This is a genomic window from Bradyrhizobium sp., from assembly GCF_052389815.1.
GTDB lineage: Bacteria > Pseudomonadota > Alphaproteobacteria > Rhizobiales > Xanthobacteraceae > Bradyrhizobium.
In genome coordinates this window covers 1-55,399 of sequence record NZ_JBQTHN010000057.1, presented here as the reverse complement: position 1 = coordinate 55,399, position 55,399 = coordinate 1, and the positions used below count along the sequence as shown (strand labels likewise).

The following is a 55,399-nucleotide window of genomic DNA, read 5'->3' as shown; positions in this document are numbered from 1 at the left end:
CCTGCTTGGCCGAGGCGAGGATCGAGGCCCATTCGCGGTCGAAGTCGATCAGCTCCTTCGCAATGGCCTGGCGCTCGGCCGAGTACGTATGCAGCAAGCGCGGCGCGCAGCGCTTGCGCAGCACCGCAGCCAGCTTCCAGCCGAGATTGAAGGTGTCCTGCATGGACACGTTCATGCCCTGCCCCGCCTTCGGGCTGTGGGTGTGGCAGGCATCGCCGGCGATGAACACGCTCGGCAGGCGCGTCGAAACTTCCGCCTCGCCGACGTCGTCGAACTTGTCGCAGAGCCGCTGGCCGATCTCGTAGACCGACCACCAGGCGATCTCCTTCACCTCGAGCGCATGCGGATTGAGGATGCGCCGCGCTTTCGCGATCAGGTCCTCCGGGCCGATCCTGCGCCCCGCCACGCGTTCGCCGACATCGAGCTTGGTCAGCTCGACATAGAGCCGCACCAGGTAGCCGCCCTCGCGCGGGATCACGATGATGCTGCCGTCATGGGCCGACTGGATCAGCGACTTGTAGCGGATGTCGGGGAAATCCGTGACGGCCAGCACGTCCATCACGCCCCAGGCATGGTTGGCGGAATCGCCATGCAGCTCGCGGCCGATCGCCTTGCGCACGACGCTGCGCGCCCCGTCGCAGCCGACGACATAGCGCGCCCGCACGGTCTCGACCTCGCCACGATGCGCATCGTCGATCCGCTCGAGGCGAACCGTCACCGCATGGTCGCCGGGGCCCGCCGCCGGATCGATCCGCAAGTCCTGCAACTGCCGCGAATAGAACGGCTGCATCCTCGCCGCCGAATTCCGCATGACGTCGAGGAAGAAATCGTGCACGCGCGCCTGGTTGATCACGACATGCGGGAACTCGCTGAGGCCGTCCTCGACGTCCTGCACCCGGCCGCTGCGCGCGATGTTGCCGGGCTTGCTCTCGTCCGGCTTCCAGAACGTGGTCTCGTTGATCCAGCAGGCTTCCCTGGCCACGCGCTCGGCAAAACCGTGGGCGTGAAACATCTCCATGGTGCGGCAGGCGATGCCGTCGGCCTGGCCGATCAGCAGCCGGTCCGCCTTCTGCTCGACGATGCAGGTCCTGATGTCGGGAAAGGCCGACAGCTGCGCCGCGAGATTGAGCCCCGCCGGCCCGCAGCCGACGATCAGCACGTCGACTTCGCCGGGAACGGACGCGGAGGCCGGCGGGGCCGGCAGCCGTGCCGCCGGGTCGAGGATTTCGGGATCGCCGGGCGCGAAGCCGCTGAGGTGAAACTGCATGGACCTGATCCTCCCCGTCTTTTTTGTTGCCCGGGCGGCATTTGATATTGATCAGTATGCTGATCGTCAGTATGCTTGTCAAGACTCGGCCCTGGAGGATTCGGTGAAAGACCCTCATGAAATGCCCGGACACCTGGCGCGCCGGTTCCAGCAGATCGCGGTGGCGGTGTTCCTCGCCGAGATGGAGGCGGCCGGCTACGACCTCACCCCCGTGCAATACGCCGCCCTCGCCACCGTCAGGACCAACCCCGGCATCGACCAGATCACCCTGGCCGGCCTGATCGCCTATGACCGCACCACCATCACCGGCGTGGTCGACCGCCTGGTGCAGAAGGGCCTCCTGCTCCGCCGCGCCTCCAGCCGCGACCGCCGCGCCCGCGAATTGCAGCTCACCGAATCCGGCCGCAAGACGCTGCGCGCCATCGCGCCCGCCGTCGAGGCGGCGCAGCGCACCCTGGTGCGCGGCCTCACCGGGAAGGAAGCCGCCGAGCTGATGCGCCTGCTGCGCAAGGCCATCGCTGCCGGCAACGAACTCAGCCGCGCGCCGCTGCGCGATGCCGCGGGCGAGCGAGGCTAGCGACTCGGTTCACCTCTCCCCGCTCTTCCGTGGGGAGAGGCATAGGCCGCCTTCGGCGGCCGTCTCTCAAGAACGCCGAAGCAAAGCTTCGGCTATGTCGCATCACAGATGCGATCCGGGTGAGGGGCCGTGCACGACATCGCCGCGACAACGGTCCTTCCGGCCTCGACTCGTCGGGTTCGGTGAGAGCAGCTATGCGGCAAGCATCGCGGCTTGCCCCTCACCCGCCGCCTTCGCTACGCTTCGGCGTCGACCTCTCCCCGCAAAAGAGCGGGGAGAGGTGAGCACCTGCCGGGAGTTGCCATGCCCCTCGTTCGATACGAAAGCAAAGACCGCGTCGCGACCATCACCATGGACCGCCGCTCGGCGCACAACGCGCTGAACAACGAGCTGTGCAGCGAATTGCGCGAGGCCTGGCAGCGCTTCAAGGACAGCGACGACCGCGTTGCCGTGCTGGCTTCGGCGGAAGACGCCTACTACACAGTCGGCGCCGACGTGAACGGCCTGCCCGACAACATGTGGCACGCCGTGCCGGGCCTCGGCGTCGAGCTCGACAAGCCCGTGATCGCGGCGACCTCGGGCTGGGTGGTCGGCGGCGGCTTCGTGCTGGTGCAGATGGCCGATTTGTGCGTGGCGTCCGAGACCACGCGCTTCATCTATCCCGAGGCGAAGATCGGCATCACCGCCGGCGGCATCTCCTCGGTACTGGCGCGCATGCCGCACAAGGTGGCGATGGAATTCCTGCTGGTCGGCGAGGAGCTGCCGGTGAAGCGCGCGTACCAGATCGGCTTCGTCAACCAGATCGCGCCGAAGGGCAAGCATGTCGAGCTCGCGCAGATCATGGCCGCCAAGATCGCCGCCAACGCCCCGCTGGTGGTGCAGGGCCTGAAAAAGCTCGCCCGCGAGGTCACGCCGAAGGGCCCGCTGGAGACGGTCGCCGAAGTGCGCCGCCTGCTCGATCCGATCCGCGCCAGCGAGGATCTCGAGGAAGGCGTCAAGGCGTTCAAGGAAAAGCGCAAGCCGCAGTTCAAGGGCAAGTGAGGCTCGGCGGCGCGACGATCAGAACGTCTCGGTGATCTTGTTCAGTCGCGGCGGCCGGTCGGGGTCGAACCCGCAGGCGCGCGCGGCCTTTTCGATCATCCGATAGGCCGGAACCAGCATCGTGATCGCGTCGGTTGAGGGATCCTCCTCGGCAAGCCAGGGCAACGAGCCGAGCGGACCGCCGGCGAGATGCAGCGCGATTTTCTCCTCGCGCAGCTCCCTGGCCAGCGCATCCACGGCAGCGGCGGTTTCGTCCCCAACCCGCATCATGATCACGGGCGTGCGCGGCGACAGCGCCGCGCGTGGGCCGTGCTGCAGCTCGGCGGCGGAAACGCCGACCGAAGGCAGGCGCAGGATCTCGGAGAGCTTCAGCGCGATCTCCCGCACCGAGCCAAGCACCAGACCCCGCCCCGCCACGAACACGGCCGATGCGCCGGCGAGATCATCGGCAATCTCGCTCCAGTCGAGCGCCAGCGCGCGGTTCAGGCGCGCGGGTAACCGGTCGAGGGCGCCTCGAAGCGCGCCGTTGTCGGCGAGCTCCGCCACCAGCGCAGCGCCGGCTGCCATCGAGCCGATCACGGTCTTGGTCGCGGCGACGGAGCGCTCGTGCCCTGCCTCGATGGGGATGACGAACTCCGCGCTATCCGCCACCGGCGATGCCGCCGCATTGACGATGGCGACGGTGCGGGCGCCCGCCTCGCGCGCCGACTGCGTTGCCGCGACCAGGTCCGGGCTGCGTCCGGATTGCGAGGTCACGATGAACAGCGCGCCACGCAGCCTGAGCGGCGTGCGAAAGGCCGTGATGACGGAGGGTGCGCTGGCCGAAACGGGCAGCCGCAGCCGCGTTTCGATCAAGTACCGCAGGAATACGCCGGCATGTCCCGAGCTTCCCCGGCCGCAGATGACGCATAGCGGCGCGGAGCCGATCGCGAGCCGTCCGGCGATGTCGCGCATCGCGAGGCGGCTGCGGACGATTCTGTCGACGACATCGGCGCTTTCCGCGATTTCGCATGCCATCGCCGAGGTCGTCACGGCTCGACCGCTCCACCCTGCTTGCGCGCCGCACCCTTGCGAGGCGCATCCTTTGCGAGCTCGGCAAAGACGCGCCGCAGGTTGCCGTCGCATTGTTTCAGAGTAGCCTGCGCCTGCGCCTTGTCGATGCCGAGCGCCAGCAGCACGGCCGTCTTGATCTCGCCCCCCGCCGCGTCGAGCGCGCGTGCCGCCTTCGCGCCATCGCAATGCGCGATCTGCGCCACCATGGCCGCCGCTCGCCGCTTCAGCTTGGCATTGCTCGGCGCCATGTTCACCATCATGCCGCGATAGACCCGCCCGAGCCGCAGCATGATCCCTGTGGAGATCAGGTTGAGCACGACCTTCTGGGCGGTGCCGGCCTTCATCCGGGTCGAGCCCGCGATCAGCTCGCGGCCGGTCTCGAGCAGGATCGGGAATTTGGCCGATTCCAGCAGCGCCGTGCCGGCATTGTTGGCAACCCCGATCGTCACCGCGCCGGCGGAGCCCGCCTGCTGCAGCGCCGCCACGGTGAACGGCGTGGTGCCGCTGGCGGACACCGCGATCACCACGTCGTGCGGCGTCAGCCGCGCCGCCTTGACCTGCCGGACGGCATCCGCGACATCGTCCTCGGCGCCCTCGATGGAGGTGACGAACGCGGTCTCGCCGCCCGCGACGATGAAGCGGACCCGCGCGTTGGGCCAGGCGAATGTCGGCAGCAGCTCGGCGCCGTCCTGCACGGCGACGCGGCCCGACGTGCCGGCGCCGACATAGACGAGGCGTCCGTGATCGCCGAGCGCGCTGCCCAGTGCACTGCTGGCCGCTTCCGTCGCCGCCGTGATTGCCGGCAGCGCACGACCGATCGCGGCAATCGCCGCAAGCTGGCCCTCCCACATGGCTTCCATCGCGGAAGAGAGCTGCCATGCATCGAGATCGGCAAAGCGCGGATCGACTTCCTCGGTAGCCATGTAACTGGTCCATCCCTCCCTAAACGCGGAATTTCGCAGCCTGTTCATGATCGATGTCCTTTGTGGGCAGGGCAAACCGCCCGCGCGCCACCAGCAACGCGCCGGCCGCTGCATCCGCATCGGGGCGTTTCAGGCGATCGCGCAGGTCCGGCGTCAGCCAGGGCGTGATGGCTTCCGCAAGCCCCCCCACCAGCGAGAGCCGCTCGATCCCGCGCGCCAGGAACAGGTCGAGCAGATCGCCGATCGCATCCGCCGCGCGTTCGACGATGCGGCGGCCGACCGGATCGCCGAAATTGGCGTGCCGCAGCACGATCGGCGCGAACGCGGCGTAGTCGGTTGCCCTGGCCTCTTCCGACCAGGCCACCGCCTGATAGGGATCGTGATCGAACGCGGCCAGCACCTCGGCAAGCAATGGCGTAAGCTCGCCGCGCCGATCTGCGGCGCGCAGCGCCAGCCGCACCACCTGCAGGCCGATGTCGGCGCCGCTGCCTTCATCGGAGACCGGAAAGCCGTAGCCGGCGATGCGGATTTCGCAGCCACCCATCAGGCCGACGCCGACCGAGCCGGTGCCGGCCACCACGATGGCGCCGTCTTCGCCGCTGTGGGCGCCGAGACACGCCGCCATGCCGTCGCTGATGAAGACGGTGGACGCAAAGGGATGTGCGATCCGATTGAGCGCGGCTTCCGCGCCGCGGCGGCCGAGACCGGCAAGGCCGATCGCGGCGCGCATCCGCGCAAAATCCTCGTGCGAAAGGCGAGCCTTGGCGGCCGCCGCCTCGGTCGCCTCCATGATGGAACGCCACGCCTTTTCGGTACCAATCCGCGTCGTGGCGGGTCCCGAGCTTGCCTCGCCGAGCAGCCGGCCGCCCTCATCCTCGATGCGGGCACGGCACCGGGTTCCGCCGCCATCGACGCCGAGATACGTGGTACCTTTTGTTCCCATCGGGTGTTAACGCGACGGCTGCGTTCCGGGTCCTCGCAACGCCCCCTGGATACATATGGTCTTGCTGGCGGCTTCGGCCTCAACAGTTCGTGACGCAGCTGCCGGATGAACGCCGATGGGTGACGCTATTTCTTCGACGATTGCCGCCCAGCGCATCTTTGACGGCAATGACATGCGCGGCCCCGGCCTGGTCGGGCTTGCGAATGGCCGGATCGAAGACATCGTCTTCGGCGAGCCGGCGCGCGCCACCATCCGGCTGCCCGACGACGCAATCCTTGCTCCCGGCTTCATCGACGTCCAGGTGAACGGCGGCGGCGGCGTTCTGCTCAACGACCAGCCGACGGAGGAAGGCGTGCGCCGCATCGCCGAGACGCATCGCGGCAGTGGCACCACCGGCTGCCTGCCGACGCTGATCACGGACCGTACCGAGATCATCGAGCAACTGGCTGCGATCGCAGAGGCATGCCTGAACATTCCCGGCGTGCTCGGCTTTCACCTCGAAGGGCCGGCGCTCAACGCCTCGCGCAAGGGCATTCACCCCGCCTCCGAAATCCGCGTGCCCAACGGCCGCGATCTCGCCGCCATCGGGAGTTTCGGCAGCCGCGGCCGCTCGCTCCTGACATTGGCGCCGGAATGCGTGCCATCAGCCATGCTCGACGAATTGATCGGCGCGGGCCTTACCATCGCCGCCGGCCATAGCGAGGCCACCGCAACCGAGGCCGCGCAGGCCGCCGCTCGCGGCGTCTCCGGCGTGACCCATTTGTTCAATGCCATGTCGCAGCTCTCCGCGCGGGAGCCGGGGCTGGTGGGCGCGGCGCTGGCCGACAGCAGGCTGTTTGCCGGCATCATCTGCGACGGCATCCATGTCGATCCGACCAGCCTGCGCATCGCCCTGCACTGCAAGGGCCGCGACCGCTTGATGCTGGTCACCGACGCCATGCCCCTGGTGGGCACCGACGAAACGGAATTCATGCTGCAGGGGCGAAAGATCACGCTGCATGACAATCGCCTGACCGGCCCCGACGGCACGCTCGCGGGCGCTCACCTCACCATGATCGAGGCCGTGCGCAACGCGGTCGCCCTGCTCGCCATCCCCCTTGCCGATGCGCTCATCATGGCCTCGCGGACGCCTGCGGCCTTTCTCGGCCTCGAAGCGGAGCTTGGCCGGATCGCGCCCGGCTACCGCGCGGACCTCGTCGCCTTCAACAAGCGCTTCGAAGTCGTCGGCACATGGATAGCCGGCATCGGGACAACACGCGCGTGCCCCGGACGCGAAACATTCGGTGAGGCGAGATGACCAACCACCCCATCATCGTGCAGAAATACGGCGGCGCCTGCCTGGAGACGCCGGCGAAACTTCGCGCCGTCGCGAAAAACCTCGCCGATCTGCACGGCCGCGGCAAGCGCGTCGTCGTGGTCGTCTCCGCCATGGGCAAGACCACCGACCAGTTGATCGAGATGGCCTATCAGGTCAGCCCCCGCCCCAATCGCCGCGAGCTCGACATGCTGCTGACAACAGGCGAGCGCATCAGCATGTCGCTGATGAGCATGGCGCTGGCGGATCTCGGCGTGCCCGCGATCAGCTTCACCGGCAGCCAGGCCGGGGTGATGACCGACGCCTCGCATTCCGCCGCGCGCATCGTCGACGTGCGCCCCCTCCGCGTGCGCGAGGAGCTCGATCGCGGCCGCATCGTGGTGCTGGCGGGATTCCAGGGCGTCAATCCCGCCACCCGCGAAATCACCACGCTCGGCCGCGGCGGCAGCGACACCACGGCGGTGGCGATGGCCGCCGCCTTGCAGGCCGAACGCTGCGAGATCATCAAGGAGGTCGACGGCGTCTGCTCCGCCGATCCGCGCATCGTACCGGACGCAAGGCCGATCCGCCGGCTCGATTTCGCCGCGCTGTCCGAAATGTGCTTCTGGGGCGCCAAGGTGCTGCACTTTCGCAGCGTCGAGCTGGCACAGGTTCAAGACGTGCCGCTGGTCCTGAAGCAGTGGGGCGGCACCGAACACGCAACGCAAGTGACGAAAGAGGTTTTGACCATGGAAAGCGGAAAGGTTCTGGCCGTCAATTCGATTGATCGCATCGAGCACGTGGAAATCGATTGCAGCGATCTCCATCACGGCTTCGAGAAATTCGCGCAGCACATGGCGCACAACAGCCTGTCCTGGCCGCAGCTCCTCGCCTCCCGCTTCGCCGCCGGCAAGACCAGCATGACGGTGGCGTGCGATGCCGAATGGCTCGACGCGCTGCTGCGGACCCTGGAGGGGCCTGACGATCTGCGCCTGCAGCGCGAGGCCTCGAGCTCGGTGAGCCTGACCTGCTTCGGCGGCGTCTCGTCGGACCTGCCGTTCCGGGCGTTGCAGGTTCTGGCGCAGCACGGGATTGTTGCGGACAATTACGTGCTGTCGCCGCATTCGGTGAGTCTGTTTGTGCCGGCGGAGAGCCGCGAGGCGGCAGTGAAGGCGCTGCATGAGTTGGTGCAGCAGGCATAGTTCGCAGGATGGGTTGAGCCATCCCCGTCATTGCGAGCGAAGCGAAGCAATCCATGGTTCCGCTTGCCGCACCATGGATTGCTTCGTCGCTTTGCTCCTCGCAATGACAGGGCTGGCTCTATCCATCCTACGGTCTGCGAAGACTCGGCGGTTGTTGCTCGCGGTATCCTGTGACACCATCCGGCACAGGATTTTATGATTTATGGATGCCCATGCCACGTCGGAATTATGCCTGGGAGAAGCTGTCGGATGAGCAGTTGCTCAAGCAACGCCTCAGCAGCCTGAGGGTCAAGGTCGAAGGCACCTGGCTCGAGGATTGTGTCGGCGCCCTGAATGAAGAGCTTCGGGCGCGCGGCATCCGGCTGCGGCCGCACACCTGGATATCGAGCGAATGGTTCAGCCCGGCAGACGTGCCCGGCATTGCGATACCCTTCTATCTCACCCATCCCCGCCTGATGAAACTCGAGAAGAAGATGATGCTCGAGGTCGAGGGCGGCACCTGGTCCGAGTGCATGGCCATCCTCCGTCACGAGGCGGGCCATGCCGTGCAGCACGGCTACCAGCTGCAACGCCGCCGCCGCTGGCAGCAATTGTTCGGCCCGTCTTCGAAACATTACCCGCTCTACTACCGGCCCAATCCGGCCAGCCGGAATTATGTCCAGCATCTTCGGCGCTGGTACGCGCAGAGCCATCCGGACGAGGATTTCGCCGAGACCTTTGCGGTGTGGCTGCGGCCGCGGTCGAACTGGCGAACACGCTATGAAGGCTGGCCGGCGCTGAAGAAGCTCGAATATGTCGACGAGCTGATGGGCGAGATCGCCGGGATACGGCCGCCGGTCACGACGCGCGAGCGCAAGGATCCGCTGTCCACGCTCGGCGAAACACTTGGCGAGCATTACCGGAAAAAGCAGGCGTTCTACGCTTTCAACCCACCGAAGACATACGACCGCGACCTCGTCCGTCTCTTCTCCAATGATCCACGGCATCGACGGGCGCAGCCGGCTTCGCGCTTCATCAGGCGGCACCGCGCCCAGATCAGGCAGCTGGTGGCGCGCTGGACGGGCGAAAACCAGCTGACGCTCGATGCCGTTCTCGACGACATGATCTCCCGCTGCCGCGAGCTCGAACTCCGTGCCCCCGGCTCCGAACGCAAGCTCGTGCTCGACTTCACCGTGCTGTTGACCGCCAAGACCATGCATGCGCTGTTCGGGCCGTCGCGACGCAAATGGATCGCACTATGAGACGCCAGCGCATTCTGGTGCTGATGCATCCGGACTGCGTGCCTCCGGACTCGACCGACGGTTACACGGCGAAGGAAATCAACGCCTGGAAAACGGAATTCGACGTCGTGAGCACCTTGCGTGCGGCCGGCCATGACGTTCGACCGCTCGGCGTGCAGGAAGAGATCAAGCCGGTGCGCGACGAGATCGAGGATTTCAAGCCGCATGTGGTGTTCCAGTTGCTGGAGGAGTTCCACTATGCGACCGCGTATGACCAGAATATCGCGAGCTATCTCGAGTTGATGAAAATCCCCTACACCGGGTGCAACCCGCGCGGCCTGATCCTGGCGCGCGGCAAGGATCTGTCCAAGACGCTGGTCCACCATCGCCGGATCGCGGTGCCGGCCTTCGGCGTGTTTCCGAAGCGCCACAAGGTCAAACGGCCCTCGCGCCTTGCGCTGCCGCTGATCGTCAAGAGCCTGAGCGAGGACGGATCCTACGGCATCTCGCAGGCATCGATCGTCGATACCGACGAGCAGCTTGCAGAGCGCGTCGCCTTCGTTCACGAGCGGCTAGGTACGGCCGCCATCGCCGAACAGTACATCGAGGGACGTGAGCTCTATGTCAGCGTGCTCGGCAACAACCGGCTGCGCGTCCTGCCGGTGTGGGAGCTGAAATTCGGCAGCCTGGGCGGTGAGGGAGCGCGGCAGATCGCCACCAAGAAGGCCAAGCACGATCCCGAATATCAGGAACGCGTCGGCATCGTGGACGGACCGGCCGAGGACCTCGCGGCGGAGGTACGCGCCCGCATTCAGCGAACGGCGAAACGCATCTACCGGACACTGGGGCTCGATGGCTATGCGCGTATCGACTTTCGCCTCGCTGCCGACGGCACTCCCTATTTCATCGAAGCCAATCCCAACCCGGAAATCGCGAAAAGCCAGGAGTTCGCGACAGCGGCCCAACATGACGGACTTGATTACCCGGCCCTGCTGCATCGCATCCTGACCCTCGGAATAAGCCGGGCAAAGGCCGGCGCATCGGTGGGGTGAAGGGCGGTGCGAAACAGATGAGCCGAGGTCTAGCGCGGCACATCGGCCCACGGATCATATTGAAACGTGGACTTCAGTCAGAAGTTGGCGTGCAGCACCAGCGAGGCTCGCAAACGAAGCGCCCGTTATCATCACTTGCATTTCTGAAAACTCTTCTCGTTCCAGCAGATCGATAAACGGCTGAACGATGAAATTTTCCTTATCTTCGATAAGTTCACCTGCGAACTCGGCTGGCATATCGATTATTGCCAGGCCGGGATAATGACAATTCGGCAGGCGACTAAGTGTCAACAGGCCGTAATGGTATGACATCAAGAAGTATAACGAGTCCGTGCCGCCAAGTGCAGCCTGCCATTTTCGCTTACCTACTTTGAACCGAAATGAGTCCGCCGAAATATCGAGCGATACGTCATTGTGTGGCCAGATACCTGGCTTAAGTCGGTTGATGGCTGCCAAGTATTCGTTCATCCCTTCGACCAACAAGCGGCTTCCGTCGTCAAAGTCGGTCGCATTTATTAGAGCGCTTACTTGGTCATCTAGCGGTCTTATCCGCTTCTCCAGTTCGCTGATTTCTTGTCCAAGGTTCAGACCAAGCTCGACTGCACCTCGCAACCTGCCCAACTGCCGCTGCCGCTCGTTCAACTCTCCGAGTTCCATATCGGTCGCGCTGACCTGTTCGCTAACGATCGCGGAAACCGCCGCTCGCAGCGGCGCCAGCTCATTCTCAATCATTTTCAAAGTCTCAGTAGACTCAGATAACTGTGACTTGATCCGTTGACTGTCGCGTTGCAGAATCGTGAGCAACTGATCCGCTTCCTCTAATTCTGCGCCCAGCCTATCGACCTCAAACTTCAGTCGGACTGATCCCAGCTCTTGCAGCGTCGGCTCGTCCGGCAATTCCTGGCTGCACAGAAAACAGCTGTGAGGCCGAGCAGCCCGATTAGCCACGGACTGGTCACACGCCGGACAATGTGTCACGCGCAGATCAGAGAGAAGCTCGCCGGCATCGCTAACTCGATTCAAGCGCTCTATCTCACCCTGCAGGGTGTCGCGATAAGTCTGAACCTCAACCAGTCGTTCGGACAAGCTTGCTGCTCGCTTGCGAAGCTCTTCCATCCCAACGATCAACGCAGCTCTCTTCTCTCCCAACTCTTCGCTGCGACCTCGACCACCTGCAGGCAATGAATTCGCCTGAATTGATGTGAGGATCTCAGCTCGCTTTTGTCGCAACTCGTTTGCACTTTCATCCAAGCGCCTTTGAGCGTCGATCACCCGTGCCATCGTGATAGCGCCCTTGATGTCGACTTCAGTCAGAACATCGCCGGCCAGTTGCTGTAGCGTCGCCTCGTATTGCTCTCGTCGGGCCTGAAGCTTCGTCACCTCCCTCTTCATTCTGATTAGTTCGCCGTACTCGTCACTGAATACTTTTTCTGCCAGCCCCAGGAATTGAAGGATGCAAGCGTGCTGTTCTCCTTCTGGCTGCTTGTCAGCAAGATCATTCCAAAATCGTTGCTGTCGAAAGACATGTCGAAGCAACATTCTGAAGCTCAACTCAGGCCACGTTTGACCGGAGTAAGGGCTTCCCTTTGGAAAATGAATCAGTGGAATGCTCAGCTTCTCTAGGAGCAAGCGCTGGAATTCTTGCGCGCCCATAGAAGCCTCGTTGACAAAGACCTTCGATTTCGAGCCCTGCTCGTCCCATTTTCTCTCGACGTGAAGCTTCTCACCATTGACGACCATGATTGCCGAAGCGCCGCCATACTTAGTCGCGAGGTGTTCGTCGATATCAGTTTCGAAGGGATTGGCTCCATTGTCGCCAAGCAAGAAATCGAGAGTTTGAAGCCAGCGTGTTTTACCTGTGTTCGGACGGCCAACTATCACATTGACCCCTTGTTCAAAGGTCAACTGTTCAGGTGCACCCACGGTCTTTCGCCTCTCGATCCTTAGGATGCGGAGGGTGGGCGCGCTCGGAGGATTTGCTTCCGTCATCGGCGGATAACCTCCCCGAGAGGCTTCTTGCCGACTTCTTCATCGAATAGCTGGTAAATGAGCTTCTTAAGCGTGCTTCCGCTCTTTGGGCCAAATTCCTTTTTGACCGCCTTCATCCGATCTACCAGCGCGGCAAATGATGGCTTTTTCCCTAGCGAAGCAGCCTTTTCCTTTCCGTTGTCGGTCAAGGTGATCAGATAGCTGTTGCGCTTCTTGGCTATCTCAATCAGCCGCTTGGATTCTAGGTAAGCGAGGACATGGTAGTAGCGTTTATCCCATGGGCCGTAGTGATGCCGCACCATCGCAGACTCAACGGCTCTGCTTTCTCCTTCAGGCGCTCCGTACTTCTTTGCTACGGCAAAGAAGTCTGGATACCTCACAAAAAAGTCGAGCTTCGCCATCTTTGTCAGGCCATCAATCCGGTCGCCGGTGCCGCAGATGCTAATAAGAAGCAAAAGTCTCGCGGCGTGAAACTCAACGATGTTGTCCGCCGAAAGCGGAAGACTGACCGGTGCAGAGCCTAGTCTTTTTATCGACTTCATTGCCCCTGCCTCGTGAAGCGATGAAGGCAGCGATCAGCGATGTCATACATGCAGCCTTTCAAAAAAGCTGAGCGATCGTCGCCCGGATTGGTTGTGCTCGCATTTATGGCGTCCATCTTCTTGACGCACAGCGAATGAAAGGCTGCCCCGTCGGGGGGCAGTTCTCCCGCAATTTGTTGAGCGCGTAACGTTGCAAGTTCTGATTTTACGCGACGTTGCAACGACAGCACATCGCTTTCGCTCATATACTTGGGAGCGCGTACTATCTGCGTGTAGTCACGGCGCAACTCCAGAGCCATCCGAATTTGGTCATCTTCTAACTTCGCATCGTCCATCTTTTTGCGAAGTTTGCGACCAGAGACCGGTCCAGCCGAGATCGAATCTAATGTCTTTTTCCACCAAGACATCAGATCGGCGCGACTGATTATCTTCTTCGCTTTGTGCGGGACCCAGAATGCGCGTCCTGCGTCATATGCCCACAATCGGAGATCGGTTTCGATACCATCTGCTTGTTCGGGTAAGGCAAATACGCCTTGGCTCGCAGCTAGCTTGAGAATCCTAAGGACGTTTCCTGACCGGATCGTATCCTGGTCATGTCGAACGTCCCATTTGCAGTGCTCTATCCAATATTTTATGTCGTTGCCTTTAGGAGAGGCGAGGTCTGGAAGCTTCTCCTCGATGGCTTGTGCTATGCTAGTGAAACCGTCGGAGTTGGTCTCCCGTCCTGGCCCGTAACAGGGATAGGTCAGCAGCCTCAGGTCTGATTTGACATCTCGCAAAGTGACGATACGGAATCGCGACACCTCCTTGTGTTGATCCCGCCCAAGTGATTTTGCGCAGACAGAGTCCTCACCGTTGGCACATAAGCTTGCAACTGACCAAAGCGAGTCCGGCTCATTCGATTTGACCTGGACGTACTCGACCATTTCGGTCGCATCGACCAACCGTTTAACAACGATGTCGTCATGTGTTTCGCAGTGTACTTTCTGAATCGAGGTGTCCTCGATCATATCCAAAAAGATGCCAACAACGATGTCGTCTTGATAAGCCAACCCCGCGCGCGCTGTTGGTCCCCCTTCCTCGTGCGGATGATGATCATCAATGGAGGGCCATTGACCGTCGTTTAGATCAACAGTGTCGGTCATTTGAGAATGAGTGCTTCAATCAAAGGCTGCGCTTTCTTAAAGTCCAACCCTTTCAGCTTTTTGGCCTTACGGCAACAGCCTTTATCTATCAACCTTAGAAGCAGATGTCGGCACGACCTCATAGCCTCCCTCGACGCGCGTTGCGCCAAAATATGTTCCGCGCAACCGGAAGCCTTGATGCAGAGGCACACCCGCATGTGGGTTCGGTACAAGTTGAAAGTCGTCACCAAACTCACCGTATTGATTGGCAGCATCGACGCGGGAGCATAACAGCGCGCTCAGCCCATTATGCTGCCCATCTTGAAACACTCCAGTTGTAACTCTTGTTGGCTCTGTGTTCTGCTCAGCGTCGGCTTTCAAGGTTTTGGCAATGTGGTCGCGAAAATGATAACCAGTGCCAGTAATTTGCAGTGTCGCCTTATCAATGACAGCGAACAGATGTCCGATTGTGTAGGCGGCCTGAAGAATGCGCGGAGGCTCAGTGTCAGCATACTCAAGTGGGATGTTTCGTGGGTTCAGTGCTATGACGAAGGCGTCCTTCTCGGAGATGTATTTCTTGGCGATCCAGTTCGCGTATTGGCGTTCGTATTTCTCCGAAATGCTGTTGAGATAGCGTAGGACCATCTTTTCGTTGGGTACGTCCGAGACTTCACCCATCCTTGGTTCAGGAACGTAGTCAGGTGAGTTTGGCTCGCCCGGCGTCGGAGATACGGCCTCAAACCAAATGCGCTGCCCCTTGTACGTGATGCCCACGTCCGGTCCTGGCTTCGGACACGTGACCTCAAACCCCGCGAAGATGAAGGACGCTGTCAGATACATTTCCCAGAAGCGGGCGTTGAAATTGCTCTTCAGTTCCGTCCGGAAATCTGGGTCCGCGTATGGCTCGAAAAGAATCCAAAGGTACTCGCAAAGACACCGGGCCGAAAAAAGCCGCCCCGTCTTTGCGCTCCTAATATTGCGATAGGCTGCGCTAGCAGCATCTCCGTCCATGAAGAGCGGTCTACGCATGTGTGGCAGGCTTCTTTCTCGTAGATCACAATGGCGCGAGGATAGTCCTTAAGGCCCAGCGTTAGTTCTGCTCGGTTTTTGGAAACTACCATCGTGTCCAGCCGACTGATAAGCTCTGGCCGCAAAGCTTGCCCGCCGCGGAAATTCCATAACATTTGCGAATGGGTCGCGGCAGCTTGCGATAGATCAACTGAATTCTGTTGAATCGAATTATTGTCAAGCCCTAAAATCAAAAATATTTCGCTTTACCGTAATTCTGATTTGCATTATAACCACCCCGTCCCGTGCCCCGAGGAGGGGCGATGCGCATCGCACGTTTCGTTGGGTGCGGGATGCGATGGCCGCCGGCCGGCGTTCAGGTGACCCGTTCACCTGGCGAAACGCTGGCCTCGCGGACGGCGAAGTCGTGTGGTTCTGGCGCCGCGACCCTGGCGTCTATCCGGTCCGCCTGTGCGGGCCTGGCAACGGTGACAATGAAGGCCGCTCACCGGGAAGAGCACGTATAAGCCGTAAAGCCATTGCGCGGGGAAAGCCGGGTTGTCTCGGCTGTACCTGTCAAAACCGTGTGCGCCACTACCCAAGTTTTTGGCACACGGCGATGCGGGCGCAGTCGGCGCCTGGCTTTCCTCGCGCCCTCTTCACCGAAGAGGGTCACGGAGACGCACAACCCGGGCGAAAGCGCGCCGCGGGAATGAGAAAACTTGCGCGCAACAAATTCGACCGTCGTCCCGGGCAAGCGAGCGAAGCGAGCGCGACCCGGGATCCATAACCACAGGACGCGGGTATGCGAAGGCTGGAGCTCCAGCTTGCTCTGACAACAACGCCCTGTGGTTATGGGTCCCTGCGTTCGCAGGGACGACAGCGGGGAATGACGCGCGAGCGCAGCGCCGCTCGCCTCAGAACCCCGTCACTTCTGCATTCCCTTCGGCAGCATCGACTTCAGCTTGTCGAGCTCGAGGATGTTCATTTTCATGCCGCCGGGCATCACGATGTCGCCGGGCTTCTGGTCCGCCTTGCAGGCGCCGAGCCACTTCGCCTCGATCGTGGTGGCGGAATCGCGCGGCATGCCGGAGGGCGCGCCTTCGGTGCGCGAGGTCGTCTTCACGGTGTAGGCGGAATTGAAGTCGCCGGTGATCTCGGCGTGCGAGGTGATGGTCATGCCGGCGACGCCGCAGACGGAATCGCTGACATAGCCGGTCGCGGTCTTCTGGATCTCCTGCTTCGAACAGGTGTCCTTGCCCGGCGAGAACGAGGTGCTCATCTGCTTGTCGGTCGAGGCGTCCGTGCAATGCTGCATGGTCATGTCGGGCACCGAGCCGCCGCTGCGCAGCATCTTCATTTCCCACAGGCCCGCCTTGCGCACCGGCAGCTCGACGGCCTGCGCCGGCGCGGCAACCAGCGCTGCCAAGAGGCCGATCGCCGATGCGAATGAGAGATGCTGCCGCTTCATGCGCCGCGCTCCCGTCCTGCGGTGAAGAGAAACCGCCGCTAAAGCATGATCCGGAAAAGTGTGAAGCGGTTTTCCGAAAAGATCATGCTCTAGTAGCGCGTGACCAGCGGCCGCTCGGCGGCGCCATAGGGCACCCAGCGGCAGGCAAAGGAGATGTAGCCGCCCTCCTGGGCCTGCACGGCGAGGAATTTCACCACCTTGCCGTAGCGGGCGCAGTGATCCACCGCGAGCTGGCGGGCGTCGATATGCTGGGCCATGGCAAAGGCGATGATGCCGCCGGTGTCGTTGCCCTTGAACGGCGGCACCATCTGGGCCTCCGCCGGCGCACAAGCCAGCACCCCGCAGACCGCAACGAGGCTCGCCGCCACAATGTTTCGCATCACCGACTCCCTGTTCGAGGGCGCATCTTAGAGCCCCTTGCAAGCCCTGAAAAGAACGCCCGGCGGGCGGCATGACGAACTCTGCCCGAGTGTTGCCGCGCTGCACTTGACCTCCCCTGCCCTTCGCGGCACGGTCGCGCGGAACGGAAGATGAGCGGATTCCCATGCGCGCCCTGTTGAAATCCCGGACGAAATCGGCAGCTGCCGCCGTGTTCGGCGCCCTGCTCGGCTTTCTCGCCTTCGGCGAGGCCCGGGCCGCCAATCCCCTGGAGCTGAATTTCTGGCTCTCGGGCCCGCGCTATGACGGCAAGGTCGCGCCGTGCGAGTACGCGCTGCGGACCATCACCTACCAGTTCCGCGACAAGGAAAGCACCTTCTGGAACTCGAGCCTGGAAATCACCGGCTACGGCAACGTTCGCGAGACGGCGTTCCGGCCCTGGCAGTCCGACAACATCCCGCGCCGCTTCTGCTCGGGCGAGGCGATGCTGTCCGACGGCAAGGTGCGTGCGGTGCATTTCTCGATCGTCGAGGATGGCGGCTTTGCCGGCTTCGGCCAGGGCGTCGAATGGTGCGTGGTCGGCCTCGACCGCAACTGGGCATTCAACCCGGCCTGCAAGGCGGCCAAGCCCTGACGGTGCGCCGGGACAGGCGGCAACCTTACATTTTGTTCTTGAAATGTTCTCCTCGGTCTGCTAGGGTCCGCGCCGGTCTGGGTGGCGAGGGCGCGTGATGTTTCATTCCTTTTCGAAGCTGCTTTCCCGGCTTGCGGTTTCGCTGATTTTCCTGCTCGGACCGGCCTTTTTGGCGACCGCGCTTTCAGGTTCAGCGTTTGCGCAGGACCCCCGCCAGAACGCGCCCGGACAGTTCGATTTCTATGTGCTGGCGCTGTCCTGGTCGCCTTCCTTTTGCGAGGCGGCGGCCGAGCGCGGCACCGCCGAACGGTCGAAGATCCAGTGTGGCGAGCGGCCGTTTTCCTTCGTCGTGCACGGGCTGTGGCCGCAATACGACCGCGGCTATCCCGAATATTGCCAGCGCTCGCCGGAATGGGTCGATCGCAGCACGGTGTCCTCGATGCTGAACCTGATGCCGGCGCCCGGGCTGGTCGTCAATGAATGGAAAAAGCACGGCACCTGCTCCGGCCTGAAGCCGCGGGCCTATTTCGAGACCATCCGGAAAGCACGCGCGGCGGTGAAGATCCCCGAGGAATTGCTGCAGCTTGCCAAGCCGAAGATGATTTCGCCGGAAGAGCTGGAAGCCGATTTCATCAAGGCCAATCCGGGCCTCACGGCGTCGGCCATCTCGGTCACCTGCGACAGCCGCCGCCTCAGCGAGGTCAGGATCTGCATGAGCAAGGACCTGCAATTCCGCGCCTGCGAGGAGAACGACCGCCGCACCTGCCGCCGCGACCAGGTGCTGATGCCGCCGGTGCGCGGGGGGTGAGCTCTCTCCACCGTCATTGCGAGCGGAGCGACGACCCGTCTCCGCTTGCTGCGCAAGCTACGCCGGGCTGGGAGTCCGCCGAAGCTCGGAGAGCGAAGGCGGAAGCAATCCATAGCGCGGCAAGCGGACAGATGGATTGCTTCGCTCCGCTCGCAATGACGTGGTAACCCCCTCTCCATGAACTACCGCCACGCCTTCCACGCCGGCAGCTTCGCCGACGTCCTCAAGCACATCGTGCTGACGCGCATCCTGCTCTATTTGCAGGAAAAGCCCGCCGCCTTCCGCGTCATCGACAGCCATGCCGGCAGCGGCCGCTACGACCTCACGGCAAGCGAAGCGCAGCGCAGCGGCGAATGGAGGAGCGGCATCGCGCGGATGATGCAGGCGCGCTTCTCCGAGAAGGCGTTGCCGCTGGTTGCGCCCTATCTCGACATCGTGCGTGCCTTCAACAGCGGGGCCGAGCTCACCGCCTATCCCGGCTCGCCGCTGATCGCCCGCGCGCTGCTGCGGCCGCAGGACCGGCTGACCGCCTGCGAGCTGGAGCCTTCCGCCAGGAAAGAGCTGATCGCTGCGTTGCGCCGCGACGCCCAGGCGCGCGTCGTCGATCTCGACGGCTGGACGGCGCTGGGTGCCTTCGTGCCGCCGAAGGAGCGCCGCGGCCTCGTCCTGATCGACCCGCCCTTCGAGGACAAGGGTGAGTTCGAGCGGCTGGCGGACGGCTTCGCTGCCGCCTTCGCGAAATGGCCGACCGGCCAGTATCTGCTCTGGTATCCCGTCAAGAGCCGCCGCGCCGCCGACACGCTGGCGCGCGCGGTCGCCCAGGCGGCCGCGGGCGAAAAGCCTGCCGGCTCGTGCCTGCGGCTGGAATTCTCCGTCGCCCCGCAGGAGGCCGGCGGCCCGCTGGCCTCCACCGGCCTTCTGGTGGTCAACCCACCGTGGACGTTGCAAGGCGAGCTCAAGACCATCCTCCCCGAGCTGGAAAAGCCGCTCGGCCAGGGCGGCGCCGGCCGCTTCCGCCTCGAGGCGGCCAGGCCGTAGCGTGCCGGCCGGCGTACCCCGCTTGCACCCGGCCTGGGACAATCAAAGCCGTAGGCAACCCGCCGGGAACCGTATTATGCTCAGGGCGTTGGGACTGGCTTTACGTTCCGCTTCCGCGAATGGTTGCGGCGGAGTGACAAGGCCGAAGAAACAGCCGGACGGATGCGCTTCGAATTGGCTTGCGATCCGTCAAGGTGGCCATGCTTTCCGGCAGCGATTGTCCGGTCGGGCCGAGCGCGACATTGGCGCGTCACGGCAAAGCAGACGGGGGAGGATTTCCCGATGGCCATGACAGGGACGGTCAAGTTCTTCAACGGCGAGCGCGGCTACGGTTTCATCAAGCCCGATGACGGCGGCCGCGACGTGTTCGTTCACATCACCGCGGTGGAGCGCGCCGGACTGAAGGATCTCACCGAGGGACAGCGCATCAGCTTCGAGGTCGAGCCGGACAAGAAGGGCAAGGGCCCGAAAGCGGTCAACCTCGTGGTGTCCTAGCGAAGCTCTCACATCGCCGAAAAAAATCCCGGCCGCTTTCGGCGGCCGGGAGGTCGTTACGCCAAGTGTTCTTGTGAAGTGTTTCTTGTCGTCAGAAGCGGTAGTTCACCCCGGCCCGTACCGTGCCGAAAGACAGGCCGTGCGAGGCGCCGGTGATGACGAAATTGCTGTTGGCGAGATCGACATAGAGGTACTCGACCTTGGCGCTCCAGTTCGGCGCAAAGCCGAACTCGGCACCGAGGCCCGCGGTCCAGCCGATGTTGTTGTGGGACTCCGTGAGCCCGAAGGTGGCGGCGCGCAGCTGGCCGTAGGCCAGGCCCAGCGTGCCGTAGAACAGCACGTTGTTGAAGGCATAACCGCCGCGGCCGCGCAGCGTGCCGAACCACGGGTTGGAGAACTTCCAGGCCGCGAAGGTGTCGTCGGCGCTGGAGCCCTGGATGTCGCCCTCGACGCCGAACACCCACGGGCCGCGCTGCCAGTTGTAGCCGGCCTGCAGGCCGCCGACGAAGCCGCTCGGCTTGGCCCAGGCATTGTCGACGCTGCCCCAGGCGTAGCCGAAATTGCCGCCGAGATAGGGACCGGCCCAGCTATAGGCATTGAGCGGCTGGTTGACCGTGTAGGGCCTGTAGTTGAAATCCGCAGCACCGGCCGGAACGCTCAAGCCTGCCGCGAGGAACGCCAGCGCGCCCAACACAACCCTGGTCATCGGTACTCTCCACCCACGCCACTCACCGCAACCAGGGCCGGCGAAGGCGCCGCCATGGTTACGCAATTGCAGTCTTTTCGGGTACGAGTTATCGAGAGTTTTAAGTTAAAGCCTTGTTAAGCCGAGTTACCGCCCGCTCATCATTCTTAAAAATGTGTTACGTCGGACCGCGGCCGCCGCGTGTTCCTGCGGCTGGCGATGCCGCGCGGCAATGCATAAGTTCGGCCCCATGAAAGACGATTCCCGCGATCATCCGGCGCCGCCGCACGCGCGCAAGGGCAAGCCCGGTTCCACCGGCGATATGCCGCCGCAGGATGCCGGCACGCCACAGGATGTGGCGGGCGACATCGACCCGGCGACGGCGAGCGCCGAGGACGACGAGGAAGCGCGGCTGCCCGAGCTTGCCGAGGAACCGGCGGAAGCCATCGCCGAAGGCGGGCTGACGACGGGACATGCGGCGATCGAGAACGCCGTGCGGCTCGCCCCCACTTCGCCGGGCGTCTATCGCATGCTCAATGCGGCCAATGACGTGCTCTATGTCGGCAAGGCCAAGAACGTCAAAAAGCGCCTCACGTCGTATGCGCGGGCCAACGCACCGCTGCCGGCGCGCATCCTGCGCATGATCGCAGCGACGACCAATGTCGAGATCGTCTCGACCGTGACCGAGACCGAAGCGCTGCTGCTCGAAGCGAACCTGATCAAGCAGCTTCGCCCGCGCTTCAACGTGCAGCTTCGCGACGACAAGTCGTTCCCCTACATCCTGATATCGGGCGACCACTGGGCACCGCAGATCCTGAAGCATCGCGGCGCGCAGACGCGGCCGGGCCGCTATTTCGGGCCGTTCGCATCGGCCGGCGCGGTCAACCGCACCATCACGGCGCTGCAGCGCGCGTTCCTGATCCGCTCCTGCACCGACTCGTTCTTCGAGAGCCGCACCCGCCCGTGCCTGCTCTACCAGATCCGCCGCTGTGCCGGTCCCTGCACGCGCGAGATCGATTTCCCCGGCTATACCGAGCTGGTGCGCGAGGCGACAGAGTTCCTGTCCGGCCGCAGCCATGCGGTGAAGCAGCTGCTCGCCGCCGAAATGGAGAAGGCGTCCGGCGAGCTCGAGTTCGAGACCGCGGCGACCTTCCGCGACCGCCTCGCCGCGCTGTCGGCGATCCAGTCGCAGCAGGGCATCAACCCGCGCACCGTGCAAGAGGCCGACGTGTTCGCGATCCACCAGGAAGGCGGCTATTCCTGCGTCGAGGTGTTCTTCTTCCGCACCGGCCAGAACTGGGGCAACCGCGCCTATTTCCCGCGGGCGGAAAAGACGTTCACATCGGAGGAAGTTCTGAACTCGTTCGTGACGCAGTTCTACGACGACAAGCCGCCGCCGAAACTGATCCTGCTCTCGCACGAAGTGGAGGACACTGCGCTGCTTGCCGATGCGCTCTCCGTCAAGGCCGGCTTCAAGGTCGAGGTCTCCGTGCCCAGGCGCGGCGAGAAGAAAGAGATGATCGCGCATGCGCTGACCAATGCGCGCGAGGCACTCGGCCGCAAGCTCGCCGACACCGCCACCCAGGGACGCCTGCTGGATGCAATGGCCGGAACGCTCGGCCTGCCGCACACCCCGAAGCGGATCGAGGTCTACGACAACAGCCACATCCAGGGCACCAACGCGGTCGGCGCCATGATCGTCGCCGGCCCCGACGGTTTCATGAAGAACCAATACCGCAAGTTCAACATCAAGTCGGAAGGGCTGACGCCCGGCGACGACTACGCCATGATGCGCGAGGTGCTGCAACGCCGCTTCAAGCGGCTGTTGAAGCCGGCGGAAGGCGACGACAACAAGCCGCGCGACGACGATTCGTTCCCGCAATGGCCGGACCTCGTCATCATCGACGGCGGCCGCGGCCAGCTCAATGCCGCACGCGAGATTCTCAGCCAGCTCGGCGTCGACAAGGTCACGCTGCTCGGCGTCGCCAAGGGACCGGACCGCGACGCCGGCCGGGAGACCCTGTTCATGCCGGACCGCGAGGCGATCAAGCTCGAGCCGCGCGATCCCGTGCTGTACTTCATCCAGCGGCTGCGCGACGAGGCGCACCGGTTCGTGATCGGCTCGCACCGCAAGCTGCGCAAGAAAGACATACGCGAGGCGGGCCTGCAGGAAATCCCCGGCATCGGCCCGTCACGCAAACGTGCCTTGCTGCTGCACTTCGGAACTCTGAAGGAGATCGAGCGGGCCTCGATTGCCGATCTCGGCAAGGTTCCGGGGGTCAGCGCCGAGAGTGCCCGCCGGATCTTCGAGTATTTCCATACCCAGCCCGGCTAAGGGCGGGTTTGGTACTAAAGTTACCCCAACTCCCACCGCTCATGTGCGCCAAGGTGTTGACCTCGCAGCGTCCCCGGTATTGGTAAGACGGATGAACATCGCGACCACCAGAAGCCCGTCCAAGAGCTTTTCGATCCCGAACATCCTGACCGTGGGGCGGATCGCCGCCATCCCGGTGGTGGTCGGCTGCGTCTACGTCCAGTCGATCCTGGACGGACCGCTTTGGCTGCGCTGGGTCGCGCTGGCGGTGTTCATTGGCGCTGCCATCACCGACTGGCTCGACGGCTACTATGCGCGAATTTGGGACCAGCAATCCGCCTTCGGGCGGATGCTCGATCCGATCGCCGACAAACTGCTGGTGGCATCCTGCCTGCTGATGCTCGCCGCCGACAATTCCATCCATGGCTGGACGCTCTGGGCCGCGGTCGTGATCCTCTGCCGCGAGATCCTGGTCTCCGGCTTGCGCGAATATCTCGCCGCGCTTCGCGTCAGCGTGCCCGTCACCAAGCTTGCCAAGTGGAAGACCACCGTCCAGCTCGTCGCCATCGGATTTTTGATCGCGGGCGAAGCCGGCGAGCAGCTTTTCCCCGCCACCACGCTGATCGGCATCGTCTTGCTCTGGATATCGGCCATCGTCACCATCTATACCGGCTGGGACTATTTCCGCGCCGGCATCCATCACCTCATCGAGGAGGATGAAGGATGAAGGTCAAGTATTTCGCCTGGGTGCGCGAGCGGATCGGCAAGGCGGAAGAAACCGTCGAGCCGCCCGCCAGCGTGCGCACCGTCGACGATCTCATCGCCTGGCTGTCGAGCCGCGGCGAAACCTATGCTTATGCGTTCGAGAAGCCGAAGGTGATCCGCGCCGCAATCGACCATGCCCATGTCAAGCCGGATGCGGCGATCGCCGGGGCCCGCGAGATCGCGTTCTTCCCGCCGATGACGGGCGGCTGAGCCTTTGCCATGAGCCCGGCCGCGACCATCCGGATCCAGCAAGCCGATTTCGACGTCGCGCAGGAGACCGCGCGGCTCAGCAAGGGCCGCACCGACGTCGGCGCCGTCGTCAGCTTCACCGGCATCTGCCGCGGCACCGAAGGCAGCGAGCCGATCGCCGCCCTGACGCTCGAACATTATCCCGGCATGGCGGAAGCCGAAATCAAGCGCCATGCCGACGAGGCGATGGCGCGCTGGCCGCTGCAGGGGTTGACCATCATCCACCGCTTCGGCCGCATCACCCCTGGCGAGAACATCGTGCTGGTCGTCACCGCCTCCTCGCACCGACAGGCGGCCTTCCAGGCCGCCGAATTCCTGATGGACTACCTCAAGACCAGCGCGCCGTTCTGGAAGCAGGAGGAGAGCGCGCGCGGCAAGAGCTGGATCGAGGCGCAAGGCCATGACGACGCGGCTGCCGCGCGCTGGACCAAATCCTGATGGCGAAACGTGCGAAGAGAGCTGCAAGGCGAGGACGAAGCGCTGCCAAAGTACCCAAGGTCGGCGCCGGCGAGCTGCAAACGCCGCTCGACTTCGTGCGTTACGCGGTCAGCCGCTTCAGCGAAGCAAAGCTGGTCTTCGCCCATGGCACCACCGATCCCGTCGCTGAAGCCGCCTTCCTCGTCTGCGAGACGCTGCACCTGCATCCCGACCAGTTCGAGCAGTTCGCCCACGCGCGCCTCACCGTGGCGGAAGGCCGAAAAATCATCGAGTTGATCGAGCGCCGCATCTCGACGCGCAAGCCCGCCGCTTATCTCGTCAACAGGATATGGATGCGCGGCCTGCCCTTCTATGTCGACGAGCGCACCATCGTGCCGCGCTCCTTCATCGGCGAACTGCTGGATTCGCATTTTGGCGATGGCGAGGATGCGGCCTCGCTGATCGGCGATCCCGCGGAAGTAGCGAGCGTACTCGACCTCTGCACCGGCGGCGGATGCCTTGCGGTCCTCGCCGCCCGCCATTTCGCCCACGCCACGATTGATGCGGTCGATATCTCCAGGGACGCGCTCGCCGTCGCCGCGCGCAACGTCACCGATCACGGCCTTGAGGATCGCATCAAGCTGCACCGCGGCGATCTGTTCGCGCCGCTCGGCAGCACGCGCTACGACCTCATCATCTCCAATCCGCCTTATGTCGATGCCGAAGGCATGGCGGGCCTGCCGGCCGAATGCCGCGCCGAACCTGCGCTAGCCTTCGACGGCGGCGCCGACGGGCTCGACATCGTCAGGCGCATCCTTGGCCAGGCCAAAGCGCATCTTGCACCGCAAGGTGGCCTGCTATGCGAAATCGGCCGCGGCCGCGACAATCTCGAGGCCGCCTTCCCGCAATTGCCGCTGCTCTGGCTCGATACCGAGGATTCCGAGGGCGAAGTGTTCTGGATCGCGGCCTCCGACCTGTGAGCAGGCGCGTTGCGCGGAAATATCACGGCCTGGGCGATTTCGCGGTCACCGCGAAGCTGATAGCCTGTGAAGAGCCGACGCGCCCACAACACGCAAAGAGGCCCCCATGCTGGACAAGAGCCCCACGAAATCCTCCGTCGCCGTCCCCAACGATCTCGCCGCGCACTGGATGCCGTTCACCGCCAACCGCGCCTTCAAGAAGGCGCCGCGGTTGCTCGCCGGCGCCAAGGACATGCACTACATCACCGTCGACGGCCGCAAGCTGATCGACGCCGCCGCCGGCATGTGGTGCACCAACGCCGGCCATGGCCGTACGCAAATTTCGGACGCCATCGGCAAGATGGCGGCTACGCTGGACTACGCGCCGCCGTTCCAGTTCGGCATCCCGCAGGCGTTCGAGCTCGCCAGCCGCATCGCCGATCTCGCGCCGAAGGGCCTCGACCACGTCTTCTTCTGCAACTCCGGCTCGGAAGCGGCCGACACCGCGCTGAAGATCGCTCTCGCCTATCATCAGACCAACGGTCAGGGCGCCCGCTCGCGCCTGATCGGCCGCGTCCGCGGCTATCACGGCGTCGGCTTCGGCGGCACCGCCGTCGGCGGCATCGTCGGCAACCGCAAGATCTTCGGCTCGCTGCTTGCAGGCGTCGACCATCTGCCGGCGACCTATGACCGCGAGAAGCAGGCCTTCACCAAGGGCGAGCCGGAATACGGCGCGCATTTCGCCGATGCGCTGGAGGACCTCGTCAACCTGCACGGCGCCAACACCATCGCCGCCGTGATCGTCGAGCCGATGGCAGGATCGACCGGCGTGCTGGCGGCGCCGAAGGGCTATCTCAAGCGCCTGCGCGAGATCACCCAGAAGCACGGCATCCTTCTCATCTTCGACGAAGTGATTACCGGATTCGGCCGGCTCGGCTTTGCCTTTGCCGCCGAGCGCTATGGCGTGCTGCCGGACATGCTCACCTTCGCCAAGGGCGTCACCAATGGCGCAGCCCCGATGGGCGGCGTGCTGGTGCGCGACACCATCCATGACGCCTTCATGACCGGCCCCGAGCACATCGTTGAGCTGACCCACGGCTACACCTATTCGGCGCATCCGCTGGCCTGCGCCGCGGGTCTTGCCACCCTCGACATCTACCGCGACGAGAACCTGTTCGAGCGCGCCAACAAACTGGAGCCGAAATTCGCCGACGCCGTGATGTCGCTGAGGAACCAGCCCAACGTGGTCGACATCCGCACCGTGGGACTGACCGCCGGCATCGACCTTGCACCGTCGGCTGACGGGGTGGGCAAGCGCGGCTTCGCCGGGCTCAACAGCGCCTTCCACGACAACGACATCATGCTGCGCGCCGTCGGCGACACGCTGGCGCTGACCCCACCCCTGATCGTCACCGAGGACCAGATCGGCGAGATCGTCGACAAGGTCGGCAAGGTGATCCGCGCGGTGGCGTAGTTGGCCATTGGAACAGGCCGGAACCGCTCCGGCCTGCTTCCGACGCATCCGGGGCGCACTGGTGTGAAGCGGCGGATCGCGGCCGTCAGCCCCAAGTTGCGGCGCGGACAGCGCTCCCATCGAATCAGCAATGATGCTATGGTCGCGCGCCTTGGGGGAGCGCATACGAGATCATGCCTGAAAGATTCCGTGTTTTCCCGCATGGCGGCGTTCCGGACGCGAGGGCACGCGCGCGATGATCCGTATTTCCACCATCTTCATCGCCATCTGCATGGTGCTGGTCGCAGCTTCACTCGGCCTCGTGCTCTATTCCTGGGCCGGCATCACCTTCTATGAATCGGCGCTGGTGGCGCTGACCGCACTGACCTTCCTTATTCTCTACAATGCCGTGTCGATGCGGCTGCGCGACCGCACCGATGTCGGCGGCCAGATCGCCGACCTCTCCCGCGGCACCGCCGACCTCGCCCGGCAGGTCGCCGAATTCGGCCGAAGGCTGTCGGCCGTCGAGGGCAAGGTGGTGTCGGCCAATTCCGCCGGAGCCGACCGCATGCAGGGCGTGATCAGCGAGATCAACGAGCTCGGCGTGCTGGTCAAGCAGTTGGCGACCACGGTTGCGACCCATGAAGAGATGCTGGCCGCCGGCCCACCCGCGGCACCGACGCCGCCAGGGCCGCCGAGCCAGCCTGCCGCGGAGCCGCAGGCGGCGGAAGCAGGTCCCGCGGGCATGGCCGAAGCAGCCAAGCCGTTGGCGGCGTCCTCCACCCCGGCCCCGGGCGCCCCCTCCCGCAGCCAGACCCAGCTCATCGCCGCGGTGAAGAATGCGATCGAGGAAAACCGGCTCGACATCTACCTGCAGCCGATGGTGACGCTGCCGCAGCGCAAGGTGCGCTACTACGAGGCGGTGACGCGGCTGCGCGACGACAAGGACCAGGTGCTGGTCGCCGAAGATTTCATCGGCACCGCCGAGAGCGCCGGCCTGATCGGGCGCATCGACCATGCCGTGATGCTGCGCTGCGTGCAGGTGCTGCGCCGGTTGATGGTGCGCAACAAGGACGTCGGCGTGTTCTGCAACGTGTCGGCGACCACGATCTCCAATCCGACCCATTTCGCACAGTGCCTGGATTTCCTCGAGGCCAACCGCGTGCTGGCGCCTTCCTTCGTGCTGGAGTTCAAGCAATCCACCCTGCGCAAGCTGGGACCTGCCGAGACGGAGAATCTCGCGGCGCTGGCGCAGCGCGGCTACCGCTTCTCGATCGACCATGTCACCGATCTACGCTTTGAGCCGCGCGAGCTTGCCGACCGCGGCGTCCGCTTCATCAAGGTGCCGGCGGCGCTGCTGCTCGATCCCAAGCAGACCTCCACCTCCGACATCCACCCGTCCGACCTGTCCGATTTGCTCGGCCGATTCGGCATCGATCTGATTGCCGAGAAGATCGAAGGCGAGCGTGCGGTCGTCGACCTGCTTGATTTTGACGTCCGGTTCGGACAGGGCTTCCTGTTTGCTCCGCCGCGGCCGTTGCGGCCCGAGGGGCCATCTGCTACCGCCGTGGCCACCGCCACCAAGCCACAGGAAGCCAATGGTCCCGGCAACCCGGCCACGCTCGAAACGCCTGCCGTCGAACCGCCGCCGCGCGCGACCGGCAATGCCGCACTGGCGCGCCGCGCCGTCGGTCCGAACTGACCGTCTCTCACCGCCATGAACTTGCGCTTTGTCGAGAGGCTCCGCGACGTCATTGACGGCGTCGAAGTCGTGCTCAGCGACATCTGGGGCGTGGTGCACAATGGGCTGGAGTCGTTCCCCGAGGCCTGCGCGGCCCTGCACAGCTATCGTCAGCAGGGCGGCGTCGTGATCCTCATCACCAACGCACCGCGGCCGGACGATTCAGTGCAGCGGCAGTTGCGCAAGCTCGGTGTCGCCGATGAAACCTACGATGCCATTGTCAGCTCGGGCGACCTGACCCGGAACTTCGTGGCGGACCATCCCGGCAAGAAGCTGTACTGGGTGGGCCCGGACCGCGACAGCTCGATCCACCGCGGGCTCGACCCCGCGATGTCCGGTCTCGACAGCGCCGACTACATCATCTGCACCGGCCTGTTCGACGACGAGACCGAGTCCGCCGAGGATTACCGGCCGATGCTGATGACGGCGCACGCGCGCAAGCTGCCGCTGATCTGTGCCAATCCCGACATCGTCGTCGAGCGCGGCGACCGGCTGATCTATTGCGCGGGCGCCATTGCCGAGCTCTACCGCGAACTCGGCGGCGAAGTGGTGTTCTACGGCAAGCCGCACCGACCGATCTACGAGCGCGCCATGGCGCTTGCGGGCGAGCGCCGCGGCCATCCGGCCGAGCTCCGTCATGTGCTCGCCGTCGGCGATAGTGTGCGCACCGACCTCGCCGGCGCCCACGGCTTCGGCATCGACTGCCTGTTCGTCACCCGCGGCATCCACGCCGAGGAATTCGCAGGCATCGATCAGCTCGACCCTGCCTCGGTGAAGGAGCTGTTCGGCCATCCGCCCCGCGCGTTGATCCGGGAATTGCGCTGGTAGAAACGCAAAATGCCCGGGGAGGCCCGGGCATCGGCAAACCTCTGAACTGCAGCTTTCGGCTTAGGCCATCGTCATGTCCGGGAAGACCGCCTCGATCTTGGTCTTCAGCGTCGCCGCATTGAACGGCTTGACGATGTAGTTGTTCACGCCGGCCTTCTTCGCCGCGATCACGTTCTCGGTCTTGGATTCCGCCGTGATCATGATGAACGGCGTGGTTGCCAGATTCGGATCGGCACGGACTTCCTTCAAGAGGTCATAACCGGTCATCGGCTCCATGTTCCAGTCGGAGATCACCAGGCCATACTTCTTGCCGCGCATCTTGTTCAGCGCCGCCGAACCGTCGCTGGCATCGTCGATGTTCTCGAAGCCGAGCTGCTTCAGAAGATTTCGGATGATGCGGATCATGGTGCTGTAGTCGTCCACCACCAGAACCGGCATCGACAAATCCACCGCCATCTTCTCTTCCCCCAACGCTTTACGCCACGACAGACATTCCGGATCGCGCTACCCGCAATCCGCCTCCAACGCTTAGCATCGAGGCGTTAAACAGGCCGTTAACCCACCTCCACGAGAACGCCGGCAAAACCACCCGTTCTGCTGCGCATCTGCGCCCCGCTTGACTTGGCCCGCCCCGCCAAGCCACGGTCCCGCCCGTCCCGGCCGCATCGGGAACGGACCAAAGAATCGACCCAGAATTCCCAGGAAATGCCCTCCAAGTTCACCGTTATCCGCGACACCACGCCGGCCTCTGCGATCCCCAAGGGGACGGTGGTGGCGATGGGCAATTTCGACGGCGTCCATCTCGGCCACCGCGCCGTGATCGGAGCGGCGCTGCGCATGGGCCGCGCCCAAGGCAGGCCGGCATTTGCCGTGACCTTCGAGCCGCATCCGCGCAGTTTCTTCAGCCCGAACAGCCCGCAATTCCGTCTGACGACCGAAACCAACAAGCTGCGCCTATTGGCCGGCACCGGCCTTGCCGGCGCCGTGGTGATGACCTTCGACAAAGTGCGCGCCGGGACGTCCGCGCAAGATTTCATTCACCATGACCTGATCGAGCGGCTCGGCATCAGCGGGATTGCGGTCGGCTACGACTTCCATTTCGGCAAGGGCCGGACCGGCTCGCCGAGCCTCTTGGTCAGCGAAGCGCCGCGGCTCGGCATCGAGGTCGACGTGCAGGCCCATGTCGATATCGACGAGCGGCCGGTCTCCTCCACCGCCATCCGCATGGCGCTCGCCGAGGGACAGATTGCCAACGCCACCACTATGCTGGGCGGGCCCTGGTTCGTCACCGGGCAGGTGGTCCACGGCGAGAAGCGGGGGCGCGACCTCGGCTTTCCCACCGCCAATATCCGTCTCGACAAGAACTGCGAGCTGAAGCACGGCATCTATGCGGTGCGGGTCGGCCGCGGCGGCGAGCGGCTGGATGGCGTCGCAAGCTTCGGCCGCCGCCCGACCTTCGATAATGGCGCGCCGCTGCTGGAAGTATTCCTGTTCGATTTCAAGGGCGACCTCTATGGCGCCGAACTCGACGTCGCCTTCATCTCCTTCATCCGCGAGGAGCTGAAATTCGACAGCGTGGAGGCGCTGGTGGCACGGATGAACGAGGATTCCGCCCGCGCCCGCGCCGACCTGGCGGCGGCGCCGGACGCGTTTCCGAAACTGGGATCGATCGGTTGAACAGCACCTATCCAAGCAAACGCGGATCGAAAGGCGAGCGAATAATCTCGACCACTGCAAGCCGAGCTGCATCCGGGTGGACAGGATTGAGCAGGAAATTGCTGCCATGACCAATCGCGGAAGGTACCTGCAGTAGAGCAGTGGCAGCACGATCGAGCCAGCGATCGCCGATTTCCCTGGTTGCCATTGTTTGCGATCGCCAATCTGCCGAAAGCTCGTCGATCTTTTCAGACTCGACATCGGAGGGAGCGTCAATACGCAGCAACTGATACGTCGATGGAATGAGATCGCGGTCCATATGGACCAGCATCTCAAGGAGTGCGCTCGAAGGATGATCGGCGAGGTAGACGATCCGCCTTCCCTGCGAATGCCATCGACCCGCGGCCCTCATGCCACCTATGCCAGAGAGATCGGCGTAGTTGGAAATCCGCCAGAGCTCCATGTGCGAGGCTCAGGCAAAGATGCCGTGATCAATTCGTTCCAGCATCTCGCGGACAACGGCAGCGCCGAGTTCGTCACTTAACATTTCGAGCGGCCGCTGGCCGGACAGGCTCGAATTGGGGCGACTCAACCAGGCATCCGCCTTGGCGGCGTCGCCGAATACACGTTCAGCGAGCGTCTTGATTTCGATCGCCCGGATGAGTCCTTCAGCCCGTTCGTCGGTCGCGATCGCGACCATGTCGCGGACGGTTCGCAGAACAGACCTCATATCGTCGCTGCGGGAATCGCCTTGGCGGCGCAGTTCCTTCAGCTTTTCATAGGCCTCGGCCAGCGGCGTGCCAGTCATGAATTCTCTCCGGTAATCAATAGATTAGTATCTTTGGAGAAAACTGCAACCGCACGCAGATCGGCGGCCCCCGGCCTTTGCGATTTCCGCCCTCCCCTGCTATGGAAGCGCCCATGTTCGCGCGGCACATCATAGGGATTAGCGGCCCGGCTTCCGCTTGAGCCTTTGGCTCGGCGCAAGACCGGGAATTTCCTCATTTCCATCGCGATCGATCGCGTCCCTGCGCCGCACCCCGAGCCAAATCAGAGCATCCATGTCCGAAAAGCCGCAAAAGTCCGACTCCGCCGACTATTCCAAGACCCTGTTCCTGCCGCAGACGGATTTCCCGATGCGCGCCGGCCTGCCGCAGCGCGAGCCGGAGATCCTCAAATTCTGGTACGACGCCGGCCTCTACGAGCGCCTGCGCAAGTCGGCCGAGGGACGTCCGAAATTCGTGTTGCATGACGGGCCACCCTACGCCAACGGCAACATCCATATCGGCACGGCGCTCAACAAGATCCTCAAGGACCTCGTCACCAAGAGCCAGCAGATGCTGGGCTTCGATTCCAATTATGTGCCGGGCTGGGACTGCCACGGCCTGCCGATCGAATGGAAGGTCGAGGAAGAGCACTACCGCTCCAAGGGCAAGCAGAAGCCGGACTTCCGCAACTCGGCCGCGATGGTGGAATTCCGCCAGGAGTGCCGCGCCTATGCGACGCACTGGCTCAACATCCAGCGCGAGGAATTCAAGCGGCTCGGCGTGATCGGCGACTGGGATCATCCATACGCCACCATGAGCTATCCGGCGGAAGCTGCGATCGCGCGCGAGCTGATGAAGTTCGCCGCCAACGGCACGCTCTACCGCGGCTCCAAGCCCGTGATGTGGAGCGTGGTGGAGAAGACCGCGCTCGCCGAGGCCGAGGTCGAGTACGAGGACTATCAGTCCGACATGGTGTGGGTGAAATTCCCCGTCACCTCCCCGGCGCATGGCGCGCTCGCAGGTGCCTCCGTCGTGATCTGGACCACCACGCCATGGACGCTGCCCGGCAACCGCGCCATCAGCTTCTCCACCAAGATCGCCTATGGCCTCTACAGGGTCACCGACGCGCCCGCCGACAACTGGGCGAAGACCGGCGATCTCCTGATCCTGGCCGATGCGCTGGCGGAAGACGTGTTCAAACAGGCGCGCGTCACCGCTTACGAGAAGGTGCGCGACATCCCGGCCGACACGATGGATGCGATCGAATGTGCGCATCCGCTGAACGGCCTCGGCGGTGGCTACGAGTTCACGGTGCCGCTGCTCGACGGCGAGCACGTCACCGACGACACCGGCACCGGCTTCGTGCACACCGCCCCGAGCCACGGCCGCGAGGACTTCGACGTCTGGACGGCGAATGGACGCGAGCTTGCCGCGCGCGGCATCAGCACGGCCATCCCTTACACGGTCGATGAGAATGGCGCCTTCACCGACCATGCCCCGGGCTTCACGGGCAGGCGCGTCATCAACGACAAGGGCGAGAAGGGCGACGCCAACGACGCCGTCATCAAGGCGCTGGTCGAGGCCGGCAAGCTGCTCGCGCGCGGCCGGCTCAAGCACCAATACCCCCATTCCTGGCGCTCCAAGAAGCCGGTGATCTTCCGCAACACGCCGCAATGGTTCATCGCGATGGACAAGGACATCGCCAGCAACGGCAAGACGAAGCCGGGCGATACGCTGCGCGCCCGCGCGCTGCACGCGATCTCGGTGACGCAATGGGTGCCGCCGTCGGGCCAGAACCGCATCAACGGCATGATCGAGAGCCGCCCGGACTGGGTGATCTCGCGCCAGCGCGCCTGGGGCGTGCCGATCGCCGTGTTCGTGCGCGAGCAGGCCGACGGCTCGGCCGAAGTCCTGCAGGACGAGGCGATCAACCAGCGCATCGTCGAAGCCTTCATGGAGGAAGGCGCCGACGCCTGGTACCGCGACGGCGCGCGCGAGCGCTTCCTTGGGAATCGCGCGGGCGAAGACTGGAAAAAGGTCGACGACATCCTGGACGTCTGGTTCGATTCCGGCTCGACCCACGCCTTCGTGCTGGAGGACCGCCAGAGCTTTCCGCAGCTCGGCAACATCGTGCGCAAGATCGACGGCGGCGACGACACCGTGATGTATCTGGAAGGCAGCGACCAGCACCGCGGCTGGTTCCACTCCTCGCTGCTGGAGAGCGCCGGCACCCGCGGCCGCGCGCCTTACGACATCGTGCTGACCCACGGCTTCACCCAGGCCGAGGACGGCCGCAAGATGTCGAAATCGCTCGGCAACACCATCGAGCCGCAGAAGGTGATCAAGGAGTCCGGCGCCGACATCCTGCGCCTGTGGGTGGCGTCCTGCGACTACACCGACGACCAGCGCATCGGGCCGGAGATCCTGAAGAACACCGTCGAGACCTACCGCAAGCTGCGCAACACCATCCGCTGGATGCTCGGCACGCTGCATCACTTCAAGCGCAGCGAAGCGGTCGCGCACGAGGACATGCCGGAGCTGGAGCGGCTGATGCTGCATCAGCTCGCGCTGCAAGCCGGCGACATCCGCAAGGCCTATGCCGAATTCGACTACAAGACCGTGGTGGCGAGCCTTGCCGCGTTCATGAACAGCGAGCTGTCGGCGTTCTATTTCGACATCCGCAAGGATACGCTCTACTGCGATCCGCCCTCGTCGGTCGCGCGCAAGGCCGCGCTGACCACGATCGACATCATCTGCGACGCCGTCCTGAAATGGCTGGCGCCGGTGCTCAGCTTCACGACCGAGGAAGCCTGGCGGATGTACCGCAGGAATGCCGAGCCCTCGGTGCACCTGACGCTGTTCGCGACGGATTTCGGTTCCTTCCGCGACGATGCGCTGGCGAGGAAATGGGACACCATCCGCAACGTCCGCCGCGTCGTCACCGGCGCGCTGGAGCTGGAGCGTGCCGCCAAGAGGATCGGCTCGTCGCTGGAGGCTTCGCCCCTGGTCTATGTCTCGGACAAGGCCATCTTCGCGACGCTGTTCGACGTCGACCTTGCAGAAGTCTGCATCACCTCGAATGCGATGGCGACGAACGACGATCCCCCGGACGGCGCGTTCACGCTGCCGGACGTCAAGGGCGTCGCGGTCGTGGTCGAGCAGGCCGTCGGCACCAAATGCGCGCGGTCGTGGAAGATCCTCCCCACCGTCGGCGAGGACCCGGAATATCCCGACGTCTCGCCGCGTGACGCGATGGCGCTGCGCGAATGGAAGTCGCTTGGCGTGAGCGTCGAGGGCGCGAGCCCGGCTGCGGCATCCAGCAAGCCGATCGAAAAGATCGAGAAGCAAGCCGCACAACCGGAAAATACCTCTCCAATGGCTCCCGGGAACGCGAGCGCGAAGCCGGTTTCGCTTGCGGCCGCGCCCCGCCAAGGCAAGGCTGTCGAATCTGATGAGGCCGGCAAGCCACCGGAAACGACGCAGGCCTCCGGAACGGCGGCCAAGGTCAAGAAGAAGGCCAAGGCCAGCAGACCGACCGCACCAAGGGCCGAAGCCAAGAAGAAAGCGGCAGCAAAGCAGCCAGCCAAAAGCAAAGCCAAGAAGGCCAAGCAGGGCGTAAAGGCAAGGAAAGCCGCCAAGGCCAAGACAGGAAAGGGCGCCAAGGCGAAAAAATCCGGTCGCGCCAAGGCCTCCGGCAGCGGAACGAGAACCGCCAGGAAGTCCCGCAAGAAAGCGCGATAGGTGACGGGGACAGAACAGCCATCCAGCCGCCCGCTGCGCGCCGGCATCCTTGCGGCGCTGGCCGCACTCGTGCTCGATCAGGCGAGCAAGCTGTGGCTGCTGTTCGTGTTCGACCTCGGCCGGCGCGGCGCGGTGCAGGTGACGCCGTTCTTCGACCTCGTGTTGGCCTGGAATGTCGGGATCAGCTTCGGCTGGTTCCAGAACGACGGCTGGATCGCGCAGACGATCTTAACCGTCGTGAAGGCGGCCGCCGTCGTTGCCCTGGCCGTCTGGATGGCCTGGTCGCGGACCATGCTCGCCACCATTGCACTGGGGCTCATCATCGGCGGCGCTGTCGGCAACGCCATCGACCGCTTCGCCTATGGCGCGGTGGTCGATTTCGCGCTGTTTCACGTCGAAATCGCCGGCAAAACCTTCAATTGGTATGTGTTTAACGTTGCCGACGTGGCCATCGTTGCCGGGGTAGCGACCCTATTGTATGATTCCCTGGTTGGGGTACCCGCCGCAAAAGCGCCCTGATCCCGGCCGATACGAACCCTCGAAATGCGCCTGCCCGAAAGGCCAGGTAGCTCTCAGATTTGTGAGCAGGAACAGCGCGATGCGCAAGACCGAAGCGAGCGGATGGATGGTGCAGGCAAGGCTCACACGGGCCGCCCGGTTCACGGCTGTCGCCTTCGGCATCGGCCTCGTCATGGCGGCCGGCCCCGTGCGCGCGGCCGATGACGAAGATGACGACATGACCTTCGAAGAGAAGATCATCGACAACATCATGCGCGGCGTCGGCGGCACCAATATGGAGAACCGCGGCATCGACTATCGCGAACGTTCGCCGCTGGTCGTGCCGCCGAAACTCAACCTGCCGCCGCCCGGCGCCGCGGAGGTCAAGGCGCAGAACTGGCCGAAGGATCCCGACGAAGCGCGCCGCAAGGCGGCAATCGCGGCGCGGAAGAAGGAGAGCAAGGACCCGCAGCATTCGGCGCGGACGCTGCTGCCCAGCGAGCTGAATCAAAAATCGGCTGGCAGGTCCACCGGCGGCGAGTCGGTCGAACGGCCGGGCAGCGCCCCCATCATGATGACCCCGTCGCAGCTCGGCTATGAGGGCGGCGTTTTTGGCTTCTTCAAGGGCAACACCTCCGAGTCCGCCGAATTCAAGGGCGAGCCGACCCGGGACTCCCTGACCCAGCCGCCGACCGGCTATCAGACGCCGTCGCCGAATTTCGCCTATGGTACCGGGCCTAAGGAATCGCTCAACAAGCAGTACGACGTCATGTCCGGCAAGGAGCGCTAATAGCGCTTGCGCACGCTTGGCTCCGACTTTCGCGAAAGGAGCCGCATCGGGATGCGAACGCCGGGCGCGGCCCGTGACTTGCGCTCGGGCATGTGTTGCAGGTTCGTGCCTGCCTCTCTGCTTCGTGACGCCCGGCTTCGGCCGCACAGGGTACAATCCCGTCCGGACGCCTTCATCCAGGCTTGCACAAGGAACATAATGCCCTCGCACCGATCAACCGTCTCTCTCCTTGTTGCCCTCCTCTCGGTCTTCGCTCTTTCGGCCAATTCCGCCTCTGCCCAGACCAACGGCAAACCGCAGCCCCCCGCGAGCTTTACGCTGCCAAACGGCCTGCAGGTCGTGGTGATCCCCGATCACCGCACCCCCGTCGTCACCCAGATGATCTGGTACAAGGTCGGCTCGGCGGACGAGACGCCGGGCAAGTCGGGGCTGGCGCATTTCCTCGAGCACCTGATGTTCAAGGGCACCGCAAAGCATCCGGCCGGCGAATTCTCCAAGACCGTGCTTCAGATCGGCGGCAACGAGAATGCGTTCACCTCGACCGACTACACCGGTTATTTCCAGCGCGTGCCGCGCGACCAGCTCGCGCGCATGATCGAGTTCGAAGCCGACCGCATGACGGGCCTGATCCTCAAGGACGAGAACGTGCTGCCCGAGCGCGACGTCGTGCTGGAAGAATTCAACATGCGGGTTGCCAACAACCCGGACGCGCGGCTGACCGAGCAGATCATGGCGGCCCTCTACCTCAACCATCCCTACGGCCGCCCCGTGATCGGCTGGCGCCAGGAGATCGAGAAGCTCGACCGCGAGGATGCGCTCGCCTTCTACAAACGCTTCTACGCACCCAACAACGCGATCCTGATCGTCGCCGGCGACGTCGAGGTTGATGAAGTCCGCCCGCTCGTGGAGAAATTCTACGGACCGATACCGGCGCAACCGTCGATTCCCGCCCGGCGGGTCCGGCCGCAGGAGCCGGTGCCGGCCGCGCCCCGCACGGTGACGCTGTCCGACCCGCGCGTCGAGCAGACCAATATCCGCCGCTACTATCTGGTGCCTTCCTCGACGACGGCTGCAGCCGGCGAGAGCGCGGCGCTGGACGTGCTCGCGCAGTTGATGGGAAGCGGCGCCAACTCCTACCTCTACCGCGCGCTCGTCATCGACAAGCAACTCGCGATCAGCTCCGGCGCCGGCTATTCGGGCACCGCCCTCGATCCGACCCAGTTCCAGATCTCCGTATCGCCGAAGCCCGGCGTCGAGTTTGCCCAGATCGAGCAGGCAATCGACGCCGTCATCGCCGATCTCTCGCAGAACCCGCCCCGGGCCGAAGACCTCGAGCGGGTCAAGACGCAGCTGATCGCGGAGGCCGTCTACGCCCAGGACAACCAGACGACCATGGCGCGCTGGTACGGCGGTGCGCTGACCTCGGGGCTCAGCATCGAGGACATCAGGAGCTGGCCGGATCGCATCCGCGCCGTCACCGCCGAGCAGGTGCGCGATGCCGCGCAAAAGTGGCTCGACAAGAAGCGCTCGGTGACCGGCTATCTCATCAAGGACCAGGCGCCCAGGCGCGAGGAGAAACGCTCGTGAGCTTCCTGATTACCCGCCGCGCCGCGCTGATCGGCGGCGCCGCCGCGCTCGCGCTGTCATCACTGACCTCCTCGCCCTCGCAGGCCGCCGCGAAGATCCAGCGGCTGGTCTCACCCGGCGGCATCGAGGCCTGGTTCGTGCAGGATGCCACCGTGCCGCTGATCGCGATGGAGTATGCCTTCGGCGGCGGCGCCTCGCAGGATCCGCCGGCCAAGCCGGGCGTCGGCAACATGGTCGCCAGCCTGCTCGACGAGGGCTCCGGCGATCTCGATTCCAAGACCTTCCACGAACGGCTCGATCGCCGCGCCATCGAACTCAGCTTCTCGTCCTCGCGCGACAGCTTCCGCGGATCCTTGCGCATGCTGAAGGAGAACAAGGACGAAGCGTTCGAGCTGCTGCACTCCGCGCTGTCGGCGCCGCGCTTCGACGGCACCGACGTCGAACGCATCCGAAACCAGGTGCTGTCTAGCCTGCGCCGCGACTCCACCAATCCGACCTCGCTGGCGGGACGGAAATTCCTCGAAGTCGCGTTCGGCGATCACCCGTATGGCCGGCCGGCCAACGGCACGCTGGCGAGCGTGCCGACCATCAATGTCGCCGACCTGCGCGACTATGTCGCGCGCGTGATCGCAAAGGACACGCTGCGGATTGCCGTGGTCGGCGACGTCGATCCCGATACGCTCGGCAGGCTGCTCGACAAGACCTTCGGCGGCCTGCAAGCCAAGGCCAAGCTCACGCCGGTTGCCGATGTCGTCGCGGCAAAGCCACCGCAGCGCGCGTTCATCCCGCTCGACGTGCCGCAGACGGTGGTCACCTTCGGCGGCCCCGGCATCCTACGCCACGATCCGGATTTCATGGCCGGCTATGTCGTGAACCACATTCTCGGCGGCGGCGGGCTGTCGTCGCGGCTCTATCGCGAAGTGCGCGAGAAGCGCGGCCTCGCCTACTCCGTCTACGAATCGCTGATGTGGATGAAGCACTCCGCACTGTTCATCGGCAATACCGGTACCCGCGCCGACCGCGCCGGCGAGACCGTGGACGCCATCGAACAGGAGGTCCGCCGCATCGCCGGGGAAGGACCGACCCAGAAGGAGCTGGACGACGCCAAGTCCTACCTGAAGGGCTCGCAGATGCTGGCGCTCGACACCTCCTCCAAGCTGGCGCAGGCGCTATTGCAGTATCAGCTCGACAAGCTGCCGATCGACTACATCGAGAAGCGCAACGCGCTGGTCGATGCGGTGACGCTGGAAGACGCCAGGCGCGTCTCCAAACGGCTGTGGGGCCAGGGCCTGCTGACCGCGATCGTCGGCCGCGCGCCGCAGGCGGCCGCACAGCCCGCGGCAGCTCCCAAGGCGAACTGAGCTTTTCCACAAACCCGACCCGATGCGAGAACGCGCATTTCGCGCGCTCCGCGGAGGATGTGCTACATGTCCGTCACCTGGAACGACCGGTGACGCCATGCTGCGGGTTTCGCACGCGCTTTCGATCGACGAAGACGACATCGACATCGCGTTCGTCCGCGCCTCGGGCCCGGGCGGCCAGAATGTCAACAAGCTCGCCACCGCGGCGCAGCTGCGCTTCTACACCGGCAAGATCGCCCTGCCCGACGATGCTCGCGCGCGGCTGATCCGGCTCGCCGGCCAGCGCATGACCAAGGAGGGCGTGATAGTGATCCATGCCCAGCGCTTCCGCACCCAGGAGCGCAACCGTGCCGATGCGATCGACCGCTTGTTGGAGCTGCTGCGCGAATCGCTGGTGCGCCCGACACCGCGCCGGCCGACCAGGCCGACGCTCGGCTCGAAGCAGCGCCGCCTCGAAGGCAAGAAGCGCCGTGGCGACATCAAGGCCCGGCGCGGTGCGCGAGGCTTCGACGATTAGCTCTTGTCCATCCGGCGCGCGAAGCGGAAGCTCCGGCCGCGTGGCGGCCGGAGCTGGCGTCTTGCAAAGCGATCATCGATCGAAGCGGCGATCCGCTAGCTAGACTAGCGCTGCCTTCCGGCCGTTGGGTCGCCGACCGTACCATCGGTGGCGCCTTTCGCCGTGCCGCGTCCGGCGCCCACCGTTCCCTTCGCTTTCGTGCTGGTGCCGCCCTTCTCGCCGGCTGCACCCGGCTGCGCGTTGAACTCCTCTTCGCCGCTGCCCGATACGCCGCCGCGCATCTGGCTCTTGCCCGGCACGCTGCCGCGCAACTGGGGGTCGGATGCGGCGCCTTGCGCCAGCACGGGGCCGGCAAGCATGGCCGACATGGCAAGCGCGATCGCGGAGGTCTTGATCAACTTCATTCACTTCTCCAGGTTTGATCGGCGATGGAAGGCCGGCGATTGGCTGCGCCGTTCAGCTGTGCCCGACCGCTCCATCGCCGGAACTGGTTGTCGTTGCGAACGGCGCGGGCGCAATGCAAGCCGCGCCGTGTGGTCATCGTGCAGGCTTTTCAAGGTCATTTCGCGAAACCTTGGCCACGCGCTTTCCCAATTTGCGGCAGCGGGACATTGCTTGCGGCGCCCTTCACGAAAATTCCGCGAAATTACCCTTTGACAGTGCGCGCGGCCGGCGGCGGTCATCGCGATGGCGGCGCGCGACCGACCATGGCGCACATCGGACAGAAGCCGACCAATCCCGTGAGAATCGCTGTGACGCCGCCGGCCGCGATGGCATAGCCGGGCGATGCAGCCGGAAACGCCAGCAGTCCCCAAACGATCATCACGACGCCGGCAATGACGCGGACAGCGCGTTCCCAGCCCGGCAGGTTCTTGCGATAGAACATGAAATCTCCCTTTCGGCGTTGGCGAGAACGGACTGTTCCCGCTTTGATAGAGGCTCCGGTCCACGAGAAGGGTTCGCGCGCACACAGCTTTTTTCAGCGTAGGGTTCGCGCTTTCCGGCCCGACCGACTACATTGCCCGCCATGCCCGTCCGCCAGCTTCCCGAACAGGTCGTCAACCGCATCGCCGCCGGAGAGGTGGTCGAACGCCCTGCCAGCGTGGTGAAGGAGCTGGTTGAAAACGCCATCGATGCCGGCGCCAGCCGCATCGACGTCTTCACAGACGGCGGTGGCCGCCGGCGCATCGGCATCACCGACGACGGCAGCGGGATGACGCACGACGATCTCGCTCTGGCGGTGGAGCGACACGCCACCTCCAAGCTCGACGACGAGGATTTGCTGCGCATTCGCACGCTCGGCTTCCGCGGCGAGGCGCTGCCTTCGATTGGCGCCGTGGCCAGGCTCGGAATCACCACTCGCCATGCCGGCGAGCCGCACGCCTGGTCGCTCACGGTCGAAGGTGGCGTGAAATCCGACATCATGCCGGCTGCGCTCGGCCACGGCACCAGCGTCGAGGTCAGCGATCTCTTCTATGCGACACCGGCGCGGCTGAAATTCCTGAAGACCGACCGCACCGAGGCCGACGCGATCCGCGAAGTCGTGCGGCGCCTCGCGATGGCGCGACCCGACATCGCATTCACGCTGGCGGGCGAAGAGCGTGCGCCGGTGACCTGGGTCGCGGCGCTGCCCGGCGCGCCCGGCCGGCTCACACGGCTGGGTGATATCCTGGGCAGCGATTTCCGCAGCAGCGCCATCGAAGTGCGCGCCGAGCGCGACGGGGTTGTTGTTGAAGGTTTCGCCGCCGCACCGTCTCTGACCCGCGCCAATGCGCTCGGCCAATATCTCTTCGTCAACGGCCGCCCGGTGCGCGACAAGCTGATCCTCGGCGCGGTGCGCGGGGCCTATTCCGACTATCTGCCCCGCGACCGCCATCCCGTGGTGGCGCTGTTCGTCACGCTCGATGCGCAGGAGGTCGACGCCAATGTGCATCCGGCGAAGACCGAAGTGCGTTTCCGCAATGCCGGCCTCGTCCGCGCGCTGATCGTGCACGCGCTGAAGGAGGGGCTCGCGCGCGAGGGCAAGCGCACCGCGGCCAATACCGACGGCGCCGCGATCTCGGCCTTCCGTCCCTCCTTTGGGCCAGGGCCCGGCAATTGGGACTGGCGCCGCTCGCCGTCCTATCCCGCCGCGCCGCTACCGAGCTTCGAAGGCGCCGCCGCGCCGGCTTTTGCCGAGCGTGACCAGACTGCCTTCGACGTCGGCGCGCCGACCGCCGACATGCGCTTTCAGGAGGCGCCGCCATCCGACCTGCTGGATCGTCCGCTCGGCGCGGCGCGCACCCAGATCCACGACACCTACATCGTGGCACAAACCCGCGACGGCCTGATCGTCGTCGACCAGCACGCGGCGCATGAGCGTATCGTTTATGAGAGGCTGAAGGCGTCGCTGGCGAAGAACGGCGTGCAGCGGCAGATCCTGCTGATCCCCGAAATCGTCGAGCTCGACGAAGCGACCGTCGAGAAGCTGGTCGATCGCGCCGAGGAACTGGCCTCGTTCGGCCTTGCCATCGAATCCTTCGGCCCCGGCGCGGTCGCCGTGCGCGAGACGCCCTCGCTGCTCGGCAAGACCAATGCCGCGGGCCTTTTGCGCGATCTCGCCGAACACATGGCCGAGTGGGACGAGGCGCTGCCGCTGGAGCGCCGCCTGATGCACGTCGCCGCCACCATGGCCTGCCACGGCTCGGTCCGCGCCGGCCGCCGCCTCAAGCCTGAAGAGATGAACGCGCTGCTGCGCGAGATGGAAGACACACCGAACTCCGGCCAGTGCAACCACGGCCGCCCGACCTATGTCGAGCTGAAGCTGGCGGATATCGAGAAGCTATTCGGAAGGCGTTAGGCCACATCCTCAACTGTCATCACCCGCGAAGGCGGGTGATCCAGTATCCCAGAGACGTCAGTGCTTGAATCGATAGGCCGCGGCGTACTGGATCGCCCGGTACAGGCCGGGCGATAACAGTTGTGGTTGAGGAATGGCGCGGCCGACGTCACGCAACTCGCAAAAATACGAACTCCGTATCGTCGTACGCCCGCCGCTCCAGCTCCTCGAAGCCATCGGGCGTGACAAACGCCGCGGCCTTCGCCTCCTCCACCACCAGCAGCGCGCCCGGCGTCAGCCAGCCGCCGTCGCGGAGCGCGGCGAGCGCCTTCTCCGCCAACCCCTTGCCATAGGGCGGATCGAGGAACACCAGTGAGAACGGCTCGAGAGGATGCGCGGGGCCGGGATCGGCGGCATCGCGGCGATAGACCTTTGTCACGCCTCCGAGCCCGAGCGCTTCCACGTTATTGCGCAACAGCGCCCGCGCTTCCGCGCCATTATCGACGAACAATACGAACTTCGCACCGCGAGAGACTGCCTCGATCCCGAGCGCGCCGGTGCCGGCGAAGAGGTCGAGCACGCGCGCGCCCTCGATCGGATTGTCATAGGCGTGCATCAGGATGTTGAATACGGACTCGCGCAGGCGATCCGCGGTCGGGCGGATCTCGCGCGAGGAGGGCGACGCCAGATTGCGGCCCCTCAATCGTCCACCGACCACCCGCATCGGGCTACTCGTCCTGCGGCTTCAGATCGCGCTTGCCGTGATAGCCACGCTTGACGCGGCGCGGCGGGCCGTAGCCGGCGTTCTCTTCCTCGTTGCGGGCGCGCGCTTCCTCGCTGCCGGTGCGTTGCACCAGCACGCGGCGTCCCTTGCGGTCGGCGATCAGCGCGCTCTTGCCCTTGGGCTTGAACGGCTTCTTGCCGCGCGGCGCGTCGTCATCGTCATCGGTCTCGTTCTGCTCCGGCCGCGCGAAATCCGCGCCCGCAAGTTTTGCCACGCGCTCGCCGAGCTGCTCGCGCAGCACCCGCGTCTTGACTTCCTCGACCTGCCCCTCGGCGAGCTCGCCGAGCTGGAACGGTCCGTAGGACACCCGGATCAGCCGGTTCACCTCGAGGCCGAGATGCGCCATCACGTTACGCACTTCGCGGTTCTTGCCCTCGCGGATGGCGAACACGACCCAGACATTGGCGCCCTGGTCGCGCTCCAGCGTCGCATCGATGGGACCGTATTTGACGCCGTCCACCTCGATGCCCTTCTTCAGCTCGTCGAGCTGCGCCTGCGTCACCTCGCCATGGGCGCGGACGCGGTAGCGGCGCAGCCAGCCCGTATCGGGCAGCTCCAGCTTGCGCGCGAGCCCGCCGTCATTGGTGAGCAGCAAGAGGCCCTCGGTATTGAAGTCGAGCCGGCCGATCGAGATCAGCCGCGGCAGCCCTTCCGGCAGATTGTCGAACACCGTCGGCCGCCCTTCGGGGTCGTCGTGCGTCGTCATCAGCCCGCGCGGCTTGTGATAGAGGAACAGCCGCGTCCGCTCGCGCGGCGGCAACGGCTTGCCGTCCACCGCGACGACGTCATTGGCGGTCACGTCGAGCGCCGGCGAATTGATAACGCGGCCGTTCACAGTGACGCGGCCCTGCGTCACCATCTCCTCGGCATCGCGCCGCGAGGCGAGCCCCGCCCGTGCCAGCACCTTCGCAATGCGCTCGCCGGCCTTCTTCGGCTTCGGCTCCTCGCGGGGCGGGCGACGATCGAAGTCCGGCTTGCGTTCGCGGTAAGCGCCACGGCCGCCAAAGGCGGGCCGCTTGGCAAAAACCTTGCTGTCATCCTCATTGTCGCGGCGCGGCCGTTCTGCAAAACGGTCGGACGGGCGGCGCTCGCTGCGCGGATGCTCCTGCCAGTCGGTACGCCCTTCCGGACGATCGCGGCGCGGCCGGTCGAATCTGCGCTCGCCGCCCTCCTTGTCATCACGATCGCGGCGCGGGCGATCAAACTTCGGACGGTCTTCGCGATCGAACTTCGGCCGCTCGCGGAATGGCCGCTCGCCGCGAGGGCGATCGCCCTGTACGCGATCTTCACGTCCGCGCGAAAACCGCGGCCGCTCGTCGCCACCACGATCGTCGCGCGAGCGGTCGTATCGCGGCTTGTCGAACCTCGGTCGCGCGCCGCGCTCGCCATCCTCGCGTTTCTGCCACGGCTTGGATTCGCCGCGCGGCGGCCGATCGCCGAAATCCTCGCGCGGCCGGTCACTGAATTTGCGGTCGGAGAAACGTCCCTCGCTGCGCTCGCGCGGCGCACGATCTCCACGGTCGAACCGCGGACGGTCCCCGCGCTCGAACTTCGGGCGATCCCCACGCGGCTTGAAGTCCCGCTTCTCGCCGCTTTCACGGTCGAACCGCGGCGGGCGCGGTCGGTCGCCAGACTTGCGCTCCGAGAAACGCCCCTCCGTGCGGCCTTCATTGCGCTCGCCACGCGGAGCCCGGTCGCGGTCGAACTTCGGGCGGTCGCCGCGATCGAATTTAGGTCGGTCCCCCCGCGGCTTGAAATCGCGCTTCTCGCCGCGGGCGCGGTCATCCCGGTCGAAGCGCGCAGGGCGCGGCCGGTCGCCATAGTCGCGACGGGGTGCATCATCGTCGCGGCGGCGCGGCGGACGGTCCTCGCGGCCGCCCGCATAGGGGCGCTTGCCGCCTTCACTCTTGCCAAAGCCGCGCTTGGCGAATTTCTTCTCCGGGCCGCGGGCAGCGCCCGAGCGGCCTTTGCCGGGTGGCCGATCGCGCCGACCGCGGGAATCGTTGTTTTTGTCTTTGTCGCGGGGCATGAATGATCTCGTTCTGGGCTAAGTCAAAGGCATGCGCGCCCGCTTTCCGAGCCGCATTCTCACGCAAAACCGGTATCCACTTTTGCTGAAGGCGAAAGCTACTAGCAGGTTTCTTCCGATGATACGAGGCATTGCGACCCCTTCTTTCATGGATTTGGCGCTGAAAACGGCCGAAAACACCGGAAAGTCGGGCGAAGTTCCCATCGGCTGCGTGATCGTCCGGGGCTACGAGGTGATTGCCACGGCCGGCAACCGCACCTTGCGCGATCGCGACCCGACGGCCCATGCCGAAATCCTGGCCATCCGGGAGGCCGCCGAGAAGATCGGGACCGAGCGCCTCGTCGATTGCGATCTCTATGTCACGCTGGAGCCCTGCACCATGTGTGCAGCGGCGATCTCCTTTGCAAGAATCCGCCGGCTCTATTACGGCGCCGCCGACCCCAAGGGCGGCGCAGTCGAATCCGGCGTGCGGTTCTTTGCCTCGCCGACCTGCCACCACGCGCCGGAGGTCTACTCGGCTGTGGGGGAAACCGAGGCGGCGGCGCTGCTGAAGGATTTCTTCAAAGTCCGGCGCTGAAAAACTCCTTCAACAGTTTCGCCGTCACGTCCGGGTTCTCCTCGGTGAGGAAATGCCCGCTTTCGACGGGCGCACCCGTCACATTGGTCGCCCAATCCTTCCAGGTGTCGAGCGGCGTCGCGGCTGCCGTCGCCACGCCGGCATCACCCCACAGCGCCAGCATCGGGATGGTGATCTTGTTGCCGGCCACGTGGTCGGCCTTGTCGATCTCGTAGTCGGCATAGGCGCCGGCGCGATAATCCTCGCACATCGCATGCACGCGCAAGGGATCGCGGAAAGGCGCCAGATAATGCTCGAGCGCGCGCGGATCGATCTCGTCGAGCGTCTTCGATTTGGTCTGGCTCGCCATCTTGAACTTCAGGAAGAAGTCCGGGTTGCCCGCGATCAGCGTCTCCGGCAGAGGATGCGGTTGCGCCAGGAAGGTCCAGTGATAGATCTTCAGCGCATAGAGCCGGTTCATGCGCTCCCAGTAATTGTAGGTCGGCAGGATATCGAGCACGGCAAGCCTCAACAGCCGTCCGGGATGATCGAGCGCCACGCGATAGGCGACGCGCCCGCCGCGGTCGTGGCCGGCGAGCGCAAAATGCGCGTGGCCGAGTTGCTCCATCGCCTCGATCAGCACCTTCGCCATCGCGCGCTTGGTGTAGGGCGAGTGCGCATCGTCGCTCCTGGGCATGTCCGACCAGCCGTAGCCCGGGAGATCCGCGACGATCAGCGTGAACTTGTCGGCCAGTTGCGGCGCCACGCGGTGCCACATCACGTGCGTCTCGGAGAATCCGTGCAGCAGCAGCAGCGGCGGACCCTTGCCGCCGGTGCGGGCGAAGATGCGGCCTGCGGAGGTGTTGATCCATTCGGCGCCAAAGCCGGGGAAGAGATCGGCGAGATCGGGCATGCGTGTCTCCTGGAGCGGCGGCCTCCTGCTTCAAACTTTGTTCGGGTTGCCGCTGGCACGTCAGCGGTTTATGCCATCGGGCAACCATAACCAGCAAGAAGCTCAGGGAAACGCCATGGGAATCGATTTCGAAATTCCGGCTGAGGCCAAAGCGATCCGCGAGAAGGTGCGCCAATGGGTGCACGACGAATGCATCCCGGCCGAGAAGGAACTCGACAGCAAGCCGCTCGCCGAGGTGCTGGGCCGCTTGCGGAAAAAGGCCCGCGCGCAGGGCCTGTGGTGTCCGTGGGCGCCGAAGGAATATGGCGGCATGGGCCTCGGTCCGCTCGCCAATGCGCTGGTGCAGATGGAGCTCGGCGAAAGCATGCTCGGCGCGCTGTCCATGAACACGCAGGGCCCCGACGATGCCTCGATGATGACGATCCTCGCCCACGGCACGGAATACCAGAAGGAGAAGTTCCTCAAGCCCCTGCTGAACGGCGACAAGCGCATCTGCTTCTCCATGACCGAGAAAGCCGCCGGCGCGGATGCTACGGGCATGCAGACCACGGCGGTGAAGGACGGCAACGAGAACTACATCCTCAACGGCGAAAAATGGTTCTCCTCCTCCGCCAGCGTCGCCGACATGGCGCTGGTGATGGCCAAGACCGATCCGAACGCGCCACGCCACAAGCAATATTCCACCTTCCTCGTCGAGCTGCCGAACCCCGGCTACAAGATCAAGCGCAACGTCGCCAACATGGCGATCGAAGGCCCGCATGACGACATCCTGCATGGCGGCCACTCCGAGATCGAGATAAGGGATCTCAAGGTGCCCGCCGACAATCTGGTCGGCGGCGAAGGCAACGGCTTTGCCATGGGCCAGCACCGCCTTGCCTATGGCCGCTTGCGCCACGGCATGCACAACGTGGCGAAAGCCCAGCGCGCGCTCGACATGGCGGCCGCCCACGTCACCAAGCGTTCGACCTTCGGCCAGCTGCTCGCCGACCGCCAGGCGGTGCAGTTCATGCTCGCCGACTGCGCCAGCGAACTCTATATCGGCCGCCTCATGTTGCTCCATATCGCCTACAAGGCCGAGAAGGGGCTCGACATCAGGCAGGAGAACTCGATCGCGAAGATCTTCCATGCCCACATGGTGCACAAGGTGATCGACACCGCGATCCAGCTGCACGGCGCGCTCGGCTTCTCCCAGGATACGCCGCTCGCCAAATGGTACACCCAGGTACGCTCGCAGCGGCTGGTCGACGGGCCGGACGAGGTGCACAAGTGGAGGATCGGCAAGAACGTCATCAAGGCGTTCCGCGAGCACGGCACCACGGCGAGTGCGGCGGGTGGGGATTTGCTCTGACGCCAGCCGTCATTGCGAGCGAAGCGAAGCAATCCAGAGCAAGGACGGAAGCATGGATTGCTTCGTCGCCATGCTCCTCGCAATGATGGGAGAAGGCGTAGGGTGGGCAGAGGCGCGCTTGCGCCGTGCCCACCATCCATCCGCCACGTTGCTGCAAATGGTGGGCACGCTTTCGCTTGGCCCACCCCACAGCTCCGTCATTGCCGGACTCGAGACGCCCGTCAGCCGTGCGTATAATCGCCGTGCTTCAAGCCGAGCGCCTTGACCGCCGCTTCCGGAAGCCGGCCCCATGCCTCAACCTGCTCGTTTGGGGCCATCATCGCCGCAATAATTGCCGTGGCCTTCTCCGGATCCTGTTCGGCCACAAAATAGACCGAGCGGACGGGCGGTCCGCCTCCCAATGGATGGGTTGTCACCAGCACGACCTGACCGTCTGCCATACCGCAATATAGCACCGCCGCTACCCCGGCAGCTGTAGAATGTCTGTGATGGGTCTCCCACCTACTCCTTCAGGTCAATCTCATCGCCGGAGGTGCCATCATGATCGACGGGATCAGCGCAATCACACTCGCCACCCACGACATGCAACGCGCCGTCCGATTCTACCGCGCATTGGGGTTTGACATCTTGTACGGCGGCGAAACGTCTTCATTTACCAGCTTTCAGGCGGGGACGGGATATCTCAACCTGACGGCCCAGTCTGATCAAACGCGCTGGTCCTGGTGGGGACGCGTTATCTTCTACGTGGCCGACGTCAACGCATTCTACGACCGTGCACTGGCGGCCGGGTGTCAGCCCACGACTGTGCCCCGCGACGCTGAATGGGGAGAGCGCTACTTTCATCTCGTCGACCCCGATGGACACGAGCTCAGTTTCGCGCGGCCTTTGCCGTCTCTGGCATAGCCGCATGGCAGCATAAGTCAGGCCCGCTGACCTTTCCGATCAAGCCCGTAGCTGTGCTGGCGGCGCCGTGACAGGCTCGCGCGACTTCCTCGTGCCAGGTTGCACAGAGTCCTAACCCGGGAGGACGATCATGGTAGCTTATGTCGTGCTGGCGAGTTTCACGGATCAGGGAGTTCGCAACGCCAAAGACTCCCCGAAGCGGGCGGAAGCCTTCAAGGATCTGGCGAAGACGTTCGGGGTGACTGTCAGGGAGATCGTTTGGACACAGGGACGATATGACGTCGTCACCATCGTCGATGCGCCGGATGAGTCATCCTTCATGTCGCTCACGCTCAGCCTCGGCGCGCTCGGCAATGTTCGTACCGAATCGCTGCGGGCCTTCTCCGCGGCAGAGATGACGAAAATCGTCGACAACATGCTCTGACCGCCGCGTTCGCCCTGGTTCGTCATTGCGAGCGAAGCGAAGCAATCCATCCTTCCGCGGCGAGAATGGATTTCTTCGTCACTAACGCTCCTCGCAATGAAGGGAGACGCGGCGCTACGAATCCTCCCGCTTCACGGCCTGCCAGCCGATGTCGCGGCGGCAGAAGCCTTCGGGCCATTTGATGCGGTCGACGGCTTCGTAAGCGCGGCGCTGCGCTTCGGTCACATTCTTGCCGAGCGCGCAGACGTTGAGCACGCGGCCGCCATTGGCGACGAGGCGGCCGTCCTTCATCGCCGTGCCGGCATGGAATATCTCGACGCCCTCGACCTTGGCAGCCTCATCCAGCCCCTCGATCACCGAGCCCTTGCTGTAGTCACCGGGATAGCCTTTGGTCGCCATGATGACGGTGAGCGCGGCTTCGTCATACCAGCGCAGGCTGAAATTCTTCAGTTGCCCGTCGGCGGAGGCAAGCAGCGCCGGCACGATGTCGCTCATCATGCGCAGCATCAGCACCTGGCACTCCGGATCGCCGAACCGCGCATTGTATTCCACGAGCTTGGGGCCATCCCCGGTCACCATCACGCCGGCAAACAGCACGCCCTTGTACGGACAGCCCATCGCCTTCAGCGCGCGCAAGGTCGGCTTTACCATCTCTTCCATCACGCGCGTGCACATCGCCTCCGTCATGACCGGCGCCGGCGAATAAGCGCCCATGCCGCCGGTGTTCGGTCCCTCATCGCCGTCGAAGGCGCGCTTGTGATCCTGCGCGGTCGCGAGCGGCAACGCGTGCTCGCCGTCGCATAGCGCAAAGAACGAGGCCTCCTCGCCTTGCATGAATTCCTCGATCACGACTTCCGCGCCGGAGGCACCGAAGGCGCCGCCGAACATCATGTCGACCGCAGCCAGCGCCTCGTCTTCCGTCATCGCCACCACGACGCCCTTGCCGGCGGCCAGGCCATCGGCCTTGACCACGATCGGTGCGCCCTGCTTGCGGACATACGCCTTTGCCGCATCGGCATCGGTGAAATGCTCATAGGCCGCGGTCGGGATGTCGTTGGCGCGGCACAGCGCCTTGGTGAATTTCTTCGAGCTCTCCAGCCGGCCCGCCGCCCTGGTCGGCCCGAACGCCTTGAAGCCCGCGGCGTTGAGATCGTCGACGATTCCCGCCGCGATCGCCGCGTCCGGCCCCACCACCACGAAATCGACCGCATTGGTCTTGCAGAAGGCGACCACCGCCGGATGATCGGACACGTCGAGCGCCACGCATTCAGCGTCGTTGGCGATGCCGGCATTGCCCGGCGCGCACCAGAGCTTCGTCACCAGCGGGGACGCCGCAATCTTCCATGCCAAAGCGTGTTCGCGGCCGCCGGAGCCGATCAGGAGGATTTTCATTGGATGCGCCGCTTGGTGGGGAAATCGGACTGGCCCCGGTTCGCATGAGTCCGGCTCGGCCCGCAAGTAGTCCCCACAGAAGTGCTATCATACCGGTACGGGGGTTGGCGTACCACGCCGAATGCCCCTACCTTGCGAACAAAGCCCAAACACCCGAATCGCCAGAAATGCCCCCTGAACCGCTTGCCAACGCGCCCGAATACACCGTCTCGGAACTGTCCAACGCCCTGAAACGGACGGTGGAGGACGCCTATGGCCATGTCCGCGTGCGCGGCGAGATCTCCGGCTTTCGCGGCCCGCATTCCTCCGGGCACTGCTATTTCGCGCTGAAGGACGACAGCGCCAAGATCGAGGCCGTGATCTGGAAGTTCGCCCACGCCCGCATGCGCTTCAAGCCGCAGGAGGGGCTCGAGGTCATCGCCACCGGCAAGCTCACCACCTATCCCGGCTCCTCGAAGTACCAGATCGTGATCGAGTCGCTGGAGCCGGCCGGCGTCGGCGCGCTGATGGCGCTGCTCGAGGAACGCAAGAAGAAGCTCGCCGCCGAAGGCCTGTTCGACGCCAGGCGCAAGCAGGAACTGCCCTGGCTGCCCGAGACGATCGGCGTCGTCACCTCGCCGACCGGCGCGGTGATCCGCGACATCCTGCACCGCCTGCAGGACCGGTTCCCGCGCCGCGTGCTGGTCTGGCCCGTCAAGGTGCAGGGCGAAGGCTCGGCCGAGCAGGTCGCCGCCGCGATCCGCGGCTTCAACGCGCTGCCCGGGGGCGGGCGCATCCCCCGGCCCGATCTGCTCATCGTCGCCCGCGGCGGCGGCTCGCTGGAGGACCTGTGGTCGTTCAACGAGGAGATCGTCGTGCGCGCCACCGCCGACAGCATGATCCCGCTGATCTCCGCGGTCGGCCACGAGACCGACGTGACGTTGATCGACTTTGCCGCCGACAAGCGCGCGCCGACGCCGACCGCCGCCGCGGAAATGGCGGTGCCCGTGCGCAGCGAGTTGTTCGCCGAGGTCGAGAGCCTCGCCCGCCGCACAGTGATGTGCTGGCAGCGCGCCCAGGAAAACCGCCGCAATGAGCTGCGCGCCGCAGCCCGCGCCCTGCCTGCCGCCCACGAGCTGCTCGCCATCCCGCGCCAGCGGCTCGACGCCGCCGGCACGTCGCTGCCGCGCTGCCTGCGCGCCAGCACGCATGCGCATTTCCGCCGCTTCGCCGCCTCCAGCGCACGGCTGACGCTGCGGGTGCTGCGCGGCCAGGTCACCCATGCGCGATCCAGCCTCACCAGCTGCGGCGACCGCCTGACCCATTCGGCGCGCTCGCTGCTCCATCGCCGCCGCGAACGTTTTGCCAGCCTCGAACAGCGCCTCGCGGCCTCCAGGCTCGCCAACGCGCAGGCGCAGCGCACCGCGATCGCCCGCAGCCGCGAGCGCGTGCATCGCCTGTCCGACCGTGCGACGCGCGCGATCGACACGCTGCTGGAGCGGCTCGATGCGCACGTGACCCATCGCGGCCAATTGCTCACCGCGCTCTCCTATCGCGGCGTGCTCGCCCGCGGCTTTGCGCTGGTGCGCGACCGTGACGGTCATCCGGTGCACAGCGCGGCCGCGGTCGGCCCGCATGCGCGCTTGTCGGTCGAATTCGCCGACGGCAACGTCGGCGTCACCGCGGATGCCGATCGTCCTGCGGCCCCTGCCGTGCCGACGAGTCCTCCGAGATCGGCCGCACGCGAAGCGAGGCGACGACGCGCGGCCCAATCCGCCGATCAGGGCAACCTGTTTTAGGGCTCGTCGCTCCACCGTCATTGCGAGCGAAGCGAAGCAATCCAGCTTGCTTTCCCCAAAGCTGGATTGCTTCGTCGCTTCGCTCCTCGCAATGACGTCTACCGCGTCAGCCACTCCGCGACGCGCTTCTGCGCATCGGTGCGGGCCTGCGCGTCGGAGCCGATATGGCCGCGCTCCGGCGCGGCCGGATCGTTGCCATCGAGCGCGCGCAGCGGCAGGCCCGCGCGGTCGAAACCGTGCGCCGCCGACGGATAGACCACGATCCGGGTCAGCGCGCTGCGGCCGCGGGCGCCGTCCACCATCTGCCTGCATTGGGGCACCGAGGCAACGTCGTCGCTCGCGCCGACCAAGAGCAGCGTCGGCACCCGCGCGCTCCAGCCGGTGCGCGCGGAAATGCGGCAATCCGGATAGAAGGCGATCGCCGAGCGATAATCCGGCTCCTTGCCGCGCGTGGCGAGCTGCGGCCGCACCGCCCAGAGCAAGGCGCTCGCGCCATGCGCCCAGCCGATCAGGCTGATGCGGCCGCGCGCCGCCCAGGTCTGCGCCAGCAGCCATTTGTGCGCAGCCGTGATGTCGGCGACGCGCTCGCGCCGCGCCAGCACCTTGCGATCCGTCTCGCGGCATTGCGGACCGGCCTCGCGCGAGCCGAAGCTGTCGGGCCACAATACGGCGTAGCCCGCCTTCAACAGTTGCTCCGACCAGTCGCGGTACCGCGGCAGCACGGCCCCGCTTTGCCCGGAAAGCCCGCCGCAACCGTGCAGCGCGATCACGGCCGGAAACGGCCCGTTGCCGTCGGGCCGGTAGAGCTGCGCGTGCAGGGTGAGCTTGCCGGAGGGGATATCGACCTGCTGCGGCACAGGCGCGGCCTGCGCCGTGCAGGCGACCGCACATAGCGCCAGGATCAAAGCTGCTGACAAGGGGCGCATGATGCGATCCCGGGATGGGTATGGCGCACGACGACAGCAATCCATGGCAAAAGGCTAGCATGCAGGATTGCCCCGAAACCATCACAAATCGACGGGTTTGCGGGGGCGGACATCGCGACCTATTTATGATAGATCGCAACTCGAAAATGCATTGACCGGGCGCCTCGAACCGCCCGTGGAATCGGAGCACGCAATCTTGCTGAACAAGTTCGGCCCCTCGGGCAGCGGCGAAGCGCAGGTGCAGTATCTCGACGGCGACTTCCGCGTGATCTCGCCGGGAACCTATGTCCGCTGCGCCATCACCGACGTGCGCATCCCGCTCGACGAGCTGAAATACTGGAGTGTCGACCTGCAGGAGGCCTATTCGCAGCCGATCGCGGTGCTGCAACGGCACTATCCGGGGCAGGTGAAGACGTAAGGCGCGGCCGGCGCCGGCATGCTCTGCCGTCGTCCCGGCGACGGCCGGGACCCATAACCACGACTGCCCGTGTTACGCACGGCTGGAACTCCAACTCATTTCAACAATCGATGTCGGTGGTTATGGGTCCCGGCCTTCGCCGGGACGACACTGAGTTTGTTGATCCGGTTTTCAAGAAACCACAGCCGTCATTGCGAGGAGCGAAGCGACGAAGCAATCCACCTATCCCCGCGGAGATAGGTGGATTGCTTCGCTTCGCTCGCAATGACGGTGGAAAGGCATGCGTTCTCATTCTCACGGCGCGGAATCGCCTGAGTTTTGCATCTTCGTTTGCTCCCTCTTGGATAGAGGGCGCGGAGAAGGCCGGGCGCCGGCTGCGCCCGCAGCACCGTGTGCAACGGTAACAAGAAAACGCACACGGATTTGACAGGTACAGCCAGGACATCCCGACCTTCCCCGCGCAATGGTTTGGCGGCTTACTTCGAGCTCGCCCCGGGGAACGGCCTTTCTTGCCCCCGTTGCCGAGCCCGCACAGGCAGGCCGGATAGACGCCAGGGTCGCGGCGCCAGGACCACACGACTTCACCGTCCGCCGCTGCGTTTCGCCCGGTGACTTTATTTGAGCATGATCCTGATCGGAAAACCGGTCACCCACTTTTCCGGGATCATGCTGTCACCTGACGCAGCAAGCGGCCCATCGCAACCCGCACCACGTTTCGTGACG

Annotated in this window: 54 protein-coding genes (1 of these 54 cut by a window edge); 32 read left to right on the top strand and 22 right to left on the bottom strand. The window is 64.7% G+C overall.

What is annotated here, in order from left to right:
* On the bottom strand, positions 1 to 1,267 hold the 5' portion of the coding sequence (locus ACT4OC_RS10315) for an FAD-binding monooxygenase (RefSeq protein ID WP_444838877.1). The gene continues 653 nt to the left of window position 1, outside the view; 1,267 of the gene's 1,920 nt are visible here — the first part of the coding sequence; the start codon lies at positions 1,265 to 1,267; its stop codon lies beyond the left edge, outside the window.
* Between the two features lie 103 nt (positions 1,268 to 1,370).
* On the opposite strand from ACT4OC_RS10315, the gene ACT4OC_RS10310 reads away from it, so the two are divergent.
* A complete protein-coding gene (locus ACT4OC_RS10310; RefSeq protein WP_444838876.1) occupies positions 1,371 to 1,844 on the top strand; it encodes a MarR family winged helix-turn-helix transcriptional regulator in 474 nt (157 codons plus the stop codon).
* Between the two features lie 303 nt (positions 1,845 to 2,147).
* Positions 2,148 to 2,885 carry an enoyl-CoA hydratase/isomerase family protein gene (locus tag ACT4OC_RS10305; protein WP_444838875.1) on the top strand — a complete coding sequence of 246 codons (738 nt, stop codon included), beginning with the start codon at positions 2,148 to 2,150 and terminating at the stop codon, positions 2,883 to 2,885.
* 18 nt (positions 2,886 to 2,903) lie between these two features.
* Here the strand turns inward: ACT4OC_RS10305 and ACT4OC_RS10300 are convergent, their stop codons facing one another.
* From ACT4OC_RS10300 to ACT4OC_RS10290, 3 genes are read right to left on the bottom strand one after another with little or no spacing between them, the layout of a single operon-like run.
* Positions 2,904 to 3,917, bottom strand: coding sequence for an SIS domain-containing protein (locus tag ACT4OC_RS10300; protein WP_444838874.1), 1,014 nt, complete (start codon positions 3,915 to 3,917; stop codon positions 2,904 to 2,906).
* On the bottom strand, positions 3,914 to 4,861 hold the full coding sequence (locus tag ACT4OC_RS10295; protein ID WP_444838873.1) for an N-acetylmuramic acid 6-phosphate etherase: 948 nt from the start codon (positions 4,859 to 4,861) through the stop codon (positions 3,914 to 3,916). The genes ACT4OC_RS10300 and ACT4OC_RS10295 overlap by 4 nt, the downstream gene beginning before the upstream one ends.
* A 19-nt stretch (positions 4,862 to 4,880) precedes the next feature.
* Positions 4,881 to 5,804 carry a BadF/BadG/BcrA/BcrD ATPase family protein gene (locus ACT4OC_RS10290; RefSeq protein ID WP_444838872.1) on the bottom strand — a complete coding sequence of 308 codons (924 nt, stop codon included), beginning with the start codon at positions 5,802 to 5,804 and terminating at the stop codon, positions 4,881 to 4,883.
* 115 nt (positions 5,805 to 5,919) lie between these two features.
* On the opposite strand from ACT4OC_RS10290, the gene nagA reads away from it, so the two are divergent.
* From nagA to ACT4OC_RS10270, 4 genes are all read left to right on the top strand, one after another.
* A complete protein-coding gene (gene nagA / locus ACT4OC_RS10285) occupies positions 5,920 to 7,101 on the top strand; it encodes an N-acetylglucosamine-6-phosphate deacetylase (protein WP_444838871.1) in 1,182 nt (393 codons plus the stop codon).
* Positions 7,098 to 8,300 (top strand): aspartate kinase, encoded by a 1,203-nt coding sequence (locus ACT4OC_RS10280; RefSeq protein ID WP_444838870.1) that lies wholly within the window; start codon positions 7,098 to 7,100, stop codon positions 8,298 to 8,300. The genes nagA and ACT4OC_RS10280 overlap by 4 nt, the downstream gene beginning before the upstream one ends.
* A 212-nt stretch (positions 8,301 to 8,512) precedes the next feature.
* Positions 8,513 to 9,541, top strand: a complete 1,029-nt coding sequence (locus ACT4OC_RS10275; RefSeq protein WP_444838869.1) for a putative zinc-binding metallopeptidase — start codon at positions 8,513 to 8,515, stop codon at positions 9,539 to 9,541.
* The gene (locus ACT4OC_RS10270) at positions 9,538 to 10,572 is read left to right on the top strand and encodes a D-alanine--D-alanine ligase family protein (RefSeq protein WP_444838868.1); all 1,035 of its coding nucleotides are present in this window, start codon (positions 9,538 to 9,540) and stop codon (positions 10,570 to 10,572) included. The genes ACT4OC_RS10275 and ACT4OC_RS10270 overlap by 4 nt, the downstream gene beginning before the upstream one ends.
* Positions 10,573 to 10,626: 54 nt before the next feature.
* Here the strand turns inward: ACT4OC_RS10270 and ACT4OC_RS10265 are convergent, their stop codons facing one another.
* The 6 genes from ACT4OC_RS10265 to ACT4OC_RS10240 form a co-directional block, all read right to left on the bottom strand.
* Positions 10,627 to 12,495: a hypothetical protein gene (locus ACT4OC_RS10265; RefSeq protein WP_444838867.1), complete on the bottom strand. Its 1,869-nt coding sequence runs from the start codon at positions 12,493 to 12,495 to the stop codon at positions 10,627 to 10,629.
* Between the two features lie 62 nt (positions 12,496 to 12,557).
* Positions 12,558 to 13,103, bottom strand: a complete 546-nt coding sequence (locus ACT4OC_RS10260) for a hypothetical protein (protein WP_444838866.1) — start codon at positions 13,101 to 13,103, stop codon at positions 12,558 to 12,560.
* Complete coding sequence (locus ACT4OC_RS10255; RefSeq protein WP_444838865.1) at positions 13,100 to 14,248, bottom strand: dsDNA nuclease domain-containing protein; 1,149 nt, start codon at positions 14,246 to 14,248, stop codon at positions 13,100 to 13,102. Before ACT4OC_RS10255 ends, ACT4OC_RS10260 begins: the two co-directional genes overlap by 4 nt.
* 81 nt (positions 14,249 to 14,329) lie before the next feature.
* Positions 14,330 to 15,256: a hypothetical protein gene (locus tag ACT4OC_RS10250; protein ID WP_444838864.1), complete on the bottom strand. Its 927-nt coding sequence runs from the start codon at positions 15,254 to 15,256 to the stop codon at positions 14,330 to 14,332.
* A 907-nt stretch (positions 15,257 to 16,163) separates the two neighbouring features.
* A complete protein-coding gene (locus ACT4OC_RS10245) occupies positions 16,164 to 16,706 on the bottom strand; it encodes a DUF3617 domain-containing protein (protein WP_444838863.1) in 543 nt (180 codons plus the stop codon).
* An 89-nt stretch (positions 16,707 to 16,795) separates the two neighbouring features.
* Positions 16,796 to 17,086, bottom strand: coding sequence for a hypothetical protein (locus ACT4OC_RS10240; protein WP_444838862.1), 291 nt, complete (start codon positions 17,084 to 17,086; stop codon positions 16,796 to 16,798).
* A 164-nt stretch (positions 17,087 to 17,250) separates the two neighbouring features.
* Here ACT4OC_RS10240 and ACT4OC_RS10235 point away from each other — a divergent pair, with 164 nt between their 5' ends.
* From ACT4OC_RS10235 to ACT4OC_RS10220, 4 genes are all read left to right on the top strand, one after another.
* Entirely contained in the window at positions 17,251 to 17,718 is a 468-nt protein-coding gene (locus ACT4OC_RS10235) for a hypothetical protein (protein ID WP_444838861.1), read from the top strand.
* A gap of 97 nt (positions 17,719 to 17,815) precedes the next feature.
* Complete coding sequence (locus tag ACT4OC_RS10230; RefSeq protein WP_444838860.1) at positions 17,816 to 18,526, top strand: ribonuclease T2 family protein; 711 nt, start codon at positions 17,816 to 17,818, stop codon at positions 18,524 to 18,526.
* Positions 18,527 to 18,703: 177 nt separating this feature from the next.
* Positions 18,704 to 19,564, top strand: coding sequence for a 23S rRNA (adenine(2030)-N(6))-methyltransferase RlmJ (locus tag ACT4OC_RS10225; RefSeq protein ID WP_444838859.1), 861 nt, complete (start codon positions 18,704 to 18,706; stop codon positions 19,562 to 19,564).
* 282 nt (positions 19,565 to 19,846) lie between these two features.
* Positions 19,847 to 20,059, top strand: coding sequence for a cold-shock protein (locus ACT4OC_RS10220; protein ID WP_013501119.1), 213 nt, complete (start codon positions 19,847 to 19,849; stop codon positions 20,057 to 20,059).
* 91 nt (positions 20,060 to 20,150) lie between these two features.
* Here ACT4OC_RS10220 and ACT4OC_RS10215 read toward each other — a convergent pair whose 3' ends face one another.
* Positions 20,151 to 20,765: an outer membrane protein gene (locus ACT4OC_RS10215; protein WP_444838858.1), complete on the bottom strand. Its 615-nt coding sequence runs from the start codon at positions 20,763 to 20,765 to the stop codon at positions 20,151 to 20,153.
* Between the two features lie 229 nt (positions 20,766 to 20,994).
* Between ACT4OC_RS10215 and uvrC the strand changes: the two genes are divergently transcribed.
* From uvrC to ACT4OC_RS10175, 8 genes are all read left to right on the top strand, one after another.
* Complete coding sequence (gene uvrC, locus ACT4OC_RS10210; RefSeq protein ID WP_444838857.1) at positions 20,995 to 23,079, top strand: excinuclease ABC subunit UvrC; 2,085 nt, start codon at positions 20,995 to 20,997, stop codon at positions 23,077 to 23,079.
* A 91-nt stretch (positions 23,080 to 23,170) separates the two neighbouring features.
* Entirely contained in the window at positions 23,171 to 23,785 is a 615-nt protein-coding gene (gene pgsA / locus ACT4OC_RS10205) for a CDP-diacylglycerol--glycerol-3-phosphate 3-phosphatidyltransferase (protein WP_444838856.1), read from the top strand.
* Positions 23,782 to 24,033 carry a molybdopterin converting factor subunit 1 gene (moaD, locus tag ACT4OC_RS10200; RefSeq protein WP_444838855.1) on the top strand — a complete coding sequence of 84 codons (252 nt, stop codon included), beginning with the start codon at positions 23,782 to 23,784 and terminating at the stop codon, positions 24,031 to 24,033. The genes pgsA and moaD overlap by 4 nt, the downstream gene beginning before the upstream one ends.
* A gap of 9 nt (positions 24,034 to 24,042) precedes the next feature.
* Positions 24,043 to 24,510, top strand: a complete 468-nt coding sequence (locus ACT4OC_RS10195) for a molybdenum cofactor biosynthesis protein MoaE (RefSeq protein WP_444838854.1) — start codon at positions 24,043 to 24,045, stop codon at positions 24,508 to 24,510.
* Positions 24,510 to 25,469 (top strand): 50S ribosomal protein L3 N(5)-glutamine methyltransferase, encoded by a 960-nt coding sequence (prmB, locus tag ACT4OC_RS10190; RefSeq protein WP_444838853.1) that lies wholly within the window; start codon positions 24,510 to 24,512, stop codon positions 25,467 to 25,469. Before ACT4OC_RS10195 ends, prmB begins: the two co-directional genes overlap by 1 nt.
* 106 nt (positions 25,470 to 25,575) lie before the next feature.
* Positions 25,576 to 26,922 carry an aspartate aminotransferase family protein gene (locus ACT4OC_RS10185; protein ID WP_444838852.1) on the top strand — a complete coding sequence of 449 codons (1,347 nt, stop codon included), beginning with the start codon at positions 25,576 to 25,578 and terminating at the stop codon, positions 26,920 to 26,922.
* Between the two features lie 235 nt (positions 26,923 to 27,157).
* Positions 27,158 to 28,603: an EAL domain-containing protein gene (locus ACT4OC_RS10180; protein WP_444838851.1), complete on the top strand. Its 1,446-nt coding sequence runs from the start codon at positions 27,158 to 27,160 to the stop codon at positions 28,601 to 28,603.
* A 15-nt stretch (positions 28,604 to 28,618) separates the two neighbouring features.
* A complete protein-coding gene (locus ACT4OC_RS10175; protein WP_444838850.1) occupies positions 28,619 to 29,470 on the top strand; it encodes a TIGR01459 family HAD-type hydrolase in 852 nt (283 codons plus the stop codon).
* Between the two features lie 60 nt (positions 29,471 to 29,530).
* Here the strand turns inward: ACT4OC_RS10175 and ACT4OC_RS10170 are convergent, their stop codons facing one another.
* Positions 29,531 to 29,926 carry a response regulator gene (locus ACT4OC_RS10170; protein ID WP_291617153.1) on the bottom strand — a complete coding sequence of 132 codons (396 nt, stop codon included), beginning with the start codon at positions 29,924 to 29,926 and terminating at the stop codon, positions 29,531 to 29,533.
* 249 nt (positions 29,927 to 30,175) lie between these two features.
* On the opposite strand from ACT4OC_RS10170, the gene ACT4OC_RS10165 reads away from it, so the two are divergent.
* The gene (locus ACT4OC_RS10165) at positions 30,176 to 31,147 is read left to right on the top strand and encodes a bifunctional riboflavin kinase/FAD synthetase (RefSeq protein ID WP_444838849.1); all 972 of its coding nucleotides are present in this window, start codon (positions 30,176 to 30,178) and stop codon (positions 31,145 to 31,147) included.
* A 7-nt stretch (positions 31,148 to 31,154) separates the two neighbouring features.
* Here ACT4OC_RS10165 and ACT4OC_RS10160 read toward each other — a convergent pair whose 3' ends face one another.
* Positions 31,155 to 31,589 (bottom strand): RES family NAD+ phosphorylase, encoded by a 435-nt coding sequence (locus ACT4OC_RS10160; protein ID WP_444838848.1) that lies wholly within the window; start codon positions 31,587 to 31,589, stop codon positions 31,155 to 31,157.
* A gap of 9 nt (positions 31,590 to 31,598) precedes the next feature.
* The gene (locus ACT4OC_RS10155) at positions 31,599 to 31,934 is read right to left on the bottom strand and encodes an antitoxin Xre/MbcA/ParS toxin-binding domain-containing protein (protein ID WP_444838847.1); all 336 of its coding nucleotides are present in this window, start codon (positions 31,932 to 31,934) and stop codon (positions 31,599 to 31,601) included.
* Positions 31,935 to 32,187: 253 nt separating this feature from the next.
* On the opposite strand from ACT4OC_RS10155, the gene ileS reads away from it, so the two are divergent.
* The 6 genes from ileS (at position 32,188) to arfB (ending at position 40,387) form a co-directional block, all read left to right on the top strand.
* Entirely contained in the window at positions 32,188 to 35,634 is a 3,447-nt protein-coding gene (ileS, locus tag ACT4OC_RS10150) for an isoleucine--tRNA ligase (protein WP_444838846.1), read from the top strand.
* A complete protein-coding gene (gene lspA, locus ACT4OC_RS10145) occupies positions 35,635 to 36,153 on the top strand; it encodes a signal peptidase II (protein ID WP_444838845.1) in 519 nt (172 codons plus the stop codon).
* Positions 36,154 to 36,232: 79 nt separating this feature from the next.
* Positions 36,233 to 36,922 (top strand): hypothetical protein, encoded by a 690-nt coding sequence (locus ACT4OC_RS10140; RefSeq protein ID WP_444838844.1) that lies wholly within the window; start codon positions 36,233 to 36,235, stop codon positions 36,920 to 36,922.
* Between the two features lie 198 nt (positions 36,923 to 37,120).
* A complete protein-coding gene (locus ACT4OC_RS10135) occupies positions 37,121 to 38,509 on the top strand; it encodes a M16 family metallopeptidase (protein WP_444838843.1) in 1,389 nt (462 codons plus the stop codon).
* 26 nt (positions 38,510 to 38,535) lie between these two features.
* Entirely contained in the window at positions 38,536 to 39,870 is a 1,335-nt protein-coding gene (locus ACT4OC_RS10130; RefSeq protein WP_444838891.1) for a M16 family metallopeptidase, read from the top strand.
* Positions 39,871 to 39,967: 97 nt separating this feature from the next.
* Positions 39,968 to 40,387 (top strand): alternative ribosome rescue aminoacyl-tRNA hydrolase ArfB, encoded by a 420-nt coding sequence (arfB, locus tag ACT4OC_RS10125; RefSeq protein WP_444838842.1) that lies wholly within the window; start codon positions 39,968 to 39,970, stop codon positions 40,385 to 40,387.
* A 104-nt stretch (positions 40,388 to 40,491) separates the two neighbouring features.
* Here arfB and ACT4OC_RS10120 read toward each other — a convergent pair whose 3' ends face one another.
* Entirely contained in the window at positions 40,492 to 40,791 is a 300-nt protein-coding gene (locus tag ACT4OC_RS10120; protein WP_444838841.1) for a hypothetical protein, read from the bottom strand.
* Positions 40,792 to 41,066: 275 nt separating this feature from the next.
* Complete coding sequence (locus ACT4OC_RS10115) at positions 41,067 to 41,273, bottom strand: YgaP family membrane protein (protein ID WP_444838840.1); 207 nt, start codon at positions 41,271 to 41,273, stop codon at positions 41,067 to 41,069.
* A 141-nt stretch (positions 41,274 to 41,414) separates the two neighbouring features.
* On the opposite strand from ACT4OC_RS10115, the gene mutL reads away from it, so the two are divergent.
* A complete protein-coding gene (gene mutL / locus ACT4OC_RS10110) occupies positions 41,415 to 43,226 on the top strand; it encodes a DNA mismatch repair endonuclease MutL (protein ID WP_444838839.1) in 1,812 nt (603 codons plus the stop codon).
* A gap of 148 nt (positions 43,227 to 43,374) precedes the next feature.
* Here the strand turns inward: mutL and rsmD are convergent, their stop codons facing one another.
* Both rsmD and ACT4OC_RS10100 read right to left on the bottom strand, forming a co-directional pair.
* Positions 43,375 to 43,929 carry a 16S rRNA (guanine(966)-N(2))-methyltransferase RsmD gene (rsmD, locus tag ACT4OC_RS10105; RefSeq protein WP_444838838.1) on the bottom strand — a complete coding sequence of 185 codons (555 nt, stop codon included), beginning with the start codon at positions 43,927 to 43,929 and terminating at the stop codon, positions 43,375 to 43,377.
* 4 nt (positions 43,930 to 43,933) lie between these two features.
* Positions 43,934 to 46,018, bottom strand: coding sequence for a pseudouridine synthase (locus tag ACT4OC_RS10100; protein WP_444838837.1), 2,085 nt, complete (start codon positions 46,016 to 46,018; stop codon positions 43,934 to 43,936).
* A gap of 118 nt (positions 46,019 to 46,136) precedes the next feature.
* Here ACT4OC_RS10100 and ACT4OC_RS10095 point away from each other — a divergent pair, with 118 nt between their 5' ends.
* Positions 46,137 to 46,595 (top strand): nucleoside deaminase, encoded by a 459-nt coding sequence (locus ACT4OC_RS10095; RefSeq protein WP_444838836.1) that lies wholly within the window; start codon positions 46,137 to 46,139, stop codon positions 46,593 to 46,595.
* On the opposite strand, the gene ACT4OC_RS10090 is transcribed toward ACT4OC_RS10095, so the two are convergent.
* Entirely contained in the window at positions 46,579 to 47,487 is a 909-nt protein-coding gene (locus ACT4OC_RS10090; RefSeq protein ID WP_444838835.1) for an alpha/beta fold hydrolase, read from the bottom strand. The two genes, ACT4OC_RS10095 and ACT4OC_RS10090, sit on opposite strands and share 17 nt — an antisense overlap.
* 115 nt (positions 47,488 to 47,602) lie before the next feature.
* On the opposite strand from ACT4OC_RS10090, the gene ACT4OC_RS10085 reads away from it, so the two are divergent.
* On the top strand, positions 47,603 to 48,835 hold the full coding sequence (locus tag ACT4OC_RS10085) for an acyl-CoA dehydrogenase family protein (RefSeq protein ID WP_444838834.1): 1,233 nt from the start codon (positions 47,603 to 47,605) through the stop codon (positions 48,833 to 48,835).
* A 221-nt stretch (positions 48,836 to 49,056) separates the two neighbouring features.
* On the opposite strand, the gene ACT4OC_RS10080 is transcribed toward ACT4OC_RS10085, so the two are convergent.
* Positions 49,057 to 49,257, bottom strand: a complete 201-nt coding sequence (locus ACT4OC_RS10080) for a hypothetical protein (protein ID WP_444838833.1) — start codon at positions 49,255 to 49,257, stop codon at positions 49,057 to 49,059.
* Positions 49,258 to 49,375: 118 nt separating this feature from the next.
* On the opposite strand from ACT4OC_RS10080, the gene ACT4OC_RS10075 reads away from it, so the two are divergent.
* Complete coding sequence (locus tag ACT4OC_RS10075) at positions 49,376 to 49,738, top strand: VOC family protein (RefSeq protein WP_444838832.1); 363 nt, start codon at positions 49,376 to 49,378, stop codon at positions 49,736 to 49,738.
* Positions 49,739 to 49,868: 130 nt separating this feature from the next.
* Positions 49,869 to 50,162, top strand: a complete 294-nt coding sequence (locus ACT4OC_RS10070) for a GYD domain-containing protein (protein WP_444838831.1) — start codon at positions 49,869 to 49,871, stop codon at positions 50,160 to 50,162.
* Positions 50,163 to 50,276: 114 nt separating this feature from the next.
* Here ACT4OC_RS10070 and purD read toward each other — a convergent pair whose 3' ends face one another.
* Positions 50,277 to 51,554, bottom strand: coding sequence for a phosphoribosylamine--glycine ligase (gene purD, locus ACT4OC_RS10065; protein WP_444838830.1), 1,278 nt, complete (start codon positions 51,552 to 51,554; stop codon positions 50,277 to 50,279).
* A gap of 167 nt (positions 51,555 to 51,721) precedes the next feature.
* Between purD and xseA the strand changes: the two genes are divergently transcribed.
* A complete protein-coding gene (gene xseA / locus ACT4OC_RS10060) occupies positions 51,722 to 53,332 on the top strand; it encodes an exodeoxyribonuclease VII large subunit (RefSeq protein ID WP_444838829.1) in 1,611 nt (536 codons plus the stop codon).
* A 98-nt stretch (positions 53,333 to 53,430) separates the two neighbouring features.
* On the opposite strand, the gene ACT4OC_RS10055 is transcribed toward xseA, so the two are convergent.
* Positions 53,431 to 54,258 (bottom strand): dienelactone hydrolase family protein, encoded by an 828-nt coding sequence (locus ACT4OC_RS10055; protein ID WP_444838828.1) that lies wholly within the window; start codon positions 54,256 to 54,258, stop codon positions 53,431 to 53,433.
* Positions 54,259 to 54,454: 196 nt separating this feature from the next.
* Here ACT4OC_RS10055 and ACT4OC_RS10050 point away from each other — a divergent pair, with 196 nt between their 5' ends.
* Entirely contained in the window at positions 54,455 to 54,676 is a 222-nt protein-coding gene (locus tag ACT4OC_RS10050; RefSeq protein ID WP_444838827.1) for a DUF2093 domain-containing protein, read from the top strand.
* The last annotated feature ends 723 nt before the right edge of the window (positions 54,677 to 55,399 follow it).

What these genes read in the sequence shown, in the direction of transcription:
- ACT4OC_RS10305 (WP_444838875.1), top strand. Translation starts at nt 2,148, where the DNA reads ATGCCCCTCGTTCGATACGAAAGCAAAGACCGCGTCGCGACCATCACC.
- ACT4OC_RS10295 (WP_444838873.1), bottom strand. Translation starts at nt 4,861, where the DNA reads ATGGCTACCGAGGAAGTCGATCCGCGCTTTGCCGATCTCGATGCATGG.
- ACT4OC_RS10290 (WP_444838872.1), bottom strand. Translation starts at nt 5,804, where the DNA reads ATGGGAACAAAAGGTACCACGTATCTCGGCGTCGATGGCGGCGGAACC.
- nagA (WP_444838871.1), top strand. Translation starts at nt 5,920, where the DNA reads ATGGGTGACGCTATTTCTTCGACGATTGCCGCCCAGCGCATCTTTGAC.
- ACT4OC_RS10280 (WP_444838870.1), top strand. Translation starts at nt 7,098, where the DNA reads ATGACCAACCACCCCATCATCGTGCAGAAATACGGCGGCGCCTGCCTG.
- ACT4OC_RS10275 (WP_444838869.1), top strand. Translation starts at nt 8,513, where the DNA reads ATGCCACGTCGGAATTATGCCTGGGAGAAGCTGTCGGATGAGCAGTTG.
- ACT4OC_RS10270 (WP_444838868.1), top strand. Translation starts at nt 9,538, where the DNA reads ATGAGACGCCAGCGCATTCTGGTGCTGATGCATCCGGACTGCGTGCCT.
- ACT4OC_RS10260 (WP_444838866.1), bottom strand. Translation starts at nt 13,103, where the DNA reads ATGAAGTCGATAAAAAGACTAGGCTCTGCACCGGTCAGTCTTCCGCTT.
- ACT4OC_RS10255 (WP_444838865.1), bottom strand. Translation starts at nt 14,248, where the DNA reads ATGACCGACACTGTTGATCTAAACGACGGTCAATGGCCCTCCATTGAT.
- ACT4OC_RS10250 (WP_444838864.1), bottom strand. Translation starts at nt 15,256, where the DNA reads ATGCGTAGACCGCTCTTCATGGACGGAGATGCTGCTAGCGCAGCCTAT.
- ACT4OC_RS10245 (WP_444838863.1), bottom strand. Translation starts at nt 16,706, where the DNA reads ATGAAGCGGCAGCATCTCTCATTCGCATCGGCGATCGGCCTCTTGGCA.
- ACT4OC_RS10240 (WP_444838862.1), bottom strand. Translation starts at nt 17,086, where the DNA reads ATGCGAAACATTGTGGCGGCGAGCCTCGTTGCGGTCTGCGGGGTGCTG.
- ACT4OC_RS10235 (WP_444838861.1), top strand. Translation starts at nt 17,251, where the DNA reads ATGCGCGCCCTGTTGAAATCCCGGACGAAATCGGCAGCTGCCGCCGTG.
- ACT4OC_RS10230 (WP_444838860.1), top strand. Translation starts at nt 17,816, where the DNA reads ATGTTTCATTCCTTTTCGAAGCTGCTTTCCCGGCTTGCGGTTTCGCTG.
- ACT4OC_RS10225 (WP_444838859.1), top strand. Translation starts at nt 18,704, where the DNA reads ATGAACTACCGCCACGCCTTCCACGCCGGCAGCTTCGCCGACGTCCTC.
- ACT4OC_RS10220 (WP_013501119.1), top strand. Translation starts at nt 19,847, where the DNA reads ATGGCCATGACAGGGACGGTCAAGTTCTTCAACGGCGAGCGCGGCTAC.
- ACT4OC_RS10215 (WP_444838858.1), bottom strand. Translation starts at nt 20,765, where the DNA reads ATGACCAGGGTTGTGTTGGGCGCGCTGGCGTTCCTCGCGGCAGGCTTG.
- uvrC (WP_444838857.1), top strand. Translation starts at nt 20,995, where the DNA reads ATGAAAGACGATTCCCGCGATCATCCGGCGCCGCCGCACGCGCGCAAG.
- pgsA (WP_444838856.1), top strand. Translation starts at nt 23,171, where the DNA reads ATGAACATCGCGACCACCAGAAGCCCGTCCAAGAGCTTTTCGATCCCG.
- moaD (WP_444838855.1), top strand. Translation starts at nt 23,782, where the DNA reads ATGAAGGTCAAGTATTTCGCCTGGGTGCGCGAGCGGATCGGCAAGGCG.
- ACT4OC_RS10195 (WP_444838854.1), top strand. Translation starts at nt 24,043, where the DNA reads ATGAGCCCGGCCGCGACCATCCGGATCCAGCAAGCCGATTTCGACGTC.
- prmB (WP_444838853.1), top strand. Translation starts at nt 24,510, where the DNA reads ATGGCGAAACGTGCGAAGAGAGCTGCAAGGCGAGGACGAAGCGCTGCC.
- ACT4OC_RS10185 (WP_444838852.1), top strand. Translation starts at nt 25,576, where the DNA reads ATGCTGGACAAGAGCCCCACGAAATCCTCCGTCGCCGTCCCCAACGAT.
- ACT4OC_RS10180 (WP_444838851.1), top strand. Translation starts at nt 27,158, where the DNA reads ATGATCCGTATTTCCACCATCTTCATCGCCATCTGCATGGTGCTGGTC.
- ACT4OC_RS10175 (WP_444838850.1), top strand. Translation starts at nt 28,619, where the DNA reads ATGAACTTGCGCTTTGTCGAGAGGCTCCGCGACGTCATTGACGGCGTC.
- ACT4OC_RS10170 (WP_291617153.1), bottom strand. Translation starts at nt 29,926, where the DNA reads ATGGCGGTGGATTTGTCGATGCCGGTTCTGGTGGTGGACGACTACAGC.
- ACT4OC_RS10165 (WP_444838849.1), top strand. Translation starts at nt 30,176, where the DNA reads ATGCCCTCCAAGTTCACCGTTATCCGCGACACCACGCCGGCCTCTGCG.
- ACT4OC_RS10160 (WP_444838848.1), bottom strand. Translation starts at nt 31,589, where the DNA reads ATGGAGCTCTGGCGGATTTCCAACTACGCCGATCTCTCTGGCATAGGT.
- ACT4OC_RS10155 (WP_444838847.1), bottom strand. Translation starts at nt 31,934, where the DNA reads ATGACTGGCACGCCGCTGGCCGAGGCCTATGAAAAGCTGAAGGAACTG.
- ileS (WP_444838846.1), top strand. Translation starts at nt 32,188, where the DNA reads ATGTCCGAAAAGCCGCAAAAGTCCGACTCCGCCGACTATTCCAAGACC.
- ACT4OC_RS10140 (WP_444838844.1), top strand. Translation starts at nt 36,233, where the DNA reads ATGCGCAAGACCGAAGCGAGCGGATGGATGGTGCAGGCAAGGCTCACA.
- ACT4OC_RS10135 (WP_444838843.1), top strand. Translation starts at nt 37,121, where the DNA reads ATGCCCTCGCACCGATCAACCGTCTCTCTCCTTGTTGCCCTCCTCTCG.
- arfB (WP_444838842.1), top strand. Translation starts at nt 39,968, where the DNA reads ATGCTGCGGGTTTCGCACGCGCTTTCGATCGACGAAGACGACATCGAC.
- ACT4OC_RS10120 (WP_444838841.1), bottom strand. Translation starts at nt 40,791, where the DNA reads ATGAAGTTGATCAAGACCTCCGCGATCGCGCTTGCCATGTCGGCCATG.
- ACT4OC_RS10115 (WP_444838840.1), bottom strand. Translation starts at nt 41,273, where the DNA reads ATGTTCTATCGCAAGAACCTGCCGGGCTGGGAACGCGCTGTCCGCGTC.
- mutL (WP_444838839.1), top strand. Translation starts at nt 41,415, where the DNA reads ATGCCCGTCCGCCAGCTTCCCGAACAGGTCGTCAACCGCATCGCCGCC.
- rsmD (WP_444838838.1), bottom strand. Translation starts at nt 43,929, where the DNA reads ATGCGGGTGGTCGGTGGACGATTGAGGGGCCGCAATCTGGCGTCGCCC.
- ACT4OC_RS10100 (WP_444838837.1), bottom strand. Translation starts at nt 46,018, where the DNA reads ATGCCCCGCGACAAAGACAAAAACAACGATTCCCGCGGTCGGCGCGAT.
- ACT4OC_RS10095 (WP_444838836.1), top strand. Translation starts at nt 46,137, where the DNA reads ATGATACGAGGCATTGCGACCCCTTCTTTCATGGATTTGGCGCTGAAA.
- ACT4OC_RS10090 (WP_444838835.1), bottom strand. Translation starts at nt 47,487, where the DNA reads ATGCCCGATCTCGCCGATCTCTTCCCCGGCTTTGGCGCCGAATGGATC.
- ACT4OC_RS10085 (WP_444838834.1), top strand. Translation starts at nt 47,603, where the DNA reads ATGGGAATCGATTTCGAAATTCCGGCTGAGGCCAAAGCGATCCGCGAG.
- ACT4OC_RS10075 (WP_444838832.1), top strand. Translation starts at nt 49,376, where the DNA reads ATGATCGACGGGATCAGCGCAATCACACTCGCCACCCACGACATGCAA.
- ACT4OC_RS10070 (WP_444838831.1), top strand. Translation starts at nt 49,869, where the DNA reads ATGGTAGCTTATGTCGTGCTGGCGAGTTTCACGGATCAGGGAGTTCGC.
- purD (WP_444838830.1), bottom strand. Translation starts at nt 51,554, where the DNA reads ATGAAAATCCTCCTGATCGGCTCCGGCGGCCGCGAACACGCTTTGGCA.
- xseA (WP_444838829.1), top strand. Translation starts at nt 51,722, where the DNA reads ATGCCCCCTGAACCGCTTGCCAACGCGCCCGAATACACCGTCTCGGAA.
- ACT4OC_RS10055 (WP_444838828.1), bottom strand. Translation starts at nt 54,258, where the DNA reads ATGCGCCCCTTGTCAGCAGCTTTGATCCTGGCGCTATGTGCGGTCGCC.